This is a genomic window from Robertmurraya sp. GLU-23 (assembly GCF_052983275.1).
The window spans coordinates 57672-115342 of the sequence record NZ_JBRKCV010000006.1; the positions used below are offsets into that span (position 1 = coordinate 57672).

Genomic DNA, 57671 nt, shown 5'->3' on the forward strand with positions numbered 1-57671 from the left:
CGTATTGGTGGAGGATCTCCTATATATGAAACCAAAGGAGATGAATCAGGAAATTGTTTCACTTTTAAAAGGGAAGAGTAGTAAATTAGACATTCCTTATTGTTCAATTAACAGTGGAGCAGGCCATGATGCGATGGTATTATCTGATTTTACCAATGTCGGTATGCTTTTTATTCCTAGTAAGGCTGGTTTGAGTCATTGTCCAGAAGAGTGGTCAGATTCAAAGGACATCGAAAAAGCCGTTCATATTTTTTACGAGGTTGCAAAAAAACTAACGGAGGCTCAAGGATGATCCACTCTTACTTAAAGGAATTTATTCAAAATAATCAAGAAGAACTGATAGAAATTAGAAGAAGGTTTCATAAGGAACCTGAACTGCCATGGGAAGAAGAAAAAACCACAGCATTTATATGCACCTATTTAGATAATATGGGGGTGTCGTACCGGAGAACAGAACCCACTGGAGTTATAGCAACGATTGATGGTGGGAAGCCTGGAAAAACAGTGGCTTTACGGGCAGATATGGATGCTTTACCGGTAGAGGAACTTAATGAGGATGTACCTTATGTTTCTAGTGTAAAAGGGAAAATGCATGCTTGTGGTCATGATGCTCACACGGCAATGCTTCTAATTGCGGCTAAAGGTTTAGTGGAAATAAGCCAAGAGCTGTCGGGAAAGGTTCGTCTTATTTTTCAACCGGCTGAAGAGATTGCCGAAGGAGCAAAATCATTAGTAAAGCAAGGAGCAATGGATGGAGTTGACAATGTATTTGGTATTCATATTTGGTCACAAATGCCAACTCATAAAATATCCTGTACCCCTGGTCCATCCTTTGCTTCAGCAGATATTTTTAGAGTAATTTTTAAGGGGAAAGGTGGCCACGGGGCCATGCCACATCAATGTGTCGATGCAGCCATTGTGGCTTCATCTTTTGTAATGAATGTTCAGTCGGTTGTCTCACGTACCATTGATCCTCTAAGACCAGCCGTTTTGACAGTTGGGAAGATGGACGTGGGCACGAGATTTAATGTTATCGCTGAAAATGCACGAATTGAAGGAACCGTCCGATGCTTCAATCCTCAAACAAGAGATCATATTCAAGCTCAAATTGAGCAATATGCCAAACAGGTTGCTTCTTTATATGGGGCAACTGCTGCAGTGGAATATATTCGAGGTACAGATGCTGTAACAAATGAAGAATCTTCTGCTAGGCGGGTACAGAAGGTAGCGAGGGAAGCGTTTGGGGAGCGTGTTATCTACCAAGAGGAACCTACGATGGGCGGGGAGGATTTTAGCATGTACCTCGAACATGCCCCCGGATGCTTTGCGCTAGTTGGAAGTGGGAATTCTGACAAAGATACCGAATGGGCCCATCATCATGGGCGGTTCAATATTGATGAAGATGCCCTTGTAACCGGAGCTGAATTGTATGCACAGTATGCGTGGAGCTATTTGAACCAGTCTTGATAGAATTTTGAGCTAAGCAATGTGCTTAGCTCTTTTTGTATGAAAAGGTATAATTAATGAAGCAACGTTGGACTCTAAAAAGGGAAAAAACATGAGTCGATTTTAAGAATGAAAATTATATAAAAGCTGAAAGAAGTGAAAATTACAAATGACAAAAACAAATGAATTAGGATGGAACTTCGATAACAGCTATGCCAAACTTCCAGAGACTTTTTATTCAAATACCAATCCAACACCAGTACGGTCACCTGAGATAGTTAAGCTTAATGAATCATTGGCAAAGTCGTTAGGATTACCTGCAGAGGCTTTGCAATCTGAAAATGCAACCGCAATTTTTGCAGGAAATGACATTCCCGCGGGTGCCTCACCGATAGCTCAAGCATATGCGGGCCATCAATTTGGACATTTTACGATGCTAGGAGATGGAAGGGCTATTTTGCTTGGTGAACATATCACTCCAACTGGAGAGCGAGTTGATATTCAGCTAAAGGGTCCAGGTAGGACGCCTTATTCGCGCGGGGGAGATGGTCGTGCTGCACTGGGTCCAATGCTCAGGGAGTATATAATTAGTGAGGCGATGTATGCCCTTGGGATACCTACAACCCGTAGCCTAGCAGTGGTATCTACAGGACAACCGGTTATTCGGGAAACAAACTTACCTGGTGCCATTTTGACCCGTGTGGCTTCCAGTCATATCCGTGTCGGTACATTCCAATATGCCGCAAAATGGGGGTCGATTGAAGATACTCGAGCGCTAGCTGATTACACAATTACCCGTCATTATCCTGAAATTGCTGATCATCAGGATAAATATCTTTCCTTTTTAAAAGCGGTCATTAATCGGCAAGCAAAATTGATTTCTCAGTGGCAGCTTGTCGGATTTATTCATGGTGTGATGAATACTGACAACATGACAATTAGTGGGGAAACGATCGACTATGGTCCTTGTGCATTTATGGACACCTATGACCCGGAAACTGTTTTCAGCTCCATTGATGCGCAGGGGCGGTACGCTTATGGAAATCAACCAGGAATTGGAGGTTGGAACTTAGCTAGGTTTGCTGAAACATTATTGGATTTGCTTCATGACAACGATGAAGAAGCTGTAAAAATAGCTCAAGAGGCCATATCCGAATATCCGGAGTTGTCTCGTGGGTATTGGCTCGAAGGAATGAGAGCAAAACTAGGGATATTTAATGCAGAAGAGCAGGATGATACTTTGATAAATGATCTTCTAGACGTGATGAAGCAATATAAAGCGGATTTTACAAACACCTTTAGAGCGTTAACTCGTGAAGCACATGAGGAATCAGTCCTTCAAGGAACATCGGAATTCAACGACTGGTATAAGCGATGGCAGGAGAGACTCACTAGGCAGGAACAATCAAAAGAAGATGCCCTAGAATTAATGAGAAAAAGTAATCCTTCCATTATCCCGAGAAATCATCGGGTAGAAGAAGCTTTAGCGGCTGCCCAGCAAGAAGACTATAGTGTCATGGATAAGTTACTAGAAGCTTTATCTAATCCTTACGATTATAAAAATGTGGAGGAAGAGTACTGTAAATTGCCTGACTCAACTGGCCTTCCTTATCGAACGTACTGTGGAACATAACGGAGCAATGCTACCCCTATTGGTAGCATTGTTTTATTTTTGGGAAAATTATAAATACACGCTATACACTAGAAAAGCAAAACTTAATTAGATAAAATGGAAAAGTTATTGTTTAAAAGTAGGCATAATAGTAGAAAGTAACTTTGTACATGCATCTAAGGAGAGAACAGTATGAGTATCATTATTGGCATTTTAGGCATTATCCTTACCCTCGGATTGGCCTACCTTTTATCAAATGATAAGAAGGGGGTTAACTTTAGAGCGATTGTAATTATGTTTGCTCTTCAACTTACCATCACCATTGTCATGTTTAAGACGGTTGTCGGCTTGAAAATCGTGGAAGTGGTATCCAACTTCGTCACACAAGTATTAACTTATGGATATGAAGGGATTAACTTTGTCACAGGCGGATTAGTTCCTAAAGATACATCTGTATTTTTTATTAATGTTTTGATGTTGATTATCTTTACATCTACCCTATTATCGATTCTGACGCATATTAAGATTTTGCCTTTAGCGATCAAATACATAGGTGGGGCTATTTCAAAAATTACCGGCCTATCAAAGGTAGTGACGTTTAATTCAGTAAACTCGATTTTCTTTGGTCAAAGTGAATCATTATTGGCAATTAAAGCACATTTAGATAAAATGAACGATAATAAATTGTTCATCGTATCTACCAGTGCAATGGCAAGCGTAAGTGCGAGTATAATGGGTGCTTATATGAGCATGATCCCAGCACAATATGTCTTAGTGGCGATGATTTTAAATGCTTTTTCGGCTCTAATTATTGCGACCATTGTAGCACCTATTCGCTCAGGAGAAGATGAAGAGATTAACTTAAAGGAAGTTTCTCAATCAAAATCCATATTTGAAGCAATCAGTGTGGGTGCGATCGATGGGGGAAGAGTAGCGTTAATTGTTGCTGCGATGTTAGTAGCTTATGTTGGTTTAATGGCTTTAATAAATGCAGCTTTCGCAGGATTAATTGGCATTTCTTTAACTGAAATCTTAGGTTATGTGTTTGCACCGGTTGCCTTTATGATGGGAATACCAGCAAGTGAAATCTTGACTTCAGGATCGATTATGGGAATAAAACTTGCCACAAATGAGTTCGTTGCCATGCTTGAATTCCAACCATTGATTCCGGACTTGGGTGACCGTACGGTGGGGATTGTTTCAACCTTCCTAGTCTCATTTGCTAACTTTAGTTCGATTGGAATTATATCTGGTTCCATTCAAGCGATTAACGGTGAAAAAGCGGGGGTTGTAGCAAAGTTTGGACTAAAAATGTTACTCGCGGCTACATTAGCATCGATTCTAACAGCAACCACGGTTGGATTGTTTCTATAATTAGATTTGTGAGACCATTGTCTGTTTTTAGACAATGGTCTTTTATTAATTTATTGGATCAACCTTCTCATTATAAGTTGGATAGATGTCTGGATGAAGAAGGGAAGCGATCTTGGCCAATCCTAGTAGTAACCTCGGGGAAGGTCTGCAAAACAATGGCTCATCTAGTATGTATAGTTGTTGATTTTGGATGGCATTCATCTGATCCCATTCAGGTCGTTTAAAGATTACCTTAAGGTTCACTTTCTCTTTTTGTACTCCGACCCAAACTACTGAAATCACATCAGGATTTCTTCTGCGAACTTCGTCCCAATCGGTTTGAACACTCGCTTCCTCATGATCCGAAAAAATATTGTGTCCACCAGCTAGCTGACTGATTTCGGTTAACCAATTGTTTGCCCCTGGAGTGAATACGGGTTTTGCCCACCACTCCCAGTAGATCGATTTAGGAATTTCAACCTTCTCGCTTAGAGCCTTGTAGTCTCTAATTTGAGAAGTGAACTTTTCATAGGCTATGGTTGCTTTTTCTAAGGAGTTTGTTGCTTTTCCAACAAATAATAAGGAATCAGCTACCGCTTGTAGGGATGTTGGATTAGGAACAATTACATAAGGGATGTTGCGTTTCTCTAACTCTTCAATATTACGTTCCATTCCAGGAACAGTGAGGGATGCTAACACTAAATCTGGCTGTAATTCTTCGACCTTATCCATATTTATGTTAAGATCCGGCCCTAATCTCGGTAACTCTTTAATCTCCTCGGGCCAGTCAGAATAATCATCCACTCCAATTAATGAAGAAGTTAATCCTAAATAAGCCATAATTTCGGTGTTACTTGGACAAATAGAAATGAGTTTCAACGGATCACGCTCCTTATTCTAGGAATCTACTTTCATTACACTTATTATTATAATAAAAGATTCCTATTATAGGAGGAGAAACATGTGAAGAATTTCCATTGCTGTGCCTCATGTGTGAATTATGAAGTGAAAAAAGAGAATGGGAAGATCATTTACCGATGCTCCCGACTAGGATTTGATACAAAACCAACCTATCAATTTAACTGCTGGGATCCGAAAGAGGCAGTGAAAAAGTTGATGGGGAAGGATGATTAAAGAGAATTCGATTTTGTAGTAGGACAGCTTATGGGGGCGATTCAGAGTTCGGAATACGCATGTAATTTGAACAGGGTCGTTATTGGGAGTCGCTTAAGAGTCCGAATGAGGTCATGATTCGGACAGTCGCAGCTTCGGAAGTTGCAAAAGAGTCCGAATGGGCCCATGATTCGAACAGTCCCAGCTGCAACCAAGTCCGAGTGCCCCCTACGATTCATACAGCCCTGTCTCCGGAAGCCGCTTCAATGCGTAAATATGAATTAAAAATAGAGAGTATTTTATTATTGGTAACAAATGGATAAACTTCTATCTAGAAAATAAAATTGAGGTGGTACCATTGAAAAAGTTCCTGATCACATTAACGGCAATCCTCTTTGTTTCAGGTTGTACAGGAGATAATGAATTATCGCGTGAGAATGAAGCAAGTGAAGCTGTTGCAAGGCAGGCTGAGGTGATGGCGACAGATTTAAATATACCTTGGAATATTACCAAACACAATCAAACCTTTTATTTAAGTCAACGGGCGGGAAGTATTATTAAAGTGGATGGAGAAAATGGGTCAAAAACGATGCAACAGGTGGATGTGACAAAAGATGTTCTTCATATCGGAGAAGGGGGGCTTTTAGGTTTCATACTATCTCCAAACTTTGAAAGCAATCAGGAAGCATATGCGTACCATACATATGAAGAAAATGGAGAAGTACTGAACCGTATAGTCGTTCTCCAGCTTAGTGAAAATACATGGCGGGAAACTTCCATGATCCTTGAAGGAATTCCTGGTGGGAGAATTCATAATGGTGGAAGAATCAAAATTGGGCCTGACGGCAAATTGTATGCAACTGCAGGAGATGCAGGGAATCCCAATAACGCTCAAAACGTTAATAGCTTAGCGGGGAAAATTTTGCGTTTGGAATTAGACGGCTCCATACCAAATGATAATCCAATTAAAAATTCATACGTGTATTCTTATGGACATAGAAACCCTCAAGGACTAGCTTGGGATAATAATGGAAAGCTTTATAGCTCTGAGCATGGACAGTCGGCGCATGATGAGATTAATCAAATTGAAGCCGGGAAGAATTATGGCTGGCCGGTGATTGAGGGTGACGAAAAAGCTTCAAATATGATATCTCCATTATTCCATACCGGAGAGGAAACATGGGCTCCATCTGGAATTGAAATAGAAAACGGGAATATCTATGTAGCGACCTTACGTGGCGAAAGTATTCGAGTAGTCGACCTCACTGGTACGAAGATGGAAACCGCTTTTGAAGGTGCGGGAAGAATGCGGGATATTCTTATAGAAGGGAATGCACTATATTCAATAACCAATAATCGCGATGGAAGAGGGAATCCTCGTGAAGGTGACGATCGGTTATTTAAGCTAACTATACAATAGAGGTAAAAATGCCCAACCAGTTAATTTGGGCATTTTTTGGTGCCTGCTACTCGTTTGATGGTAAAATAGTTGAGACAAATGATCCTCTAGAAAGGAGAGACATACGTGAATATACGATTAAATCACAAAATCATAAAAGACATGTGTGGGGCGGTCTCCTTTAAACGAGGAGATTCTTTTTATCGTGCGGATCGAGTGACATTCCAGAGTTATCATCATCAAGGTTGTGAAGCAACGGTTACGGGTGCGGAGGACTTTAACGTTAGAGTTGAAGTGGACTCTCATGGTGATTTTCAAACACTCTGTAGTTGCCCTTCGCTCCCTTCTTTTAAAAATGATTGTCAGCATATTGCAGCTGTGTTATTAGCCATATATGATTATCAGAAAAAAGGGACGGTCCCTTTTATACCAAGTGAACATCGTAACGCTAATCAGGAATTAACAGAGGGCTTATTAACCCTGTTTGCGCATCAGTCAAAGCGCTCGAGTGGACATCAGCTCCATTTTGAAAACCGGCAAGTCGTAGAGATTGCGTTTACATGCAAAATCATTTCAATTATGGATAAAGAGATGCTTGGGGTAGAGCTCACCATCCAATCCATTCTTGTTCAAAATATAAGAGATTTTCTAGAACAAATGAAAAACGGGGTACCCATTTCCCTTTCAGATACTTTTACTTATGATCCGAGTGTTCATTGTTTCCAAAGGGAAACGGATGCAGTGATCCACCAACTTGTTCAAGTGACTCATGATGAAAAGGTGCATGGTGCTGTACCAAGCAGCCAAATGCTACTGATCACACCGACTTCTTGGGAAAGATTACTGCCTTTCCTTGTAAAGGCGCCAAACGTGAGCTTACAGATTGATGAATCCACGTATAGCGGAATCCGGCTTTCTAAAAGAACACTTCCTTTACAATTTGACATATCAGACATAAAGGGTGGCTATCAACTGAAAGTTCAAGGCTTGGATCAAATCATCGTGATGACTTCCTATGGACTGGTATTAGCTAAAGGCGAGATGTATCAAATCCCTTATGAAGATATGGACCGACTGGTTGAAATGAAGCAGATGTTAGCGAATACGAAGGCAGGGAGTATTCCTATTCCAAAAGAACAATTTGACTTTTTCTTGGAAAAAGTGGTTCCTGGTTTAAAAAAGTTAGGAAACGTGCAAATATCATCTACCGTTTCCAATCAGCTCTTCGACACGCCGCTCGTAGCAAAGTTATTCCTTGATCGAGTAAGCAATCGACTTCTTGCTGGGTTAGAATTTCATTATGAAAATATAGTAATTAACCCACTAGAAAGTCATCAACAACAAACAAGATTTATTGCAGCAAGGGATGTAGGGAAAGAACAGGAGATCCTGAAGCTGATGGAGGAAAGTTCATTTGCAACGACGGACAGTGGATATGTTCTACATAATGAGGAATTGGAGTATGAATTTTTATATCATATCGTTCCGAAGCTAGAGAAGCTCGTGCAAATATATGCAACGACAGCTGTCAGAAACCGGTTGTTCAAGGAAAGTGCCCACCCTAAAATCCGCATTAAAATGAAAAAAGAACGAACCAATTGGCTTGAATTCAAGTTTGAAATGGAGGGCATGGCAGAGAAAGAAATTCGTGCCGTGCTAGCAGCGTTAGAGGAAAAGCGAAAATATTATCGTTTGAAAAATGGGTCGCTGCTCTCGTTGGAAACAAGAGAATTTGAAGAAATTGATCGTTTCCTAAATACACTTCCGATCCAACCAGAAGATTGGGAAAGTGAATTAAACATCCCTGTCGTTCGAGGGCTACAGCTCTTAGATGGTGATAGTAACGTATTTATGTTCGAGGATTCCTTTCGTCAATTTTTAAATACCATTCAAAATCCAGGTGAAATAAAGTTTGAAGTACCAAAACCGGTAGAGCCGATTCTCCATGAGTATCAGAAGCAAGGTTACCAATGGATGAAAACTCTCGCCCATTTTGGATTTGGAGGAATTTTAGCAGATGATATGGGACTTGGGAAAACCTTGCAGAGCATTTCCTTCATATTGTCTGAGCTTTCTACCATACGTGAAAAAAAGCTACCTGTTCTTGTTGTCTGTCCATCATCTTTAACGTATAACTGGTTAAGTGAAATGATGAAGTTTGCTCCAGAGCTACAAGCCGTTGTGATGGATGGAACGAAAACGGAACGCGTGAAACTTCAGAATAACCTGGATGGCTTAGACGTTGTGATCACCTCGTATCCATTGTTGTTAAAAGATTTGACTTGGTACCAAAAACAGTCGTTTCGTGTGGTTTTCTTTGATGAAGCACAAGCCTTTAAAAATCCAATTTCACAAACAGCGAAGGCCGTGCGAAGGATACAAGCTAATTATCGCTTTGCCCTTACAGGGACTCCGGTGGAAAACTCCTTAGAAGAACTATGGTCCATTTTCCATGTTGTGTTTCCTGAACTTTTTCTCGGATTCAAGGAATACAGCAATTTAACAAGAAAACAAATTGCCCGCAGAATTCGACCGTTTTTACTTCGAAGAATGAAAGAAGAGGTGCTTTCTGACATTCCTGAAAAAATGGAGTGGATGGAGACCGTGGAGCTTCTCCCAGATCAGAAGAATTTGTATGCTGCTTATCTTGCCAAGCTGAAAGAAGATACGTTAAAGCATTTGGACAAGGATACGATAAGGAAAAATCGGATTAAAATCTTGGCTGGATTAACTCGATTAAGACAGATTTGTTGTCATCCTGCTTTATTTGTCGATGGATATAAAGGGAGTTCGTCAAAATTTGAACAGCTCATGAAGATTGTGGACGAAGCAAAGTTTTCTGGAAGACGGGTGCTGATTTTTTCTCAGTTTACAAAAATGCTCACTCTGATTGGGAGGGAACTAGCAAATCAAGGAATCCCATTTTTCTACCTGGATGGTCAGACTCCTTCGGAAGAACGTCTAGAAAGATGCAATCGATTTAACGATGGCGAACGAGATATTTTTCTTATATCGTTAAAAGCAGGTGGAACGGGACTAAATTTAACAGGGGCGGACACAGTTATTTTATATGACCTTTGGTGGAATCCGGCAGTGGAGGAGCAAGCGGCAGACCGTGCGCACCGCATTGGCCAGAAGAATGAGGTGCAAGTGATCAAGCTGATTGCACGCGGGACCATCGAGGAGAAGATCAATGAACTGCAGGAGAAAAAAAGAGACCTTGTATCAGAGATTATTGATTCCAAGCAGGATTCTGCGCCTTCTCTTACAGAAGATGATATTCGTGAGATATTGATGACTTAGTCATGGTGAAATCTACATCTCAAGTCTTAGAGTAAGTTACTCCCTTGGTTTCTATTTAGATAAGAAAAGTCACTCTATACTTATAGTATCTTAAATAAGTTGGAGTGGTTATATGACGGACTTGCTACTAACGCTAATAGATAAATGGGGGATAGGCGGAATTTTGTTTTCGTTATTCATTGAGGGAAGTGCCTTTCCCTTTGTTGGAACATTTTTTATTGTCACTGTAGGGTTCATTTTAAATTTATCCTGGTTTGAAATAATATGGATTTCACTAGTGGGAAGCTTTTTGTATGCTCTCGGTAGCTATATTCCTTATATAATTGGATATAAGTTAGGGAATTCTGTTGAAAATAGATTAAGTCTGGCTCAAAGAGAAAAGGTAGAAAAGGTCAAAAACAGTTTGAACAGGTATGGAGTGTGGAGTATTGCGGTGTTAACTCCCCTTCATATAGGTAACGTTATTCCTTTTTTAGCAGGAATGTCTAATATGAAAGTTCTCCCCTTTACCGCACTTACCATGTTAGGAATAGGACCTTCTACTTTTCTGTTGTTAAGTATTGGCCGTTTTTATGACGGGGATGAGAAAACAATGATAAATGTGATCGCTGAATATCAAACCCTGTTCCTTGTTGGACTTGGATTAATGACAATTGGTTATATAAGTTGGAAAGTACGAAATCAGCGTAACCAAAAGCGGAAGATGGAAGTACTTGATAGATAAAGGGAGAGCCTCCATTACTGGAATGCTCTCCCCTTTTTGTATTACTCGTCCGATTCTTCGCCTTGTCTGTTTTTCTGTTCCGGAAGAGTTTCCCAGAAGCTCGTATCGGCAGTGTCAATGGACCCATCTGCAATGGCTCGTACTGTAGCATCTAGGGTAGTAATCGTCTGCTTAATTAAATAGCCATTGCTCTTTTGTCCAAGAGCATAAGATTCAATGTAGTGATCGGACATGCCACGCATTTCAAAAAGGAGAGTAGAAATGCCATAACGAACAGCTGCGCCGTTACGTCCGATATTTTCTCCGCTTCCACCTACGTATTTACCGATATGGCCCCAACCAGTATCCTCAAGTGCTCCATAAACAACTGATCCTAATTTTTTAGAGCGTTCAACCACATCAGGCTTCACATTTGGATTTGTTGGATAAAGAATCGATCCAGATACGAGTTCCCCTTCTGTTTCACTAAGTGTGCCCTGGTGATGAAGGTCAATCATATAATCAATGTTATATTTTGCAAATACATTTTCATGTAAGACTCTAGCCTCTGGTTGCATTGCCGTTGTTGCCTTATCGTGTTCACGGTTAAGATCCACTTTGTTCGCATTATAACGTGTAAGATGACGGTCGCCATCGGCGTGATAGTCCTCAAGTGAGAAATCCACATCTCCCATGGCTCCATCAGCATTGAGCATAGGAATGATGAGTACATTAACGTTATCTAATACTCCCTTTGTTTTAGCTGTACCTAAATGCTTAATAAAGCTAAGGGCACCCTCTGTTGTAAGCTGCTCGTTTCCGTGCTGCTGTGTTAAAAATAAAATCGTTGGATTATCAGGATTAGAGATATATTTTGCCATATAAATATCCCGGCCTTTGACTGTTTGTCCAATCACCTCTAATTCCATCGCTTCTTGCTTCGCATCTTGAGTATTTAAATAATCTACTAAACTCTCATATGTATGCAGAATCGACGTTTGGACGGCTCCATTACCAGCACCTGGCCCGTTTCCAACAGCGAAAACTGGTGTTGAGACGGCAGTAATTGCACCAAATGCCATTAAGCTTGATAAGGATACGGATAAAACTTTTTTCTTTAAGTTCATATCTTACCTCCAAATAAAATTTTATTAACAATTCAAATTTTATCCAAATATGGTTCAGATGTTAATAAAGAAAATTGCCTATTATTTAGACAAATTTCGATTAACGAAATACATACGAATGAAGGATTTAAAAACTATGAAAAGTAGGCTTAGGGAGTTGAGATAGGAAGAAAGATGTAGAATATAATTGGTTTTCAATTATAGATCGGGAAGAAATATGGGATCTAATAAAATTTCAATTAAGTAAAATGTTTTACTAAATGTTAGTGAAGTAACTAAAATTTATTGTATTCAAATAGGTAGAATCAGTTTATTATGTAAAGAAGTTTGGGTGCTTCGACTTCAGAAATAAGATGATGACAATACAGTTAAATGTATGTTAATCACTAGTAAAATATTTTTCTTAAATTTTTTTACTAGTTTTAGTAAAGATATATTTACATGTTTTACTTTTGGTGATATATTTTAATTACTGAAGCGCTTTCAATTAAAAATGTAAACCAATGTGAGAGGATGTAAGCTATGAAGAAGTTTAAAAAGTATTTTAGCCTTATGAGCGGTATTGCTTTAAGTCTATCTTTGGTAGCATGTGGACCTCAAGAAAGTAGTACTGAGAGTACCGGCTCGAACGATTCTTCCAAGAACAAAGAGTATGATTTACTAGTTTGGGAGGATATTGAAAAAGGAGCAGGTATTAAAGATGCGGTTGCGAAGTTTGAAGAAGAAAATGGAGTAAAGGTGAAAGTAGTTGAAAAAGCCTATGCTCAACAAATAGAAGATTTACGTATGGATGGTCCGGGTGGTACAGGTCCAGATGTACTTACCATGCCGGGAGACCAAATTGGAACGGCGGTAACTGAAGGATTAATCAAAGAGTTAAATGTAGGTGAAGATGTTCAATCTATTTATACAGAAGTAGCTATGAAGTCGCAAATGGTAGAAAACAAGGTGTATGGTTTACCTAAAGCTGTAGAAACTACCATGCTTTATTACAACAAAGATTTAGTTTCTGAAGCTGAGCTTCCTACCACTCTTGATGGATGGTATGACTACTCAAAGAAGGTAACAGATGGGGAGAATTTTGGATTCCTAGCTTTGTTTGATCAAATCTACTATGCACAAAGCATTATGAGCGGGTATGGTGGATATATTTTCGGTGCGGATGACAAAGGAAATTATGATCCTGCAGATCTCGGATTAAACAACAAAGGTGCTCTTGAAGGGGCAGAGTATATTCAAAAGTTCTATAAAGAAGGTCTATTTCCAGCTGGAATCATCGGTGAACAAGGAATTAATGTGCTTGAGTCGTTATTTACAGAAGGAAAAGCAGCTGCTGTTATTTCAGGTCCTTGGAATATTGAGCCGTTTACAAAAGCAGGAATCAATTTTGGTGTAACCAAATTACCTGAGCTTTCAAATGGTGAAAATATGAGTTCATTCGTTGGAGTGAAGAGCTATAACGTAAGCGCTTATAGTAAAAATGCTGAACTTGCTGAGAAGTTAGTTGTATTTTTAGCCAATGAAGAGAATTCAAAAGCTAGATATGAAGTTACTAAGGAAGTGCCAGCCGTACAAGCACTTGCTAATGACCCTGTTGTTGCAGAAAGTGAAGCAGCCCAAGCGGTAGCAGAACAATCACAATTTGCTGAATTAACTCCGAACATTCCAGAAATGAACGAAGTTTGGACACCAACAGACTCTGCCCTACAAACCATCGCAACTGGCAAGGCTCAACCTAAAGAAGCACTGGAGCAAGCAGTTGAAACGATTAAAGGACAGATCGAAGCGAAGCATGGTGGAAAATAATTTGTAAATTAACAATGGTGTCAAACGTTACTTATGTTTGACACCATTTATTATAAGGGCGGAAATTGTAACGTCTAATAAGAGGTGAAAAAAGTGCAACATCGCAAAACGGCTTTGCTTTTATCAATCATTCCAGGGCTTGGTCAATTTTATAATAAGCAGTGGGTAAAAGGAACTTTATTTCTACTTTTAGCTGTTTCGTTTTTTGCTGTATTTGGTGATTTGTTGAATATGGGCTTTTGGGGGCTTTTCACGCTTGGAACGGAAGTACCCCGAGATAACTCGATCTTTCTACTAGCTGAAGGGATTATTGCTGTCATTGTAACGATCTTTGGGCTTGCCTTTTACTATATCAATCTACGAGATGCTTATAAGAACGGGGCTTTGAGAGATAAAAATCAGCGTCTGCATTCTCTTAAGGAAGATTATCGCAATTTAATCGAGCAAGGCTATCCGTATGTGATCAGTGGACCATCACTCTTTATTTTAATATTTGCGGTGATCTTCCCTATTTTATTTAGCTTTGCATTAGCGTTTACGAATTATGATTTATACCATTCTCCACCAGCTAATTTAGCTGATTGGGTGGGGTTAGAAACATTCTTTGAAATCTTCACCGTTGATATTTGGCGTTCTACCTTCTTTGATGTATTAGCTTGGACGGTCATTTGGACGCTTGTGGCCTCTACCTTGCAGGTAAGCCTTGGGGTGTTTCTAGCGGTGTTAGTGAACCAGAAAGATGTGAAATTTACCAAGTTCTACAGAACGGTTCTTGTCCTACCGTGGGCTGTACCAGGGTTTGTGACGATATTAATATTTGCGGGACTATTTAATGATAGCTTTGGGGCAATCAATAACGATATATTGGCTGCTTTTGGAATTGGATCCATCGCGTGGCTGACAGATGAAAACTGGACACGAGTGGCTTTAATTCTTATGCAGGGATGGTTAGGTTTCCCTTATATTTTCTTAGTGACAACAGGTGTCCTTCAGTCTATTCCAGATGATCTTTATGAAGCAGCGACCATTGATGGAGCATCTGTTTTTGCAAAGTTTCGCCATATTACAATGCCAATGATCTTGATTGCAATGGCTCCGATCATTATTACTCAGTACACGTTTAACTTTAATAACTTTAATATCATTTATCTATTTAATGGTGGGGGACCTGCTGTTCCGGGGTCGACGGCTGGCGGAACGGATATACTCGTTTCATGGATATACAAATTAACGATGCAATCGAGTCAGTATTCACTAGCGGCTGCATTAACCATCTTGCTCTCCATGTTTGTTATTGCGATTGCACTATGGCAATTTAGACGTACGAATTCCTTTAAAGAGGGGGCTTAAAAGATGCTGAAAGATATGAAAAAACAAAAATTCTTTCGTCTCCTAATTACACATTCGATTTTACTTTTTATGACAGTAATCATTATTTATCCGTTAATTTGGACCATAGGAGCCAGCTTTAATCCTGGAAACAGTTTGATAAGCACGTCTATCATTCCTAAAAACCCTACATTGGATCACTATCGTGAGTTGTTTGCAGGGAAAGAAAGTTTGCAATATGGAAAATGGTACTTAAACTCCTTGAAAATTAGCGTTTTCACCATGATAGGAACGGTCATAAGTGTTTCTTTTACCGCCTACGCGTTTTCTCGCTTTCGCTTTAAGGGAAGACAAAATGCGTTAACCTTATTTCTGTTATTACAAATGATTCCGCAATTTTCTGCTCTCATTGCTCTATTTGTATTAGCGCAAATACTAGGCATGATGAATAGTCATTGGTTATTAATCCTTCTATATATTGGTGGTCAAATTCCTATGAACACTTATTTGATGAAAGGGTATATGGACTCCATTCCGATGGACTTGGATGAAAGTGCGAAAATCGATGGAGCTAGTAACACAAGAATCTTTTTACAAATTCTTATGCCTTTATCACGACCAATGATTGCGGTCGTAGCAATGAATGGTTTTACCGGACCGCTGGGAGATTTCGTTTTATCATCAACCATTTTACGAACACCTGAGGCGTACACGTTACCGATCGGATTGTATAACCTCGTTAATGATGTAATGGGGGCAAGCTACACGACCTTCGCGGCTGGAGCCATCCTAATCAGTATTCCGATTGCGATTATATTCATTTTGCTTCAGAAGAACTTTGTATCAGGACTAACAGCTGGTGGAACGAAGGGTTGATTTCATAAAAAATCAATAGTAGAAGGAGAAGACAATGAAAAATCATCATAAAACCTATACAACAAATGCAAAATTCATGCTTCACGGAGGAGACTATAATCCTGATCAATGGCTGGATCATCCAGAAATTCTAGCGGATGATATCAAGTTAATGAAGCTTTCCCATACCAATACCTTCTCAGTTGGAATTTTTGCTTGGAGTGCATTGGAGCCAGAGGAAGGCAAATACCACTTTGAATGGTTAGATGATATTTTTGACAATATTCACAGGATTGGTGGAAGAGTCATTTTAGCCACGCCAAGTGGAGCACGCCCTGCGTGGATGTCGGAAAAGTATCCGGAGGTTCTTCGTGTAAATTCTTCTAGAGTGAAACAATTACATGGAGGAAGGCATAATCATTGTTTTACCTCTCCAGTTTATCGTGAAAAAACACAGGAAATGAACCGAAAGTTAGCAGAAAGATACGGTAGTCATCCGGCATTATTGATGTGGCATATCTCAAATGAGTACGGTGGAGAGTGTCACTGTGATCAGTGTCAAACAGCTTTTAGACATTGGATTAAAAACAAATATAATCATGATCTGAAATTATTAAACGATGCGTGGTGGGGACCGTTCTGGAGTCACACCTATAGTGATTGGTCTCAGGTTGAATCACCCTCTCCGATTGGGGAAAGCATGGTTCATGGCTTAAACCTAGATTGGCGACGTTTTGTTACAGATCAAACGATTTCTTTCTATGAAAATGAGATTGTTCCTTTAAGGGAGCTGACGCCAGAGGTACCGATCACAACGAATTTTATGGCGGATACATTCGATTTAATTCCGTTTCAAGCACTTGATTATAGTAAGTTTGCGAAGCATGTGGATGTGGTTAGTTGGGATGCCTATCCAGCATGGCACAATGACTGGGAAAGTACAGCGAATTTAGCCATGAAGGTTGGTTTCATTAATGATCTTTATCGTAGTTTAAAACAACAACCTTTCTTGTTAATGGAATCCACTCCAAGCTTGGTAAATTGGCATAGTGTGAACAAAGCAAAGAGACCAGGTATGCATCTTCTTTCTTCTATGCAGATGGTTGCTCATGGATCTGATAGTGTCATGTACTTCCAGTGGAGAAAATCACGTGGGTCGTCAGAAAAATTCCATGGTGCTGTGGTGGATCACGATAACAGTACGAACAACCGTGTTTTTCAAGAGGTAGCTCAAGTTGGGGAAACATTGGAAAATCTATCTGAAATAGTAGGAACGAATCGTCCAGCAGATGTTGCTATTCTTTACGATTGGGAAAGCAACTGGGCTCTAAATGACGCACAAGGATTTGGATTGGATACCAAACGCTATCCTCAAACTTTGCAACAGCATTACAAGGCTTTCTGGGAAAAAGATATTCCAGTAGATGTGATCACAAAGGAGCAAGACTTTTCATCTTATAAACTATTGATTGTTCCAATGCTGTATTTAATGAGTGAAGAAACGATTTCGCGGTTAAAATCTTTTGTCGCAGCTGGCGGAACACTAGTCATGACCTATATTAGTGGCCTTGTAAATGAATATGACCTAACGTACTTAGGTGGATGGCAGAAAGACCTCCAGGAAGTATTTGGCCTAAAACCAGTTGAAACAGATACGTATTATCCAAAAGATCGAAATCATGTAGAGTATAACAATCGTACGTATGAACTAAAGGAGTATGCTACAATCCTCGAACTAAATACTGCAACGGTAAAGGGTGTATACACAGATGATTTCTATGCAAATACTCCAGCAGTAACTAGCCATAAATATGAAAAAGGAAATGCGTACTATATTGGTGGTCGATTAGAAGATCAGTTCCAAAGGGACTTTTATGATGAAATAATGAAAGATTTGGCTTTAGAATCTGTGTCTTCAGTAAAACATGGCGAGGGGGTCTCAGTGCAAGTAAGAAATGCTCCGGAAAGTGACTACATTTTTGTTATGAATTTCACCGAGGAAAATCAAATGGTTAGCTTTGAGTTACCGGTAAAGGATAAGATCACCGGTGAAGAATTGCTTGGAGAATTTATGTTAGAGAAGTATGAAGTAAGAGTTGTTGAGAAAAAAAGAACGACAAATTAACGTGAATGCATACATGGGTGGGACCGGGAACCCACCCATGTAGTTATGATTTGAATGGAAACGCTTACTACTCGAATACACATCTTAGCATGATTTCCATTAATATAAGAAATTTTTGATAAAGGTGAGGAGAGTATGAGAGAGATGAATAGGGTGTTCGCTAGATTGCTAGCATTTACATTAATCATAAGTTCCGTGTTCTTTCATCCTAGCGAAGGGGATGCACAGGTAAATCCAGTGGAAAGTGATATTTTCGTAAAAAGAGTAATGGGAATCGATGAGGATTTTATTAAAGGGGTGGATGTGTCTAGTATCATCGCTTTAGAAGACAGTGGAGTCAAATTTTATAATGAAGCAGGGAAAAAACAGGACATTTTTAAAACGTTACATGATGCAGGAGTGAATTATGTTCGTGTGCGAGTATGGAATGACCCTTACGATTCAAAAGGCCGTGGGTATGGCGGCGGGAATAATGATATAGAAAAGGCAATAGAAATTGGAAAAAGATCAACCGCCAATAACATGAAACTGTTAGTAGACTTCCATTACTCAGACTTCTGGGCAGATCCAGCGAAACAGCAGGCACCGAAGGCTTGGAAAAACCTGAACTTAGAGGAAAAGAAAGTAGCACTCTATGAATATACAAAAGAGAGCTTACAAGCCATGATGGATGAAGGAATCGATATTGGCATGGTGCAAATCGGAAACGAAACCAATGGTGGTCTTGCGGGAGAGAAAACTTGGGGAGCGATGAGCCAATTATTCAATGCAGGAAGCAAAGCCGTAAGAGAACTTGATTCTAACATGTTAGTGGCCTTACACTTTACCAACCCAGAGTCTTCAGGTAGATACGCTTCTATCGCCAAAACACTTCAAGAAAATGAAGTGGACTATGATGTATTTGCAAGCTCCTACTATCCTTTCTGGCACGGAACTTTATCGAATTTGACCTCCGTTCTAAAGAATGTGGCAAATACGTACGAAAAGAAAGTAATGGTTGCAGAAACCTCCTATACATATACAAAAGAGGATGGAGACGGCCATGGAAATACAGCACCAAAGGATTCAGGGCAAACATTAAATTATCCAATCACGGTACAAGGACAAGCGACAGCTGTTCGTGATGTCATCGAGGCGGTGGCTAATGTAGGGGAAGCAGGAATAGGCGTTTTCTATTGGGAGCCGGCTTGGAAACCTGCAGCTCCAGATAAAAAGCTAAAGAAAAACCAACAGTTATGGGAGAAATATGGATCAGGCTGGGCAACTAGTTATGCGGCAGAATATGACCCAAAAGATGCGGGCCACTGGTATGGTGGAAGCGCGGTTGACAATCAAGCGCTGTTTGATTTTTACGGTCGTCCGTTATCCTCTCTGAATGTATTTAAATATGTTGATACAGGGTCGGTGGCACCTTTAAAAATTGACGAAATAAAGGATGTTTCACTAAGTGTCATTGCAGGTGAAGAGATTACATTGCCAACAACGGTACAGGTTACCTACAATAATGGAAGCTCAGGGTCTGTTCGTGTCACTTGGGACGAAGAAGCAGTGCAACAAGCGATTAAGACTGGCGTTGGTAGCTATGCGTTGAACGGTGAAGTAGAAGGTGGAGGAACAGTCAAACTTCAACTTACAATTAATCCTGAAAATTTTGTGATGAATTCAAGCTTTGAAGAAAATGATAGAACTATGTGGAACATCCAATATAAGAATGGAACCGTACCCCATACTGATTTTCAATATAAGTCTACTGATGCAAAGTCTGGGAATTACTCCCTTCATTTTTATTCTGGAGAAGAAGTGAATTTTACAGTAGAACAGAAAATTATGGGATTAGAGCCGGGTTACTATAATCTTTCAATGTTTTTACAGGGTGGAGATGCCAATAACTCGGATATGTATTTGTACGCATTCGCAGGTGGTCAAGAATACAAAACGCAAACCTTTGTTAACGGTTGGGTGAACTGGAGTCATCCGTTAGTGTCTGATATTCTAGTGCTAGATGGGACGATTACGATCGGAGCTAGCATAAAAGCAGATGGAGGGGCATGGGGAAGCGTAGATGATTTTTACTTATACAAGGTGAAAGATATCAACTAAACATGATGCCAAACGAGGTCTGACCTCCTTGACAGGGGGCAGACCTTGTTTCATTTTCTAATTTAATCCTTTCTTTTTATATAGGGATATGGAATGATAAATATATGAGATTAGCGAGATAGAGGTGATGATATGGCCACGATCAAAGATATTGCAGAAAAGGCCGGTGTATCTATTGCTACTGTTTCCCGTGTATTGAACTATGATTCTTCACTTTCGGTTACGGATGAAACAAGAAAAAAGATATTTGAAGTTGCAGAAAAACTCGAATATAAACGTCGAGTTGTACGAAAATCAAGCCCTTCAAAGTTTGCGATTGTTCATTGGTATACAGAGAAAGAGGAACTCGAAGATTTATATTATATGTCAATACGGTTTGGAATAGAAACAAGATGTCAGCAGCTGGATGCACAAATCGTAAAGTATTTTTACAATGATATCGAGGAGTTAAAGCAGGAAAATATTCAAGGAATTATCGCAATAGGAAAGTTCAGTGAAAACCAAGTAAGGGCTCTTGCGGAGATTAGTGAACACATCGTTTTAGTAGATCATAGTTTGATGGATGACTCGTATGACTCAGTTATTACTGACTTTGATAAGGCCACTAAAAAGATCGTTGATTATCTATTGGATAAAGGACACACTTCCATCGGGTATATTGGTGGTCAAGAATACTACCGAGATCAATCAGGTGAAATCACAGACCTTCGTGAGAAGACATTTTATAGCTATATGAATGAGAAGGAATTATGGAACGACCGCTTTATTTACACAGGATCCTTTTCAGTGGAAGACGGATATCGATTAATGAAACAAGCGATCCTTGAGCACCAAGAAACGTTACCAACGGCTTTCTTTGCCGGAAATGACCTTCTTGCCATTGGAGCGCTCCGAGCATTACATGAAGAAAATATTGTGGTTCCAGACAGAGTGAATATCATTGGTTTGAATGATATTAGTGTTTCAAAATATATTTATCCATCACTATCAACATTAAAAGTCCATACTGAAATGATGGGAGAAGTTGCGGTTGATTTAGTTATGGAACGAGTGATGGGACGTAAAGTGTCCAAGAAGGTGCAACTGGGAACAGAGTTGATTATTCGTGACAGTAGCTTTTAGTAAAATCCATAACAGATAGAAACAAAGAAATGGCATACGAATGGAGTATGCCATTTTTTCTTTGATAAAATTTTAGTGAGAAAGTTATTCTTAGACGTTGACCTATGAATTTGACCTTGACCTAAGAATAGGCAGCGTACAGCAGCGGAAAGAGCCTCCTGACTTAATAATTTCAGTTATATCAACTTCTATTACTTCAAAGCCACGGTCACGAAGCTGCTTATTTACATTTTTATTTACGGGCAAGCTCAAGATTCGCTTATTTCCTATTCCAAGCACATTAGTCCCAAGAGTGAACTGTTCTTCATCAGAAACTTCTATCAGTTCGTATCTTGATCCAAAAATGTCGAAGTCTTCTTTTGTCAAAGCTTCGGGGAAGATAAGGGCTAGCTCTGGTGATACAACATTAAAGACACAGTCTAAATGTAAATATTCTGCCTTGAACTCGATGCCTTTAACATCAAACTGGGGCAGAAGATGTTTTAAGTGATCAACTGCCTGCTGGCTGGTCCGATCACTTAACCCAATGTACACGGTGTCTCTATCAATAATTACATCTCCGCCTTCAATCTGATCTCCTACAATATTATAGTAGGAGAATCCTTCATCCTCCAGCCACTGTTTTAATACATTATCTTCTCCCTGCCTCACATCACTTGCCATATCGGCTACAAATACAGTATGTCCGAGTGTAAACCCTATGTCCCTTGTAAAAACCTGTTCCGGGTATTTCTTATGGTAAGGAAGCAAAATAACTTCAATGCCGTGATTCCGCATCATTTGGACCATTTGATTATGCTGTTCTAATGCAGTTTCAATATGTATTCCTTCATTTTGAAAGTGCTTTTGGGTCTCATTAATCACATCCCTGATCGTCATGTACTGCGGCTGACAGCAGATCACTCGTTTTAATTCATCGTATTCACTGAAACAGATCGTTTTATGTTCCATATTGGATTCTAATGTCATATTTAGGTCCTCCTATAAATTGTGACAGTATCAATAATATTCCCTTAATAGGAGGTAAAAATGATGAAGTATTGGTTATTTATCTTGTGCTAGTTCTTTTCTATTGAAGAATCCATCTGCAAAATCTTTGTTCACTAATAAAATTTTTACTAAAACATTGACTAAAGTTTACTTAAAGAATAAAATAAACAGTGTAGACGTTTTCATTTATCTGATATTTAAAACCATTGTTAAAGATATTCATTAGATTTTTACTAGAAGAAGTGGAAGGATGATAACCATGGAGAAACAGGAATTATTTAAGAAGTTTGTAGAGATATTTAAAGTAGAAGATCATGTGCGACTCTTTTTTTCACCAGGGAGAATTAACCTTATCGGAGAACACACGGATTACAATGGAGGGAATGTGTTTCCGGCTGCCATTACTTTCGGAACGTACGGATTAGTAAGGGAAAGGGAAGACCGTTTGGTTCGTATGTATTCAGAGAACTTTCCAGAAAAGGGGATCATTGAATTTTCATTAGATTCCTTGGAATATGATGCCGCTCACAATTGGGCAAACTATCCAAAAGGTATGATTCGTTACGTTCAGGAAAGTTTCGGAATTCTGCCAAACGGATTTGACTTTTTAATCAATGGGAACATTCCAAATGGTGCGGGTCTATCATCTTCTGCCTCACTAGAAATGTTGATGGGTGTCATCCTTGATGAGGTATACGATCTGAAAATTGACAGAGTTGAGCTTGTAAAGCTAGGACAGAAGGTAGAAAACAAATTTATAGGTGTAAACAGTGGTATCATGGATCAGTTTGCGATTGGCATGGGGAAGGAAAACTGTGGCATTTTATTAGATTGTCAGACTCTTACTTACGAATATGCACCTCTTAATCTAGAAAACCACAAGATTATTATTATGAATACAAATAAGCGTCGCGAGTTAGCTGACTCGAAGTACAATGAGCGCCGAGCACAATGTGAAGAAGCTCTTGTCTGTTTGCAAGCGAAATTGGATATCGAGGCATTAGGTAGTTTAACGGAAGAACAATTTGAAGCGAATCGTGAGTTGATTGGAGATGAACTTTTAGAAAAGCGAGCAAAGCATGCCGTGTATGAAAATGGTCGTACGATTAAGGCTTTGAAAGCTCTAAAGGAAGGAAACCTTGCTTCCTTTGGAGAACTGATGAATGCTTCTCATACTTCTCTTAAAGATGATTACGAAGTAACAGGTATTGAACTGGATACACTTGTAAGTACTGCTTGGAGCCAAAAAGGGACAGTTGGTGCACGAATGACTGGGGCAGGGTTTGGAGGCTGTGCCATTGCTCTAGTAGAAAAGAATTGCGTTGATTTATTTATTAAAGAAGTCGGTGAAAGTTATTTAGAAAAAATTGGATATGAAGCAACCTTCTATGTAGCAAGTATTGGGGACGGAACGAAAGAGCTTAAGGGAGAGTTGATAGGATGAGCGTATTAGTGTTAGGTGGGGCAGGATATATTGGTTCGCACGCAGTACACCAGCTAATCGATCAAGGATACAAGGTGGTTGTGATTGATAATCTCCAAACAGGACATGAACAGGCCATCCATCCTCAAGCCACTTTTTATAAAGGGGATATAAGAGAAAAAGAGTTTTTAACCTCTGTTTTTCAAAAGGAAAAAATTGAAGGGGTTCTCCATTTTGCAGCCAATTCCCTTGTTGGTGAATCCATGGAAAAGCCACTACTGTATTTTGATAATAATGTATATGGGACGCAAGTGTTACTAGAAGTCATGAATGAGTTTGATGTGAAGAATATTGTCTTTTCATCAACTGCAGCCACATATGGTGATCAAAAAATCATGCCGATTACAGAGGATACGCCAACACTTCCGACCAATGCATATGGAGAGACGAAATTAACGATGGAAAAAATGCTGAAATGGTGCAGTGGAGCTTATGACATGAAGTATGTGGCGCTTCGCTACTTTAATGTAGCAGGAGCAAGACCTACTGGAGAAGTGGGAGAGGACCATACACCAGAAACGCATTTGATTCCGTTAGTGTTACAAGTGGCTCTCGAGCGAAGAGAGTTCATCTCTGTGTTCGGGGATGACTACAATACGCCAGATGGAACTTGTATCCGTGATTATGTACATGTAGAGGATTTAATTGCCGCACATATTCTTGCTTTCAAGTATTTAGAAAATGGTGGAGAGAGTAATGTGTTCAATCTTGGAAGTAACCAAGGATTCTCCGTGTTGGAAATTATCGAGACAGCTAGGAAAATTACGGGGCATAGCATACCTGAAAAAATCGTGGCAAGAAGAGCAGGAGATCCAGCAAAGTTAATTGCTTCTTCTGAAAAGGCAAAACAGATTCTAGGTTGGAGCCCTAAGCGTACCAATATTGATCAAATTATTGAGGACGCATGGAGCTGGCATCAGTCACATCCAAATGGGTACGAAAAGTAATGGAAGGAGAAAGACTCCATGAAAATACATGCATTGATTCAATCACTACTTGACCAATCGATGGAATGTGAAATGATTGAACCGGAAGATGAAATATATGCAAGAAACCAGCTAATGTCTCTTTTACAACTAGCTGATTACCCTGAGAAAATGGAAAGGTTAAAGGGAGCAAGTATTCCAGATGTATTAGAGCAAATCGTTCAGTATGCCTTTGAAAAAGGGATGGTTGGTATCCTCGATGCAGATAAGGAAATCTTTTCAAGCAAGCTCATGAATGTTTTAGTACAAAGACCTTCGGATGTGAATCGTCGATTTTACCGTCACTATGAAAAAGACCCAACATGTGCAACAGAGTACTTTTACCAATTGAGTCAAAATAGCAATTATATCCAAACAAAAAGTATTGCGAAGAATATTAGTTATAAAACAGATACGCCATACGGTGAACTAGATATTACCATCAATCTGTCGAAGCCAGAAAAGGATCCAAAACAAATTGCCTTAGAAAAAGAGAAAAAGCAGGATGTGCAGTATCCAAAATGTCTCCTATGTGAAGAAAACGAGGGCTACGTGGGACGTGTTGGTCACCCAGCTCGCTCTAATCATCGAATGATTCGACTAGAGCTCGAGCATGAGCCATGGTATCTTCAGTATTCTCCATATGTGTATTATAACGAACATTGTATTGTGCTTTCCAAAGAGCATCGTGATATGAACATATCTCGAAAAGGATTTGAAAGATTATTATCGTTCGTCGAAAAGTTTCCACATTATTTCGTTGGTTCAAACGCGGATCTTCCGATTGTAGGTGGATCAATATTAACACATGATCACTACCAAGGTGGGAATTATGAGTTTGCGATGGCAAGAGCCGACGAAGAGTATTCTTTTCAAATAAAGGAATTCTCAAATGTATCCGCGGCAACAGTCAAGTGGCCGATGTCGGTCATTCGCTTACGATCACGAAATAAAGAAGAACTGATACTAGCAGCGGATTATATTTTGACTAGTTGGAAGGGCTACTCGGATGAAAAGGTTGATATTCATGCGTATTCCGGAGATACACGGCATAACACGATTACTCCGATTGCTAGAATGCGAGAAGGGGAATTCGAGTTAGATTTAGTATTAAGAAATAACCGAACGAGTGAAAAGCATCCATTAGGAATCTTCCATCCGCACAGCGATGTTCACCACATTAAGAAGGAGAATATCGGACTAATAGAGGTCATGGGACTAGCGGTTCTCCCTGCTAGACTAAAGGAAGAATTAGAAGAAGTAAAAGCGTATGTATTAGGAAAGTCTGAACTAGTTAAAGACTATCATCTCTCATGGGCGGAAGAATTAAAGAGCAAGTACGAAACAGAATGGTCGGATAATACAGCAGAAGAAATGTTAAGAAAAGAAGTAGGGTTGAAATTCCAACGAGTGCTTGAGGATGCGGGAGTATTTAAAAGAGATGCATATGGTCAAGAGGCATTTCGACGTTTCTGCAACAGCCTTTAGAAAAAAATATTTGATTTGTAAAAAACGAGAGCCTATCACGATGTAAAGGCTCTCATTTTTTATTATAAAATTTTACTAAAAAAATTTGTCAAAAAATATTACAAAATTATAAATGTTTGGAGTATAATGAAAACTATATTTTTCACAGGGGGTATACAACTATGAAAGCATTAGAAAAAGCAGGAATATTTGCAGGAAATACCTTTGCTTATTGGGTACTACTTTTTGCAGGGTTGGCATTATTATTTCCTACAGGTTTTACTTGGATTGGTCCTCATATCCCATTATTATTGGGAGTGATCATGTTTGGGATGGGTATGACGTTATCGGTAAATGACTTTAAAGAGGTTTTCAGACAACCGAAAGCAGTATTTATCGGTGTATTGGCACAGTATTTAATTATGCCTTTACTAGCATTTGCACTGGCATATGGTCTCGGTCTACCTCCGGAGGTTGCGGTAGGTGTGATTCTAGTGGGAGCTTGCCCGGGGGGAACATCTTCAAATGTTATGACGTATTTAGCAAGAGGGAACACGGCCTTATCTGTATCGATTACATCTGTTTCAACTTTATTAGCTCCAATTCTAACTCCGGCCATCACTCTTTTATTAGCAAGTAAATGGTTACCGGTGTCACTAAGCGCTATGTTTATATCTGTTGTCAAAATCGTTCTTGTACCGATTATCTTAGGGTTGATTGTGAAAGCTCTGTTCCGAACTCAAGTTGAGAAAAGCGTTAAAGCTCTTCCGTTAGTGTCTGTTATCGGAATCGTGGCCATTGTGGCAGCGGTTGTTAGCGGAAGCAAAGAGAGAATTCTTGAAAGTGGTTTATTGATTTTAGCAGTTGTTATTTTACACAATGCATTAGGATATCTATTAGGTTTCCTAGCAGCTAAAGTGTTGAAAATGGATTACAGTGACCAAAAAGCGGTTTCTATTGAAGTGGGAATGCAAAACTCTGGACTTGCTGCGGCATTGGCTGCTGCACATTTCTCTCCACTGGCAGCAGTACCAGGAGCAATCTTCAGTGTATGGCACAATGTATCAGGCTCACTTCTTGCAAATTATTGGGGAAAGAAAGCTGAAAAAGCAAATAATAGTCCAACTGGAGACTCAGTAGAAATTCAAAAATAAAATGAAACCCGTACTCTTTGATAAAGTGTACGGGTTTTTTATTTGAGGAAAATGGAAAATCTAGTTATAGAAATATTGCGTAGATAGGCTTATTCTGGTATTCTATTGTAGAACATTTGTTCTATAAAATTTAAAAAAGAGGTGTCTTATGATTTTAGGAATTCATCCGTATTTAGTGTTGAATGGAAATGGGCAAGAAGCGGTTAAGTTTTATGAAGATGCAATAGATGCAAAGGTAGTTTCTCTTCAGACATTTGGAGATATGCCAGACAATCCGGAATACCCTACTCCTCCTGAAGCAAAAGACCGAGTGTTAAATGCACATTTAAAGATAGGAAATTCTGATCTCATGCTTTCTGATACATTCCCAGGACAGCCGTATCCGATTGGATCTCAAGTAACAATCGCAATAATAATTAATAGTGTTGAAAAAACAAAAGCAGTGTTTGAAAAATTACAAGATGGCGGAGAGGTATTAATGCCACTACAAGAAACCTTCTGGAGTCCAGCTTATGGACAGGTAACTGATAAATTTAATATGACTTGGCAGGTTTCAACAGAGATTAAAAATGATTAATTAGAAGTTATAATTGATTGAATGTCATGAGAAACCGCCCTAAGATCAACCTTAGGGCGGTTCCTATCAACTTAAATATGAAAAGTTAATTCTTGGTTCAGATACGATGAACAGCTGTCCATTCTTTTCTTCAAGACCTAATCGAAACGTGTTTGGGTTTCCAGGTATGGTAATATCAACAAATTCGGGTGTATCATTGTTTTTATCCAATTTAAACTCTACATAAGTGTGCGTACCAACATGAAAACGCCGAAGTATTTTTTGATGCTTAACTTCACAAAAGATTGCCTCGTGTAAATTTACGCTAGTAAGCTCCTTCCCTAATAAAGAGCGTAACCGTTCTATAACATCTGCCTTACTAATCATTTTCTTCTTTCCTTTCACAACTAAATCCATATTGCTTGGTTTCATGGTTATCTTTGTTATACATTCATTGTATACATCAAACTCAAAGAAGCAAACATTGTTTCATGACAAAAGTCGAGAGAATCCCATTTATAAACAGCTTTCATAAAATTTAAGGTAATTTTATGGCTAATAAATATATAATGATAGAATAAAATGACACGATAAAAATGGAATAATTATATGGAAACTACGATATTAAATACATATAGAAGATCATTAGTAGAGGGAATGTGTTGAATGACTGATGAATTAATAATAAATGCAGAGCTTTGTTATCGGCAGGCCGAAGAAAAGGCCGAACGATATTTCCAAACACTTAATAATGAGATCGAAAAAAAAACCTATGCAAAAGCCTTAATCAATGATATACATTCGTGGAAACACAATCATATTCGACATCATTCCCTATTATCCATGTTCTCTAATCGAGAGAAACGTGCAAGTTCAAAAGGATATCAAAGTTACCTTCAATGGTTAGACCATACGGGTAAATTAGAGAACTACTTAGACCGGAGTATTTCTTATCTTTATATGAGAGACCTCGGAAAATCATTAAACTCTGCCGAGACGCAGGCTAGTATTAGCCGCACGGTAAATAGTTGGAAGAAGAGTATTCTTTTAAATGGAGAAAATCAAAATGATTTATTAGGAATGGCCGGCTTGTACCGGAAGGCTCAAGAGGAAGGTATTGAGTTAACCATGATCTGGTTAATAGGCAAGTTGAAGACCGTTTCTGAGAATATTCCAGAGGGAATGGATGCAGAACATGCTCAAAGGAAGTTGATCAAAATCATTGCTGGTGTCCTTATGCATGTTCTTGAAGAGATGGATGACAAGATATCTTCTGAAGAAAGGTCTAAAAAGCTGGATGAAGCGATCCGGCTAGGATATTGCTATGGTTTAACGTATCCGTTTATCGACGACCTTCTCGATGCGAAGCTGTTGTCGGATGAAGAGACCCAGTGGTATACGAATTTGATTCGTACGACCCTAACAACAGGGACTGTGCCTGAATTAGGAGGCTGGTCAGGAAAGAACGAACCTTTAATTCGTTTTATACATCAAGAGTTAGGTGCAGCTTTTGAATATATTAAAGCACATCAAAGACCTGAATCTCTGACATTGTTTTTCGAGCAATCGTATGTCTTTTTCCAATCTCAAGAAGTAGATAGGCAGAGGGATTTATCTCATTCCGCTTATACAAATGAAGATTTGTATGTACCAATCATTTTAAAATCATCTTCGTCACGTTTAATTGCACGTTCCGTCCTGGATGCTCCTCAAGATGAGGGATTTTCGGATCGTACGTTCTATTATGGTATATATAATCAGTTAGCAGATGATTTTGCAGATATGTTTGATGATATGAAGGATGGTGCGGTCACTCCATATACCTATTACATGAAGTATAAAGGGGTACGAAATGATTTAATCAATCCTTTTGAAATGTATTGGACCGTTATCTACTACCTTATACATAAGGTCTTTCAGTCAGATAAGAAAACATGCGAGGTAATTTTGGATCGAGCCATCAATGGCTTAAAACGCTTTAAAGAAAAAATGGGAACTAAGAAGTACAATGAAGTAATGGTGATGTTTGCTACAGATAATCAAATGTTTACTCGTCTCATACAGAAGATGGTTAGAAAAGCGGATGATGTGGATTTCTTTGATAAATTACTTCGAGATCACATCATTACGACTCTAAGAAACGAGAGGAAAGAGCAAGAGGAATTTCTAAATACCATTGACGAGCTTCGGAATGAAATCAACAACCTTTTACCTATAGCTCATAACAAAGATGTAGCTGTGCCTAACCAATCGATTATTGAAGCATCTAATTACAGCCTTGAAGGTGATGGGAAACGGCTGCGGTCGATCATGGCTTGGGTAATGGGGGTACAGGGATTCAGTTTAAATAAGGAATCCATCCTTCCTTTATTAAAATCATTGGAGTATTTGCATACTGCTTCTCTCATTTTCGATGATCTTCCCTCTCAAGACAATTCAGATACTCGAAGAGGGAGGCCAACCCTTCACCATGTATATAACATAGCGGTAGCTGAAATATCGGGTATATTTTTGACCCAGAAAGCGATGGAAGAACAAGCATCTCTAGGTTCCTATGAACCCCAAACGGTATTAAAGCTTATACATTACTCAGCACAAATGACGGGGGTTATGTGTCAAGGTCAGGCGATGGACCTTGGATCGAAAGGGAAGAAATTAAGCATAGACCAACTGAATCAACTGAGTATGTATAAAACCGGATTAGCGTTTGAAGCTTCCCTGGTTATGCCAGCCATTCTTGCGGAGGCAAGCCCAACAGAAATAGAAGCTTTGAAAAAGTACGCACGCCATGCTGGCATTGCTTTTCAAATCAAAGATGATCTCCTTGATGTAGAAGGTGATGTGAACCTGCTAGGAAAGCCTACAGGTCAAGATACAGGAAATAATAATTCTACCTTTGTCTCTATTCTAGGGAAAGATGGTGCAAAAAAGGAAATGTGGGAGCACTTCTGTCTCGCAACGCAAGCATTGCAGGAGATTCCGCGAAATATCCCTTTTTTAAGGCATTTATTGAATTATATCGTGAACCGTGATCATTAATGATTCCTTATAAAGGGGTCATTTTTTTTTAACTATGAAAATAGTGATTGCCGTACGGATGGGAAAAATATATAATAAAAGTTGTATTAGGGAAACAAATGTTTACTCATGAAATTTTTAAAGTTTATGGCACATTTTTTATACACACACATATCCTTTATAAAGATTAGTGAAATAGCTATATTTTTTTATGAAAAAGTTTGATTAAGGAACATATTATCCTTGGTCCAAGTAACTTTAACGATAATTAAGGAGGATATTACAATGACGGAGAATCTGTTGTTGGCTTTTGGGTTAACTTTAATGGCAGGGCTTGCCACGGGGATTGGTAGTGTATTAGCATTTTTTACCTCTACAACCAACACAAAATTTCTTTCTGTTACTCTCGGTTTTTCGGCAGGTGTGATGATCTATGTTTCTATGATTGAGATCTTCATAAAAGCAAAGGATGCACTTGTAGGTTCTATGGGAAATGTGTTAGGTAACTGGATGACAGTGGCGGGTTTTTTCGGAGGGATGTTGTTAATTACATTAATTGATAAATTTATCCCTAAACAAGGAAATCCACATGAGCTGAAAAAAGTTGAGGATATGAACGATAAACCAAACAATCAGGCCCTTTTAAAAATGGGAACTTTTACAGCGCTAGCAATTGCAATTCATAACTTTCCTGAGGGGATTGCGACGTTTACTTCAGCTTTGCAGGATCCTGGTTTAGGTATTGCTATAGCGGTAGCGATCGCTATTCATAATATACCTGAGGGGATTGCTGTTTCGGTGCCTGTTTATTTTGCCACTGGTGATAAGAAAAAGGCATTCAAACTGTCATTTTTATCCGGACTATCAGAACCAGTTGGCGCGTTAGTTGCTTATTTATTTTTGATGCCTTTCTTAAACGATGTAATGTTTGGCATCATCTTTGCCGCTGTGGCAGGAATTATGGTATTTATTTCACTTGATGAATTATTACCTGCCGCGAAAAGATATGATGAAACGCATCTATCCATCTACGGGTTAATCGGCGGAATGGCTGTAATGGCACTCAGTTTGTTATTATTCATTTAAATGGATACGTAAAAAGGCTTTCGACAGTTGCTCGAAAGCCTTTTTTGTGCTTATTCTACAATTTCTAAAGTTACGTCGATATTTCCTCTAGTTGCTTTTGAGTACGGACAGAAATGATGAGCTTTTTGAACTAAGTCTTCTAAGACACCTCATTCAATACCAGTACCTTTTACTTGAAGTGTTACACCTAGCTTAAAGCCTTGGTCTGTTTCATCTTTTATAAGGCTAACGTTTGCTGTTACTTGTGATTCAAATTTTATTTTATAAAATTCATTCTATAATCAACTACTTCAAAAGTTGAATACAGCTAGTTTAAAATGAGATCTGTTACGACGAGGTTTTAAGAAAAATAATGAATAGCTAGGTAAGAAGGTCCTTCCGCTACGGTTGGACTTTTTGCATGTTACAGCCTCTCATCCTGAATATATCTATCATTTTTAGCCAACATATAGGTTGAAAGAATGATCAGGAGTGAGTGCTTTGAACAGATATATGTTGTTTTTAGTTGTAACGGTAATGTCATTTTTTCTATCTGGCTGCGGATTTAATAATCATGCTAATGAAACTGAGGATCAGAAAGCAAATATAAGCCAAGCAAAGGCTAGAATCTTAAAAGATGAAACAGAAAAGGTAGATCCTACGATCAGGGTATCACAACTAGCAGAACAATATGTTGAGAAATTAGAGGAAGTAGAACGAGCAAATGTTATTTACTCCAACAACAATGCGTATGTTGCTATTAAACCATACCAAAATGAAAGTCTGTCAGAAGTGTTAGATCAAAAGATAGCTGACCAGGTACGAAAAGCAGATAATAAAATCCATAAAGTGTATGTATCTATAAATCCAGACTTTTTTACAACGATGAAATCCTATTCACATGATATAAGGTCTGGCAGGAACAAAGTTAGTTTATATCGAGATTTTTCTAATACAGTTTTGAACTTTTTTGGGGTTGAAAGTGAATAAATAACACACTCGGCTTTGTGGTGCGAGTGTGTTTGTATATGTTTATGGAAGGATATTTCCTGCTGCACGATAAATGCTATACCATTCTTCACGAGTAAGGTGGACTTCGCTAGCATGGATGCAATCCTTTAATCGATCTAGATTCGTAGTACCAACAACAGGTTGCATCTTGGCAGGATGACGTAGGATCCATGCAATCGCAATCGTTGTATTGCTTACATTGTATTTTTCTGCTAGTTGATTAATTTGTTGATTCAATTCAGGGAATTTTTCATTTCCTAAGAAAGTTCCTTCAAAGAAACCATATTGGAATGGAGACCATGGTTGAATCGTGATGTCGTTTAGACGACAGAAATCAAGGATGCTGCCATCGCGATTAATCGCTGATTCATTTTCCATATTCACGTTAATTCCACTAGAAATCATCGTGGCATTTGTGATACTAAATTGTAGTTGGTTAGCTACAATAGGTTGTTTTACATATTTTTTAAGAAGTTGAATTTGCATTGGATTTTGGTTTGACACGCCGAAATGACGAACCTTTCCAGATGTTTCAAGGATATCAAAAGCTTCAGCTACCTCTTCAGGTTCAACCAAAGCATCTGGTCGGTGTAGAAGTAGTGTATCCAGATAATCGGTTTTAAGACGCTTTAAAATGCCGTCTACTGACTCTAAAATGTATTCTTTAGAGAAATCAAACATCCCTTTTCTTATGCCACATTTGGATTGAAGGATCATTTTTTCACGAATATCGTCATTCATGTTGATAGCATCTGCAAATATTTCTTCACAAGCACCACCTCCATATATATCCGCATGATCAAAGAAGTTAGCTCCTTCTTCTAATGCAGTTTTTATAAAGCGCTCAACTTCGGGTTTTTCAAGTGCACTTATTCTCATACAGCCCACTGCAACAACTGGTACCTCTAATGTGCTATTTCCTAGTCTAATCGTTCTCAAGTGTGTTTCCTCCCAAGTGTACGATAGGGTAATTGTTGAGTGAATAGTTCCCAATGCTCTATTATCAACGCATTAACCAATCATAAGCATAATGTGCACGCTTTCACGAGTGTGTACAAGCATATTTTGCCATAACCTGTGGTCTTATTCAACTATTAACTATGTTTGGGATGGATGTTGAGTCCGAATGAAGCTCTGATAAGGACAGGGATTGGATTATGAAGGTAGTCGGAGTCCGAATAAAGCCCTCATTCGGACAGAAATATGAACTAGAAGGCATCCGTGTCCAAATCATACCATCAAATGTGCATAAGTTGGCCAATCAACCTCCCTTTAAAAAAGGATCCTCGTTTTCACAAAAGAGAATCCATTATTAAACCACTTTTTTTGGGAAAATAATTTTAAAGCAAACTAGATCTTTATCAATTTTTACTTGTACGTCACCGTTGTATTTTTGTGTAATTTCTTTAATAATCGAAAGCCCAAAGCCTCTGCTTCTACTTTGTTCTCTAGGCTTGGTCGATTGTTCAATCTGAAAAAACGTTTCGTCAAATTTCTTTAGTGTACTCGAATTTTTTACTTCTATGACAACCGTCCGGTGTAGTTCCTGTATTAGGACAGAGATTTTTCGTTGTTCCTCTGGTAATTCCATCGTCGCGTCATAGCCATTATCTAACAAGTTACTCATTAAGCGAATAAAGTCCGTTGAGGAAATCATTTTCATAATCTCCTCGCTTGATATGTTTAGTAAAAATGCAATATGATCTCTCTTGAACTTTTCCATTTTAGTAAAAAGAACAGAGGCAAGAATCGGATTATTGATTTTTAATACTTGGTTGTTTATGTGGATATCACCAATTAATTCTTTCACATAGTTTTCAACTTCGGTGTAATTTCCGATTTTTAACAATCCAGAAATAACCGTCAAATGATTATTCAGGTCGTGACGATCCGACCGTACTGAAGCAACTAACGAATGAAACTCCTTTTCATGAGTAGTTTCAGCGAGTTGAACTTTCTGTTTGGTTTCGCTTTGATAGATTTTTCCTATTATAAATAAAGAAGCAATATTTAATAAGATAACGATGAACATGCTTGCTGGAACACCAAGGATAAACGTGGTTTCCTTCATAATATATAAAGAACCAATAGACATAAAGGTTAAAAATATTTGTAGCAGTACAACAAAAATTAATGGAACAATTCCTTTCATTGGAACCTGCTAGCTAGATACGGGATTTTTATGTTCTTTTTATAGAAAACATATGCAGCCAGAGCCATCGGAAGATTGGTTGCGTTAGCGATCAATATGCGTTTCCAAGGACTAGCTAATATAGTTTCCATTTCTAAAGAAAATAATTGTATATATAAAAGAATAAATACTGTCTGAAACGTGAAAATCAAAATATAAAAAATTAAAGCAAACAAGAATCCTTGAATAATCTTTAATTTAAAGAATAAAGAGGCCAATATAGCAACAACAACAAATAGTAAATAAACCTTAAACGAAAAGGTCATATACTGATCCGCAAAAAATGCTATTGCAGAATATAAAACTGATAATAATAAATAGGACTGTCCATTTGCTTTTATAGAAATTCCGAGTAGCACGAAAGTTAGTGCAACCGCGGCTAGTGTTTCTGGTAATGATAGTAAAAAATAACTGTACCAAGCCATGAATATTCTCTCCTAAAATGATAGTAATGTTTAAAAGTATAATAAATAATAGCATGGATTTGTTCGTATTAACAAACTAATTTCGACAATTTATGAGTTTTATTTGAATGTACTTATAGTACAAAAATAATAAGATGTTTTTTCACCATCGATGTATGAATATAGAGCAATTACGACAAATTGGGAAAGTTGGCAAGCATATGTGACTTTCTATTTATGGAGGTCTCTTTATGACTACTAACACATATATAATCGATTATCAGTCACCAATAGGAGTATTAGAAATGATCGGATCAATGAATGAGATTTATTCCATCATGTTCGTAGACCGGGAGCAGATTCAACATACCATTCAAGAGGAAACCCCTAAAGTATTAATAGATTGTTTGAATCAAATCGATGAATATTTTAAGGGGACACGCCAAGTATTCACTTTTCCTTACAAATTAGAGGGAACAAATTTTCAGCAAACAGTGTGGAAGGCATTAGCCAGTATCACGTTTGGTGAAACAGGAACTTATAAGGAACTTGCTATAAAGATTAACAATGAAAAAGCAATTAGAGCAGTTGGTCATGCAAATGGTAGAAATAAGCTAAGTATTGTCATCCCATGCCACAGAATCATTGGTACTAGTGGGAAGTCACAGGATATGCGGGTGGATTGTGGCGGAAGGAATGGTTGCTACAGCATGAAAAAGAAGTGTTTATTGGGAAAAGTTAATCGGAAGCTCTTATCACAAAGGTGATAGAGCTTTTTTTTATAAAAAAATCTGACATTCAATAGATATACCCTGGAAAAGAATCTTACAAGTACTTTGTAAGCCAATATATATAGTAATAGAATGTCTATAACTCTCGAGGACTAGTATTGCTATAACATGTAGTTATAACTCACATAATTTATGCGTATTTGTTTTATGGCAAAAGGGAAAGTAAGATTGTTTTAGAATAAGGATTCGAAAAATTCAAAAATATCTACTTGGAGGAATTGTATATGAAAGTACTAATTGGATCATTTACTGCAGAATCAAATTCATGGAACCCGTTTTATGAGACACTTGATCAGTTTGATATCGGGTATGATGATGTTGTTCTAAAATATATGTTCTGTGAAGATGTTTTTAAAGCAAATGGAATTGAAGCTATTCCTACCATCTATGCAAATGGTGGAGCGAATGGATACATAGAAAAAGATGCATTTATGTTTATAGCGAATAAGATGATCGATACGGTCAGAGAAAGAAAAGATGAACTTGATGGCATATTGCTCTTCCTTCATGGTGCTAGCCATGTAGTGGATTTAGAAGAGGATGCGGGTGAGTTGTATATTCTTGAAAGAATCCGTGAAATTGTTGGGTTTGATATGCCAATCGCGATTACGATGGATCCTCATGGAAATGTAACAGAACGTTATACTCAACTCGCCAATATTATTCGCTGCTATCGTCAATCTCCACACTGGGATAGAGAAGAGTGTCACCATGATGTCGCCGAATTATTTGTCAAACTACTAAAAAACCCAAGACCTCTTAAACCAGAATATGTTCGTGTTCCGATTTTAGTAGGAGGACAAAGAAGTGTGTCAGCGGATGAACCGATGTGCTGGATTAATGAGCTCTTAGATAAAACCGAAACAATAGAAGGAATTATGAGTGCTTCCTATCATATTGGATACAGTCATGCGGATAGTGCACTATGTGGGGCTGGTGTGATTGTCGTTCCTGAAAGTGACGAGTATCAGGAGCTGGCAGCACAAAAAGCAAAGGAAATTGCAGATTTTGCGATGGAGAATAGAGATGTATTTCATTTCACAGGGTACGCGCTAGAACCAGAAGAAGCCGTTGAGGAAGCTATTATTACTGACAAATGGCCAGTGTTTATGACAGATGCAGGGGATAATGCAACTGGTGGATCGTTTGCATACAATACTCTTCTATTAAAAATGTTCCTTGCTCGAGAAAGCTTAAACAATAAAAAGGTTTTATTTGCAACGATTAATGACCCGAAAGCGTGCAAAAGGTTAATGACTCAGAAAATAGGTGATCATGTCCATTTTTCACTCGGAATGGCTATTGATGAGGAATCTCAGCCAGTCGATATTACTGGGGTGATAACGGCAATGGGAGATTTAAATACCTTCTACGCCTATCCTCATAAAATTGGGGATACCGTAACAGTGAAAATCGATGGGACAGAAATCTTTGTTGTCGTAGCCAACCATCTCACGGCTTTTCGAGAAATTCAACAGTTTGAAACAGCTGGCTTAGACTACAAGGATTACGACATTATCGTGGTAAAACAAGGCTATCTGTATACGGAGGAGCTAGAGCTAGCCGGAAGAGACATTATGGCATTAACCCCGGGAATTACCTTCCAGAATGTTGAAAAACTAGAGTTTAAAAATCTCATTCGTCCAATGTATCCACATGATAAAGAATACTTCGATGCTTTAAATAAAGTACAGGTCTAATTCAAGTACACATAGAAAGTTCGCGAGTGCGGGCTTTCTTACATTATATGAAAAATTTTTAGAAGAGGTATCGACATGGTTAAATTAGTGGCAGTTGATTTAGATGGAACGCTCTTAAACAAGAAAGGCATTATTTCTCCTTATACGGCTTCGGTGATTAACAAGATACAGGAAAAAGGAATTGAGTTTGTTGTATGTACAGGAAGGGATTATAGTATGTCTCTTCAGCCTTTAGTAGACGCGGGGATATCGTGTGATTTCATTTGTGCAAGTGGTGCATCGACATACAAAGCTGATGGCAGTATCCATGAAGAGATATACTTCACTCACGAGCTAGCCAATAGCATTAAAGAAAGCTTCGAAAAAAGAGATATTTATATGGAGCTTTTTACATCGGAAGGGAGAATGACAAACTTTACTACCGAAAAGGCAAGAGAGTATCTCTTTGATGAATGGATGGAAACGCAAATTCATGGAAAGATCCTCCATGATAAAGAGGAATGTTTATATTTTGCTAATGTATTAATGGAAACAACGAAACAGGAAGTGAAACTTGAAGATGTATTTTCCAAAGGTACTAGAATCTATAAAATATGTACGGCTAAAATGGACATTCCACTCATAACAGAGCTCAGAGAAGAACTATCAAAAATAAATGGGATCTCAGTAGAATTCTCCTATGCCTTTAATGCTGAAATTACTGTATCAGGTGCCCAAAAAGGAGCGGCTGTCGCTCGATATGCAAGAGCAAAAGGAATTGAAATGAACGAGGTCATGGTGATTGGTGATAGTGAAAATGACCGGTCAATGCTTAGCGTGGACTTCGGATATACGGTTGCAATGGGGAATGCTAGCGAAAGTATTAAGGAACTTGCTAAATTTATTACCAAATCGAACGATGAAGATGGTGTAGCATTTGCAATTGAAAATTATGTACTGAAACCATGATCAGGGAGTGAAAGCAGTTGAGTGAACAAAATATACAGCTCTATCGCATCTTTAGTGAAGTGGCAAGACTAGGGAATATAACTCATGCTGCAAAAAATCTCTATATTAGCCAACCAGCTGTTAGTAACGCCATCAATAATCTTGAGAGTAGCTTAGGCGTCACATTATTTATGCGAAAAAGTAGAGGCGTTCAACTTACAGAAAAAGGAGAGCTATTTTATAAGCATGTAAAATCAGCCTTTGACATTTTGGAGAAAGGCGAGTTCGAGATTAAACAGACAGAAAATCGGAAAATTGGCAGGATCAGTATAGGCTTAAGCACAACGATGTGTCATTTTGTGATGAGACCATTTCTGAAAAAGTTTATTGAAGAACATCCTTATATTGAGATTTCTCTCATTAACCAGTCCTCCTATCAAACATTTAATATGCTAGAAGAGTATGGACTTGATATTGGCATAACCACAGAACCTATGAAGAAGAACATGTTTGAATACTATCCTTTCATGCAATACAAATACATCTTTGTGGCAACTCCCTCTTACATCAATAACTTAAAGCTTCGTGAGGCCAAAAATATTTTTGACTATTTTGCTTTTGGCAATTTAATGTTGCTCCATAAAACACATCCACTTAGACAAAGCGTTGATCAGTATTTTTTTCAAAATGGTTTTACTATCGGACATACCCTTGAAGTCTCTAATATGGATTTGCTAATAGATTTTTCTAAAATGGGAATGGGAATCGGATATGTGATAAAGAATTTCGTGTTAGATGAACTAGAGGAAGGATCGTTAATCGAGTTGCCGCTGGATATCCCGCAAGTAAATCGAAGTTTCGGGCTTACCTATAACAAAACGGCCCATTTATCCACACCTATGTCAATTTTCATTGATTTATTTAAAGAAGTGCATGAGAGGATGCAAGAGGTCAGTTAAACGTTTGGATAAAAATTAGATAGGAGCATATATATGACAACTTTAATGGAAACCATCACTTATAGCGAGGTACCAGCTCCAACCACAGAACCAGCAAGGGTACCAGTGGATTTAACCGATGAAACGATGCAGCTTCATAAAGAAAAAGTTCTCAAACGTATGAAAGAGGATAAGATGGATGTCCTATTTGTGTACGCCGATCGGGAGCATGGGACAAATTTTGGCTATCTTGCTGGATTTGAACCGAGATTTGAAGAAGCTGTTCTTGTTTTACACAGTTGTGGAAAGGCCTATATGTTATTAGGAAATGAATCCGTACGAATGGGGCAGTATAGCAGAATTGCAGTCGAAGTGGTACATACACCCTATTTTTCTCTTCCGAACCAACCGATGGGAAACACAAAAACACTTGCTGAGTTAATTGAATCGGCAGGAGTATCAGAAGGGATGAATGCGGGAATTGCTGGATGGAAATTGTTCACTAGTTCCTTAGAAGATAACGAACAAATCTTTGATGTTCCCTACTTTATTGTTCATGCAGTGAAAAAGGTAGTCGGAGAGGCTGGACGAGTGTGGAATGCGACATCCCTGTTTATTCATCCTGGAAAAGGTGTTCGAGTTAATATGAATGCAAACGAAATTGCTCATTATGAATTTGGGGCATCTGTGGCTTCGTCTTGTGTTCTCCAAGTGCTAGATAAACTTAAGCCAGGACTAACAGAAATGGAACTTGCTAGTGAATTGGCCGTTTATGGACAGCCGAACAATGTACAGACCATCTGCGCTACAGGGGACCGATTTACAAACGCAGTTGTTGCTCCGAGGGCAAAAAAGGTAAGCATAGGAGATAAATTTGCCTCAACTCTCGGATATCGAGGGGGTCTAACTAGCCGTTCAGCTTATGTTGTTTCTACTAAAGAGGAGCTACCAATAGAGGTAGAAGATTATTTAGATGTTGTCGCAAGACCCTACTATGCAGCGAGTGTTACTTGGTATGAAAATATGGCAATTGGTATAACCGGACAGGAAATGTACGACTTAATAGAATCTGTACTACCAAAATCAAAATATGGATGGAAACTTAATCCAGGACATTTAACGGCTGGAGAAGAATGGATGTCTTCCCCTATTTACCCAGGATCGGATATTGCTGTTTCAAGCGGAATGTTATTTCAAATGGATATTATTCCAAGTGTTTCAGGCTATGGTGGAGCCAATGCCGAGGATGGGGTAGCTATAGCTGATGAGGAACTTAGAAAAGAGCTAGCCACAACCTATCCTGAAGTATGGGAACGAATCCAAGCAAGACGAGATTATATGATTCACACACTTGGAATTCAATTGAAACCAGAAATTTTACCATTATCCAATATCAATGGATACATGCGCCCCTATCTATTGAACAAGACTTATGCCTTTAAAGTAGAAAGAGATTAATAGAAAAAATTAATAGGAGGAGTTCTATATGTTAAAAGTAAGCATGGCAAAAGCGATCATTAATCCGGAGTTTCCGTGCAAAATGGAAGGTTATCATGAAGTAAGATTTAGTTTATTTCAAAAGAACGAAAACGGTGAAGTACTCGATCCGATGCGAACGGCTTACGGAGCTAGAGACAACCTTCTATTAGATACGTTATACATTGAGGCTGAAAACGGAAAGGGAGTGGTGATTCACATCCCAGACATCATTATGATTGAACAATCCTTTGGAGATCGTGCAAAGTCTGCATTATCAAAACATTTTGACATGGACGAAAACCAGTTTATCATTGGCTGTTCACATACACATGCCAGTCCGTTAGTGTCTACAGGAATGAATGAAGATCTTGAGCCAAATCAAGAGTATCTAGAGTTATTGATAGAAAAGATGATTGAAAATACCGCGTATTGCCTTTCTCATAAAAAGGAAGCAGAAGTCACGTGGGATAGCCATCAAATTGAGGGTTTTTACTGTAGTAGACAAGGTTTGGATGGAGAATATTTTGATAAAATTGAATCGCTTCTCTTCAAAAATGAAGAAGGGTTTGGAGTAGCAAAGTTATTAAATATGGCATGCCATCCAACGGTGCTAGATAATAAAAATCTGCTTGTTTCGAATGATTTTTTCGGAGTGATCCGTCGTTACTTGCAAGAAATCGATGGTGTTCCTGTGGCCATTGCCAATGGGGAAGGAGGAGATACTAGTACCCGTTTAACCAAGCGAGCAGGAGACTGGGAGGAGACCGTTCGCATTGGAGAGGGGATTGCCAAGCAAATCTTAGAGGAAAATAAGCCGAAAAAGCTACCTTTTTCAGATGTTGTAATCACAGAAGTTCCATTTACCATCGATTATGTTCCGGCAGAAAATAATTACCTTCTAACGAAAAAGGTAGAGTTAGAGGAAAAACTCCAAAACCTTGACCCGAATAGTCAAGAGGCTATTTTAATCTCGGCTTGTTTTCTAGTGGACGTAAATGAAAAATTAGAATTAGATCGTATCCATTATGACCTGTCTAGCTATATCTATGATTTTGGTTCCTTCCGTCTTGTGACGTTTCCAGGAGAAATTGATACACAGCTAGCTAAGAAGCTTCGAAATGCCGATGATAAGCCTACTTTTGTCATGGCCTATACAAATGGCTTTTATTATTACGCTGTTAATAAAGCGGAGTATGGCAGCAATCATGAATCTTTTAACTCTAGATTTCCATATGGTGGCGCAGATGAATTTATTGATAAAATTATATCTAGTTACTCTAAACATATAGTTGAACCAGAAAAAAGTTTTCTGAAATAAGCTGTCCTTATATCTCACATTTTTTATACGTATTTGTTCTAACCTTTTGTCAGGATTACAATTTAAATAGTAAGAAAATTAAAAAAACAGGGAATGTTATTCAACGAATGCATCCTTGTTTTTTTACAATCTAGTATTAAAGCTTCAGCCTTTTCGCGTAACGATTCCTAGGAATGGCCAAATCTAGCGTGAGAGAATGAGCGATCCAAATGATTGTAACTATTAAAAGAGTAGGGAGATGAAAGAATGTCGAAAAATGATGCAAAGATGAAGTTGGCTGAAGCTGTTCTTGAAACGATAGGTGGAGAAAAGAACGTCAGGATGGCGAGTCATTGTTATACTCGCTTACGTCTAACAATCAATGATTCTTCTATCATCGATGAGGGAAAAATAAAGGACATTCCTGGCGTGTTAGGCGTTGTTATTAGAGGAAATGAGTGTCAAATTGTCATTGGAAACGAAGTCTCCGCGGTATTCCACTCACTAATGACATTAGGTGATTTCAAAGAATCTACGGACCAAGTTCAGAAGACGGAAGAAGGCAAAAAGGTAAGCTTCTTTGTAAAATTATTAGATTTTATTGCAGGCACCTTTTCACCTATTATTCCCGTCTTGATTGCAGGGGGTCTAACAGGTGCAGTATTAACAATTTTGACGAATTTCTTCGGAGTGAAAAGTGATTCAGGAACATACATTGTCTTTTCAGCCGTAAACCAAGCAGCCTTTTATTTCCTTCCAGTATTTATTGGATATAGTGCAGCACGTAAATTAAATGTGAATGCTTACCTGGGGGCGTTTCTTGGAACTATCTTACTCTTCTCCACCATCAACGGAGCAGAAGGCCTTTCCTTTTTAGGAATTAGTATTCACCAAACGACCTACAATACAACCGTTTTCCCCGTTCTTCTAGCGGTTGCGTTTATGTCCGTTGTATATAAATTCTTTGATAAGAGAATACCGGCAGTGATTAAAACCGTATTTTTACCTCTACTTACTATGATTATTACCATCCCTGTTACTTTAATTGTGTTAGGACCTATTGGTGACATTATTGGAACTTATTTTTCAAACGGAGTATATGGACTTTATAATATGGCTCCACCTTTAGCCGTACTTGTCATCGGTGCAGCTACTCCATTCCTTGTTTTCTTCGGAATGAACAATGCATTATATCCAGTCTTATTCGCTATTTTTGCAGCAAAGAACTTTGATCCATTAATTGTAGCGGGGATGTTATCAGCGAATATTGCGGTTGGTGCGGCATGTTTATCCGTTGGCTTAAAAGCGAGTGCTCCATCACTTCGAAGTGTTGGTATCTCTACTGGAGTCACTGGACTGTTAGGAATTACGGAACCAGGGGTGTACGGAATCCTATTCCCGATGAAGCGTCCTTTAGTGGCCGCTGTGATTGGAGGGGGAGTTGGAGGTCTGCTTTGCGGGTTCCTTAAAGTAGCTGGTTACGCAATTGTTTCTCCAAGTTTAGCTTCCATTGTCACTTTCATACCAGCAGACGGAACAATGAATAACTTCTATGGAGCTCTTGCGGTGGTTGCAGTATCATTCATCGTTTCATTTGGAGCAGCTTGGGTACTAGGAACGAAAGAAAATACAGTGAAGAAGGAAGGATTAAATGAGCTTGCTGTTTGAACCATTACAAATTAACCACACAGTCATTAAGAACCGAATCTGTCTCCCATCGATGGTCATTGGAAGTTACAGTGATGAAAGCGGGATGGTGTCAGAGAAAAATATTGAGCATTATGTTAGCTTCGCTAAAGGAGGTACGGGACTAATTATTCAAGAGGCTGCAAGTCCATCCACTTACGGGAAAGTAGCTGATGACCAGTTGGCTGTATGGAGTGATGAACATATTCCGGGCTTAAAGAAAATTGCAGATGCTGTACATGCAGAGGGAACAACAATTCTAGCACAGATTTGTCATGCGGGTGTAACTGCAATAGAAGAAGAGACATTTTGTCCAAGTGAGTATAGCTGTACAAAAAACGACCGGTTCCGAACAGGAACACCATTAACATTGGAACATATTAAAAGGATTCAGGATGATTTTGTGAATGCGGCCGTAAGGATATGGAAGGCTGGATACGATGGAATTGAACTGCATGGGGCCCATCGATACTTAATCTGCCAGTTCTTTAATTCTCGTGTGAACAAAAGAACTGATGAGTATGGACAAAATCGATCATTATTTGTAATTGAGATTATCAATCGAATTAGAGAGATTGTTCCGGAAACATTTATTATCGGAATCCGATTAGGTGCTTTTGAACCAACACTTGAAGATGGAATCGCCCATGCAAAAGAGTTAGAGAAGCATGGTATTGATTATCTTAATATTTCTTATGGCTGTACAGGGGAATTTGATAGCTACGTACCCGAAGATTATCCTTTTAAGGATGTAATTTATGCCGCAGCTGAAATTAAGAAACATGTCAATGTACCTGTTTTCACTGTAAACGGAATTAAGACTCCGGAAATGGCAGAAGAAATCCTAAAGGTAACAGGTGTTGATGCAGTGAATATTGGAAGAAGTATGCTGGTTAACCCAAACTGGGCAAATGATGCAAAAGCCAATCAGGATACGGGTAAATGTCTTGTTTGTAGGCAGTGCATGTGGCATAACACTCCACCGAAATGCCCAGGTAGAAAAATTCTGAAACGAAGATTAGAGCGGCAGAAGGAAAAAGCCAACGAAAATAAAGTGGAAAGTCGACAAAGAATCGTTTAATGACTTTTGAGATTGGAGCATAAATGAAGAATGATAAACTATCAATCCTATGGTTATCAATTGCGATCATCAGCTTTAGTTCCTTCGAGGTAGTTAGTAAGACAGTAATTGGTTATATTGACGCAACGCAGTTAACATTCATAAGGTTTTTAACGGGCGGACTCTTTTTACTTCCATTTGCGATTGTAGATTTAAAAAAGAGACACCAAAATATATCGGGCAAAGATTTCCTCTCTATGATTGCTTTAGGAATTTTGAATGTAGCGATTAGTATGAATATGATTCAAATCGGTTATCAGTATACAAATGCTAACTTGTCAGCAGTTATTATTAGTGCCAATCCCATTTTTGTGGCACTAATTTCTTCCTTCATATTAAAAGAACATCTATCTGTTAAAAAGATGATTGGTTTGACGATTGGAATAATAGGCGTCCTTGTTGCCCTAGGTGGTACGGGAAACCTATCACATCCACAAGTCATTGCAGGAATCGCACTGCAGGTAGTTGGCATGATTGCCTTTAGTTTTTATACGGTTTTCGGGAAAAAGACATCACAGAAATTAGGTAGTTCTGCCATGACAGCTTTTACAGATTTATTTGGGGCCCTAGCGATTTTACCAGTAGTCTATTGGAAGGGAATGGAACCATTTTCGTTTGACTTGGAACCTATCTGGTTACAAATGGTTTATATTTGTATCGTGAATACTGGGATTGCATTTTACCTCTATTTTAGAGCACTAGAATCATTGGACACGAGTCTAGGAGCCATGTCTTTTTTGATAAAACCTTTGCTTGCTAGTGTTATAGCCGCATTATTTTTAGGAGAGACAATTACGATTCATCTATTTATTGGAATCCTTTTTGTATCAATGGGAATATACCTTGTATTACTGTCTACTAAAGGCAAAAAGAACTATAAAAATATCGGAGCAAAACCGAAAGTTAAGTCTAGTACATTATAAAAATGGGGGCGGTTGTTATTTTAAAAAGAATGTTTGGAATAAAAACGGAAGCTAGTTCTGTTAATAAGTTTCAAGAAACAAACTTGTTTGTAGCTCCTTTACATGGGAAATTGTTGCCATTAACAGCCGTTCCGGATGAAGTATTTTCAAAAAAGATGCTTGGTGATGGATTTGCTATCGATCCCACTAGTGGAGAGGTGGTATCACCGATCAGTGGAGAGGTTGCTACCTTATTCCCTACAAAGCATGCAATCGGAATCATAGACGCTAATGGAAGAGAAGTATTGATTCATTTCGGTATTGATACCGTCCATTTGCAAGGGGATGGATTCAAGTCACTGGTGAAACAAGGTGAAAAAGTTACAGCAGGACAGAAAATTTTAAAAGTAGATTTGGAGTTGGTCAGGAGTAAGGCATTGTCTGTTGTAACTCCGATTGTGTTTACCAATTTAAAAGAGGGGCAAACCGTTTCCTTGCAAAACAGTGAAAATGTCCAACTAGGTCAAAAGATTAATATTGAAATAACTGAATAATATGAGTGTTGATCCTATTAATTTCATAAATTAATAGGATTTTTTAATGCTTATAACCGTTGAAGTTCCTTTTCCTCTATTCTAGGTCCGAATGAGGGGGTGATTCGGACAGGAAAAGTATATTTAGGAATTACGGAGTACGAATGAGGAGCTGATTCGGACAGCAACAGCATTGTTAGGAATTACAGAGTCCGAATAAGGGATCGATACGGACAACCCAAGCATCGCCAGGAATTACAGAGTGAGGCTTTAGTATTCAGCCCGTACTTCTATTCTACTCTATCGATAACAATTATTAGAATCGCTCCCGTTATCCGCCTTATTTTTACTAACTTGGACAAGCGCCGACGCCAACTCTCTCGCAACTTCATATATCTGTAAAAGAATAATTATGATAGGAGGGAATTGGATTGTTCGGGTATTCAATGGTTCAAATGGTAAGAGCGCATGCGGATAAATTGGAGCGGCCATTAAGGGAACAAATTTTAAATTTGTATAAACCCTTTAAATGGACGCCTTGCTTTTTGCATAATATGTTTGAAACGATGTTAAAACGAAGTAAAAAGTACTCGGTGATTATTGAATTTCAGGAGGGATGTTACGATACTGGTTGTAAAGAAGTAGATGGAGTAATGAATCATCATATGAGAAATAAAATTAAAAGTCATTTTCCTAGAGTGTCCTGCTGTAGTGCTGATATAACTCCTAGTGGGTTAGAAGAAATGCTCACTAGTTGTAATCATATTAAAAGAGTGTACCTCAATAGTGAGGTAAAGGCTTTTCTTAATGTAGCAGTACCCTCTGCAAAAGCTTCTAATATTGTAAGAAACGCGACAACATTAACGGGTAACGGTGTGAAAATCGCCATCATAGATACAGGAATCTATCCGCATCCAGATCTTTCAGGTAGAATTACAGATTTTGTCGACTTTATCAATAATCGAACAGAAGCTTATGACGATAATGGTCATGGTACGCACTGTGCAGGAGATGCTGCTTCTGCCTCTGTAAATTATGCGGGGCCAGCTACAAGGGCAAACTTGGTAGGAGTAAAGGTACTTGATAAAATGGGGTCAGGTTCACTTGAAACCGTGATGCAAGGAGTGGAATGGTGTATTCAATATAATGAAAATAACCCAAATAATAAAATTGACATTATAAGTATGTCGTTAGGAAGTACCGCGCAAAACTACCGAACTGAAGATGATGATCCAATGGTTAAGATGGTAGAGGAAGCGTGGGCATCTGGAATCGTTGTTTGTGTTGCGGCTGGGAATGAAGGGCCAGAAAAAGGTACAATTGCTAGTCCTGGATTAAGTGATAAAGTCATAACGGTAGGTGCGCTTGATGATCGGAATACTTTAGAGAGAAACGACGATGATGTGGCGAGCTTCTCCAGTCGGGGACCAACCATCTATGGTGGAGTAAAACCTGATATATTAGCACCTGGAGTAAATATTGTTTCATTAAGATCGCCAAATTCCTATTTAGATAAATTGCAAAAAAGCAGTCGAGTAGAAAATGACTATACTACATTATCGGGTACTTCGATGGCGACACCCATTTGTGCAGGGGTTGTTGCGTTAATGAAAGAAGCAAATCCAAGTCTAACACCTGATAAAATCAAAGAATTATTAATGACTAACACAGATGTTTGGCGAGATCGAGATAAGAATATTTATGGTTCTGGTTATATTAATGCAGAAAGATCTGTTCCAAAGTAATGGTCGATAAAGCACTTTTTGGTTGGGGGATCAGGTTAAGCATCAGAGCTGATAAATAGAAGGGAAAATTCCGCTTAATTAATATTTTTTATTAAAAATAGTTTAAACAGACGGAGAAATTCCGCCTATCGACTCGAAAAATTCAAAAATGGGAGAGTTTGCTTTGCTTAATCGGAAAATCTCCCCTTATTTCCCCCGAAACGAGCTCCAGTCTGCATCTAACCGGAAAACCTCCGTTTATTTTTACTTTTAGATTTCGTATTCCTTATAAAGAAACTCTCCATTAATCTGGGGAGCTTTTTTTGTATTAAAAGGTATTTACGCAAAAAAATACAATTGACATTGAGAATCATTATCGATTATATTTAAGTTGTTAATAATGATAATCATTTTCAATTAGAGGAGGAGAACAGTGAAAATATTTATTGGCTATGCAAGTATGTCCGGTAATACAGAGGATATGGCGAATATTTTGAAGGAAACTCTTCTTGAATGTGGGTGGGAGGTAGATCTACTTGATTTAGAAACAGTAGATATACATTCTTTAAAAAGCTATGATTGTATCTTTCTTGGTGCATACACCTGGGGAGATGGGGATCTGCCGTATGAGGTTGAAGAGTTTTTCGAGGAACTTAAAAACCTCCGTTTAAATGGAATAAAGGCTGCTTGCTTCGGCTCAGGTGATACTCTCTATTCTAAGTTTTGTATGGCTGTGGATATTATGGAATCAACACTGAAGGAACAGGGCTGTGATGTATTTGAGGAAAAATTAAAGATAGAACTAAGTCCTGAAACGGACGAGGAAATAGAAGAATGCAGACAATTTGCGAAGTCATTTTATCAATGGGCTAATAAGGGGGAGAAGCTTACATATGTTTGAAAAAGGGTCTACAGCCGTTTTGTCCACTGCTAGCTTACCGTTCATTGTGGCTGTGAAAAATACGGGTCTATACTCTTTTGAAAAAGGTGAGTGGCTCTTGCAGTATCCCCTTTCACACAGCATTTATAAGCTAGTATGTATTTCTCCATATATTTTTGGAATAGGAGACAATGGGCTAATCGTTCGTTATAACCCATATAACAATAAATGGACACATACATTCTTCCCTACACCCCAACGACTTTGGGATATCGCAGGGAATGAGTCAGGTCTTATTATTACCCATGTAGGAAGCAAGCTTTATATTTCATATAACTTTGGTTCCAACTGGTCTGTGATCCATCCTTTTAAAGAATTGTCTATTAAACCATTCATCCGCTCCTTATTTTTGCATAAAGAGCACTTATACATTGGGACTCAAATTAATAGAGAATCAGGGGGTCTATGGAGTTTTTCTTTGGAAAGTGGTGAATTAACCCTTGTAAAAAAGGAATCAAACTCCATGATTTCTTCCATTTATATAGATTGTGAGGATTGTATGTTTCTTGCGAAAGGAAATGCCAGATCTAAAGAGGGATCTATAGAGATGAGATCACTTCGTGCATCAAGATGGAGAACCTTTGAGCCATCCATCTCGGAGAAGGCATTTTTAGATGTATTTAATGTAGGAAAGAACTTATATACAACCACAAGTAAGGATGAATACGGTTTTTCTAGAATTTATGAAATCAACAAACTGAGCCAAATGTTATTACCTATTGAAACCATCGAGGGGCATGGCTTTAGGGGAGCTGGCTTTAAAGATGAATTGTTTATTAGTTCTCCGATCGAAAGCAAGTGGATTGATCGAAGTTATGAAATAACAAAACTCGTACACTAGGAGAGAGGATCATGAAAATTGGTGTTATTTACGCAAGTATGTCGGGGAATACAGAAGCAATTGCAGATTTGATAGATGAACAACTTAAAAAGCATAACCATGATGTAGATCTCAAGGATATGCTTAGCTTACCCGCTAGCGATTTATTGAATTACGATCTTATCTTTATCGGAATGTATACTTGGGGAGATGGAGATTATCCCGATGAATGTCTAGATATTATTGAAGAAGTGGAACAGTTAGATTTAAATAAGAAGCTATTTGCCTTATTTGGATCTGGAGACACTTCTTATCCTGAATTCTGCGGTGCCTTAGATAAGCTTAAGGAATTAATTGAGAATCAGAACGGAGTATGCATAGGAGAACCATTAAGAATCGAATTTAATCCAAGTAAAGCAGATGAAGATGAGATCAATCAGTTTGTCATACAAGCCTTATCTGTTTTTGAAAAGAGTAGTTAAAAGCTTTATGGAGTGGGTCTGGGTCAAACTAGATCCACTCTTTTTGTCCTATAGTATAAAAAAGTGCAGACGATACCAAAACAATGCTAGTGTTAACGCTTACATAACAATCTTCGACTTTTTATAATTAACTTGTAACCAAATGAGACAAATATTAAGGGGGAAACAAGATGAAAAAGTTTCTGAAAACGATTTCTTTAATGCTAGCTTTTATGTTAGTGGCAGGTATGCTTGCCGCGTGTAACAGCGAAAGTAGCGGTGGTGGAAGCAGCAGTAAAAAAGTAAGTGTAGGAATCGTATTACCAACTAAGGATGAACCAAGATGGGTTCAAGACGAACAAAGATTCAAGGATGCTCTTTCAGGGTCTGAATATACAACAGAGATTCTTTTTAGCCAAGGCTCTTCTGCTAAGGAAAAAGAAAATGTAGAAACATTATTAAACAAAGGTATCGAAGTATTAATTATTAGCCCTCAAGATGGTGATGCAGCAGCGGCTGCTGTTGAAGCTGCGAAGAAGGACGGAGTTACCGTTATTGCTTACGACCGTTTAATTACAAACACAGATGCAGTAGATTACTATGTAACATTTGATAGTCTCGCCGTAGGTGCAGCACAAGGCCAATACTTAATTGATTCTGCAGAAGGTTCAAATGTTCCATTGTACTTATATGCGGGAGCTGCCTCTGATAATAATGCTTTCTTGTTCTTTGAAGGAGCTTGGAGCGTTCTTCAACCAAAGATTGCTGATGGAACATTTACCATTGCAAACTCAAGTGAAGCTGAGAAGTTAAAAGATAAAGCGGAATTAACTCGTGATGAAATGAGTAAAATTCTTGGTCAAGTAACAACAAACTGGGATCCAAATGAAGCGAAAAACAAAGCTCAAACACACCTAACAGCTGTTGGTGCAGATATGAAGGGTGATGTAGCTATTCTTGCACCAAACGATGGCACAGCTCGTTCTATTGCAGACGTATTCTCTTCTGATGGAGAAGTTACTAGTTTTACAGTAACAGGACAAGACGCTGAAAAAGCATCTATTCAATATGTAATCGATGGCAAACAATCAATGACTGTATTTAAGGATGTTCGTACTCTTGTTACGGATGCAATGGGAATGGCTGTTGATATCCTTGATGGAAAGACACCTGAAACGACAGGTAGCTACGATAACGGAGAAGTAGAAGTAAAAGCGAAACAAACAGATGTTATTGTTGTTGACGAGGAAAATGTGAAGAGTGAATTAATTGACTCAGGTTACTACGAAGCAAGCGAATTTACTGGACTTTAAAATATAAACAGTGGTTGTTGCGAAATAGTGGTAGAGTGGTCTATCACTATTTCGTAATTGTAAACAGTTGTCTTGTAGAGGGGGCATACAAATGAGTGAATATATTTTGGAGATGAAACAAATCTCCAAGAACTTTTCAGGAGTAAAAGCACTAAGCGATGTGAATTTCAAAGTAGAAAAAGGTGAGATTCATTGTTTAATAGGTGAAAACGGTGCAGGAAAGTCAACACTGATGAAGGTACTAAGCGGAGTTTATCCTTATGGAACTTACGAAGGAGATATTCTGTACGAAGGAAATGTACAACAGTTTAACAAGATTAGTGACAGCGTAAAAACAGGAATCGTTATTATTTATCAGGAGCTGGCTTTATTTCCTGACCTAACTGTATATGAAAATATTTTTGCAGGTAATGAAGTGAAAAATGGTGGCATTGTGGACTGGAATAAAACCATTGCTGAAGCAAAAAAAATGCTGAACAAGGTGAAGCTAGATGTTAATCCAGATACACTCATTAAAGATTTGGGAGTAGGGAAACGGCAACTAGTTGAAATTGCAAAAGCTCTAAGCAAGGACGTTAAGCTACTTATTCTAGATGAACCAACAGCCGCGCTGAATGAGGATGATAGTGAAAACCTGCTTGAGTTATTACGTGAGCTTAAGAACCAAGGGATCACGTGTATCATGATTTCACACAAGCTAAAAGAAGTTATTTCTATTGCAGATAAAGCAACGGTTCTCCGGGATGGTCAGACTATTTGTACATTGGATGCAGCAAAGGGAGAAATCAATGAAAGTACGATCATAAAGAACATGGTTGGTCGTGCGATAGAAGATATATATCCGAAAAGAGAAAAGCAAGCATTCGGTGGAAAAATTCTTGAATTGTTTAATTGGTCTGCCTATGATCCTCAATTAGGTAGACAAGTCGTAAAAAATGTAAATCTACATGTGAAGAAAGGTGAAATTGTAGGGATTGCAGGACTGATGGGTTCAGGACGTACTGAACTTGCGCTGAGTATCTTTGGTAATGCAAAGTCCTATAAGGTAGAGGGAGATTTAGTTATAGCAGGAATCTCAAAAATGCTCAATCATCCAAGCGATGCGATAAAAGCGGGAATTGCTTATGTGACCGAGGACAGAAAGGGCGATGGATTGTTTTTAATTCAAGACATTAAAAGCAATATATCGGCAGCCAATCTAAAGGGAATTTCCTCAAATGGCATGATCAATGACAATGAAGAAATTAAGATTGCAGACCATTATAAAAAATCATTAACGATAAAAGCCTCTTCCCTAGAGCAATTAGTTGGTAACTTGAGCGGAGGGAATCAGCAAAAGGTGTCTTTAGGAAAATGGCTGTTTGTTGGACCCAAGCTGTTAATTCTTGATGAGCCTACTCGAGGGATAGATGTGGGGGCTAAATTTGAAATTTATACAGTTATGAACGAGTTAATTAAACAAGGCATGAGTATTATTATGATTTCATCTGAGCTTGGTGAAGTATTAGGTATGAGCGACCGTGTGTATGTAATGGCCCAAGGTGAAATAAAAGGTGAGTTGTCAATAGATGAAGCAAACCAAGAAAATATAATGCAGCTTGCTACGCAATAGGAGGTATATACAATGAGTCTTATTAAGGAAGCAAAAACATTAATCAGTGAGAATATTCGTGACTATGGTATGTATATTGCCCTGTTTGTCATCATTCTTACCTTTTCATTTATGACGGACGGTTTATTTATGTCCTCTCGTAATATAAGTAATTTACTAGATTCTGCTGGATATATTGCTGTTTTAGCTGTTGGTATGACACTAGTTATTGTCATTAGACATATCGATTTATCGGTGGGGTATGTAGCTGGATTCCTTGGGGCAATTGCCGCTATCCTTTTAACCCAAGCAGGAGTATCTATGTATATAACAATCCCAATCATACTTATTTTAGGAATCGTTGTAGGCTTGTTTAATGGTTTCCTTGTTGCACAAATTGGAATACCATCCTTTGTTGCCACTTTAGCCGGAATGCTTATCTTTAGAGGAGCATTGTTACAGGTAACAGAAAAAACAGGAACGATTATTATTCAAGATGACAAGTTTAATGCAATCGGTAACGGATTTATTCCTTCTCTACTTCAAGTAAACGGTCTTCATTTACTTTCATTAATTGTTGGGTTAGTTGGAATCTTATTGTATATATACAGTGAAATTTCGACGCGTAGAAATAAGATTAAGTATGAATTTGAAGTAGTATCTAAAGGAATCTTTATTTTAAAACTCATTTTTATTTCGTCGATTATTGCTTATCTAACATGGATATTAGCTGGATATAATGGCTTTTCATGGACGGTTATGATAATGCTACTCGTTGTCATTGTTTATCATTTCTTAACAACTAAAACAGTGCTTGGTAGACATATTTATGCAGTCGGTAGTAACCCAGAAGCAGCCCATCTTAGTGGGATGAATGTAAAGAAAATTACGTATATGGTATTCGGTTCAATGGGGATGTTAGCAGCACTATCAGGTATTTTATTTACCTCGCGCTTGCAGTCAGCAACAACAACTGCAGGGACTTTGTTTGAACTTGATGCTATTGCAGCTGCATATGTTGGTGGAGTTTCTGCCGCTGGAGGAGTCGGAAAAGTTACGGGAGCCATTATCGGTGCAATTGTTATGGCTTCGTTATCAAATGGGATGAACTTACTTGGAGTGGGTATTTCTTATCAATATATCATCCGAGGTGGTGTATTAGCCTTAGCTGTAATTTTTGACGTTATGACTAGAAAAAAACGATAGATACGTAGAAGAGGGATTACAAAGGGTAGTCCCTCTCTCTTTCTGTATTGGCAGTAAGTCCTCACTCCTTTCCCCTATAAAATCAACTATAAAAAGCTGAAAATTCCAACTAAATATTTGAAGAATTACAAGTAGATGATATGATGAGAGTAGTTTACTAGAAGTGGAAGGGGATCAGTCAATTGCGAAAAACTAGTATATTTTTACTATCCCTTACTTTCCTTTTCCTTTGCTATTTCACTTTTATATCTGCAAAAGAAGTTTTTCGCTCGGATTGGCAACTTTCTCAGAGTACGAATCAAAATGTGGAACAGCTTCGACTGGTATTAATTACTCAAGATATGGAAACATCCTTCTGGGATCAGGTAGAGAGTGGCGCTCGAAAGCAAGCCTTAAAGGAAGGGGCAAGTTTAGAGGTTTGGGGTAGCTACGGAAACAATCAGGAGGACTTTTTAGAGAAAATCGAAATCGCACTTTTTTCAAAAGTAGATGGGATCATTGTACAAGGTTTAGATAACGCAGAGTTTAAAGATTTAACAAAAATAAAAGCATCGTTTTATGGTATTCCTATCATTACTGTAGCAAATGATGTTCCCATGTCAGAAAGCTTTAGAAGAACTTTTGTTGGTTCTGATCAGTATCAAGCGGGCCGAATGCTAGCAAATGAACTAACGAAAGAAATGGGTACATCAGGGACCGTGGTGTTAATGTACGATAGTGAGCATGAATATTATCAAACACAGAGACTAAGTGGAATACAAGATGTTTTAAATGTGTATCCAAATATTAAAACGGTTCTTGCTCAAACATCGGAAACAAGAGAGCAAGTTCTTACCACCACTCAAGATGTGATGAACCGTAATCCAGACGTGGATGCTTTTATAGCTGTCAATGCGAATTTTGCTGCGGGAATGGTTCAGGAAATTGGTAAGCGTTCTCAAGTAGAGCCTTTTTTCATCTATTCGTTTGACGATGGTCCTGAAACATTAACTCTACTAAAGGAAGAAAAGCTGGACGGGATGGTTAAGCAATCACCTGAGATGATGGGAGAAATTAGCGTTCAATTGATCATGGAGTGGTTAAATGGTGATACGGTTCCTCTCGATATAGACGGGTATTTTACAGATATTCATTTTTTGAAAGCGGTCGACGTACAATGAACAGTATTCAGAAAAAAATACTTACGTTAACAACAGTGGTTCTTGTGATTATGTCTGTAATTTGGGTAGCGCTTACATACTATAATCATAAAACGCAAAATCAATATAACGAAATTCTTCAACGATATTTAAGTCTGAACGAGGTAACGAATGCAAGCCAGCAGTTAATTACCGATCTTAATAACTATATGCTCAAGCCTACCTCTGAAAATCTAGAACTGCTCGAGCATAGCGAGGAAGGGTTAATAGAAGCAAAACGGGATGTAGATACACTAAGGAACCAAGAGAACAACTTCACTTTGTCTAATTATATTAACCTCATTGATAGTCTTCAAGAAACGACAGACAGGTTCCTATTATATTATGCCGAAAAAGATACGGAGGCCTCCACTAAGGAATTTACGGAGGCGATGAATATTTCCAATTATATATCTGAGATGACGTTGACCATGCTTGATACAGAGTTAAAGACCCATGACAAGTTTTATCGAAGCATTATCGAACGATCAGGAGAGGTTATTAAACTTGGTATATGGTTGTTGTTGCTAATTACGTTTGTACTTATTCTCATTACGTATTGGTTTTCATTAGGGATTACGAGACCTGTCCTAAAGTTAACACAAGCAGCCAACGAGCTATCAAATGGTAAATTTGATGTTGAAATCAAGGTGGAGACAAATGATGAGATTGCCTTTCTTGCTAGAACCTTTGACCGAATGCGTAACAATATTAATAACCTAATATTGGAAATTAAGAATAAGGCACAGCTTGAAAGGGAACTTCAAGAAAATAAAATTTTATTACAAGAAAGTCAATTTCGAAGTCTACAGAGCCAGATCAATCCGCATTTTTTATTTAACACTCTCAATACACTTTCTAAGAAGGCATATTTAGAGGGTTCTGAAGAAACTAGTGATCTTCTCGTCAGCGTTGCAGGTTTGCTTCGGTATAATTTAAAACAAATTGATCGATCAGTAACTTTGTACGAGGAGGTTGCTGTATTAAAACAATATATGGATATACAAAAAGCAAGGTTTACTGAACGCCTGAAATTGTTCTTGGAGGTAGATGAAGATTGCCTTTTTGTACGTATTCCAGCTCTCACTCTTCAACCGATTATTGAAAATGCAGTGATTCATGCCATTGAGCCGAGAGAAGAAGGCGGGATCATCTGGTTCCGGGTGAAGGATGGAGAAGACATGATTACAATTGAAATCGAAGACGATGGAAAAGGAATGGACCAAGAGAAAATTCAGCAAATTCTTGAAGAAAACACGATAGAAATGGAAGGTCACTCTACAGGAATTGGGTTCAGCAATGTCGTCAAGCGACTGCGTTTATTTTACGGTTATGATCATGTGATTGATATCTTAAGTGATAAAGGAA

48 protein-coding genes and 3 pseudogenes (2 of these 51 cut by a window edge) are annotated in these 57671 nt (G+C 38.4%); 43 read left to right on the forward strand and 8 right to left on the reverse strand.

Annotated elements, in window-relative coordinates; all coding sequences use genetic code 11:
* From ACVBAX_RS11845 to ACVBAX_RS11860, 4 genes are all read left to right on the forward strand, one after another.
* Positions 1 to 292: the final stretch of an allantoate amidohydrolase gene (locus tag ACVBAX_RS11845; RefSeq protein ID WP_447117211.1), read on the forward strand. Its footprint begins 938 nt before the window's first position; only the last 292 of its 1230 coding nucleotides appear in the window; its start codon lies off the left edge, out of view; the stop codon is at positions 290 to 292.
* Positions 289 to 1467 (forward strand): amidohydrolase, encoded by a 1179-nt coding sequence (locus ACVBAX_RS11850; RefSeq protein WP_447117212.1) that lies wholly within the window; start codon positions 289 to 291, stop codon positions 1465 to 1467. The genes ACVBAX_RS11845 and ACVBAX_RS11850 overlap by 4 nt, the downstream gene beginning before the upstream one ends.
* A gap of 148 nt (positions 1468 to 1615) precedes the next feature.
* Positions 1616 to 3079 (forward strand): protein adenylyltransferase SelO, encoded by a 1464-nt coding sequence (locus tag ACVBAX_RS11855; protein WP_447117213.1) that lies wholly within the window; start codon positions 1616 to 1618, stop codon positions 3077 to 3079.
* 171 nt (positions 3080 to 3250) lie between these two features.
* Positions 3251 to 4432 carry a NupC/NupG family nucleoside CNT transporter gene (locus ACVBAX_RS11860; RefSeq protein WP_430776426.1) on the forward strand — a complete coding sequence of 394 codons (1182 nt, stop codon included), beginning with the start codon at positions 3251 to 3253 and terminating at the stop codon, positions 4430 to 4432.
* 45 nt (positions 4433 to 4477) lie between these two features.
* Here the strand turns inward: ACVBAX_RS11860 and ACVBAX_RS11865 are convergent, their stop codons facing one another.
* Positions 4478 to 5290: a cobalamin-binding protein gene (locus ACVBAX_RS11865; protein WP_447117214.1), complete on the reverse strand. Its 813-nt coding sequence runs from the start codon at positions 5288 to 5290 to the stop codon at positions 4478 to 4480.
* Between the two features lie 84 nt (positions 5291 to 5374).
* Here ACVBAX_RS11865 and ACVBAX_RS11870 point away from each other — a divergent pair, with 84 nt between their 5' ends.
* From ACVBAX_RS11870 to ACVBAX_RS11890, 5 genes are all read left to right on the forward strand, one after another.
* Entirely contained in the window at positions 5375 to 5545 is a 171-nt protein-coding gene (locus ACVBAX_RS11870; RefSeq protein WP_447117215.1) for a hypothetical protein, read from the forward strand.
* A gap of 113 nt (positions 5546 to 5658) precedes the next feature.
* Positions 5659 to 5847 carry a hypothetical protein gene (locus ACVBAX_RS11875; protein ID WP_447117216.1) on the forward strand — a complete coding sequence of 63 codons (189 nt, stop codon included), beginning with the start codon at positions 5659 to 5661 and terminating at the stop codon, positions 5845 to 5847.
* A gap of 26 nt (positions 5848 to 5873) precedes the next feature.
* Complete coding sequence (locus tag ACVBAX_RS11880) at positions 5874 to 6944, forward strand: PQQ-dependent sugar dehydrogenase (RefSeq protein ID WP_447117218.1); 1071 nt, start codon at positions 5874 to 5876, stop codon at positions 6942 to 6944.
* Between the two features lie 105 nt (positions 6945 to 7049).
* Positions 7050 to 10226 carry a DEAD/DEAH box helicase gene (locus ACVBAX_RS11885; protein WP_447117219.1) on the forward strand — a complete coding sequence of 1059 codons (3177 nt, stop codon included), beginning with the start codon at positions 7050 to 7052 and terminating at the stop codon, positions 10224 to 10226.
* Between the two features lie 112 nt (positions 10227 to 10338).
* Positions 10339 to 10950, forward strand: a complete 612-nt coding sequence (locus tag ACVBAX_RS11890) for a DedA family protein (protein WP_447117220.1) — start codon at positions 10339 to 10341, stop codon at positions 10948 to 10950.
* 41 nt (positions 10951 to 10991) lie between these two features.
* Here ACVBAX_RS11890 and ACVBAX_RS11895 read toward each other — a convergent pair whose 3' ends face one another.
* Positions 10992 to 12056, reverse strand: a complete 1065-nt coding sequence (locus ACVBAX_RS11895) for a M14 family zinc carboxypeptidase (RefSeq protein WP_447117221.1) — start codon at positions 12054 to 12056, stop codon at positions 10992 to 10994.
* 522 nt (positions 12057 to 12578) lie between these two features.
* Here ACVBAX_RS11895 and ACVBAX_RS11900 point away from each other — a divergent pair.
* The 7 genes and pseudogenes from ACVBAX_RS11900 (at position 12579) to ACVBAX_RS11930 (ending at position 21393) form a co-directional block, all read left to right on the forward strand.
* A complete protein-coding gene (locus tag ACVBAX_RS11900; RefSeq protein ID WP_447117222.1) occupies positions 12579 to 13862 on the forward strand; it encodes a sugar ABC transporter substrate-binding protein in 1284 nt (427 codons plus the stop codon).
* 93 nt (positions 13863 to 13955) lie between these two features.
* Entirely contained in the window at positions 13956 to 15212 is a 1257-nt protein-coding gene (locus ACVBAX_RS11905) for an ABC transporter permease subunit (protein WP_447117223.1), read from the forward strand.
* A 3-nt stretch (positions 15213 to 15215) separates the two neighbouring features.
* The gene (locus tag ACVBAX_RS11910) at positions 15216 to 16067 is read left to right on the forward strand and encodes a sugar ABC transporter permease (RefSeq protein WP_430776417.1); all 852 of its coding nucleotides are present in this window, start codon (positions 15216 to 15218) and stop codon (positions 16065 to 16067) included.
* A 34-nt stretch (positions 16068 to 16101) separates the two neighbouring features.
* Complete coding sequence (locus tag ACVBAX_RS11915) at positions 16102 to 18171, forward strand: beta-galactosidase (protein ID WP_447117224.1); 2070 nt, start codon at positions 16102 to 16104, stop codon at positions 18169 to 18171.
* A 246-nt stretch (positions 18172 to 18417) separates the two neighbouring features.
* Positions 18418 to 19578, forward strand: a pseudogene (locus ACVBAX_RS11920) (arabinogalactan endo-1,4-beta-galactosidase); the annotation flags it as partial.
* A complete protein-coding gene (locus tag ACVBAX_RS11925) occupies positions 19576 to 20271 on the forward strand; it encodes an Ig-like domain-containing protein (RefSeq protein ID WP_447117359.1) in 696 nt (231 codons plus the stop codon). The pseudogene ACVBAX_RS11920 and the gene ACVBAX_RS11925, both read left to right, overlap by 3 nt.
* 132 nt (positions 20272 to 20403) lie before the next feature.
* Positions 20404 to 21393 (forward strand): LacI family DNA-binding transcriptional regulator, encoded by a 990-nt coding sequence (locus ACVBAX_RS11930; protein ID WP_447117225.1) that lies wholly within the window; start codon positions 20404 to 20406, stop codon positions 21391 to 21393.
* 102 nt (positions 21394 to 21495) lie between these two features.
* Here the strand turns inward: ACVBAX_RS11930 and ACVBAX_RS11935 are convergent, their stop codons facing one another.
* Positions 21496 to 22362 (reverse strand): dimethylarginine dimethylaminohydrolase family protein, encoded by an 867-nt coding sequence (locus tag ACVBAX_RS11935; RefSeq protein ID WP_447117226.1) that lies wholly within the window; start codon positions 22360 to 22362, stop codon positions 21496 to 21498.
* Positions 22363 to 22642: 280 nt separating this feature from the next.
* Between ACVBAX_RS11935 and ACVBAX_RS11940 the strand changes: the two genes are divergently transcribed.
* The 5 genes from ACVBAX_RS11940 to ACVBAX_RS11960 all read left to right on the forward strand — a co-directional run bounded on the left by ACVBAX_RS11940 (position 22643) and on the right by ACVBAX_RS11960 (position 28029).
* Positions 22643 to 23827 carry a galactokinase gene (locus ACVBAX_RS11940; RefSeq protein ID WP_447117227.1) on the forward strand — a complete coding sequence of 395 codons (1185 nt, stop codon included), beginning with the start codon at positions 22643 to 22645 and terminating at the stop codon, positions 23825 to 23827.
* Positions 23824 to 24813, forward strand: coding sequence for a UDP-glucose 4-epimerase GalE (gene galE, locus ACVBAX_RS11945; RefSeq protein ID WP_447117228.1), 990 nt, complete (start codon positions 23824 to 23826; stop codon positions 24811 to 24813). The genes ACVBAX_RS11940 and galE overlap by 4 nt, the downstream gene beginning before the upstream one ends.
* Before the next feature lie 18 nt (positions 24814 to 24831).
* On the forward strand, positions 24832 to 26319 hold the full coding sequence (gene galT, locus ACVBAX_RS11950) for a UDP-glucose--hexose-1-phosphate uridylyltransferase (RefSeq protein WP_447117229.1): 1488 nt from the start codon (positions 24832 to 24834) through the stop codon (positions 26317 to 26319).
* A gap of 161 nt (positions 26320 to 26480) precedes the next feature.
* Complete coding sequence (locus tag ACVBAX_RS11955) at positions 26481 to 27452, forward strand: bile acid:sodium symporter family protein (protein WP_447117230.1); 972 nt, start codon at positions 26481 to 26483, stop codon at positions 27450 to 27452.
* A gap of 148 nt (positions 27453 to 27600) precedes the next feature.
* A complete protein-coding gene (locus ACVBAX_RS11960) occupies positions 27601 to 28029 on the forward strand; it encodes a VOC family protein (RefSeq protein WP_430776409.1) in 429 nt (142 codons plus the stop codon).
* Positions 28030 to 28095: 66 nt separating this feature from the next.
* Here ACVBAX_RS11960 and ACVBAX_RS11965 read toward each other — a convergent pair whose 3' ends face one another.
* Positions 28096 to 28395 (reverse strand): hypothetical protein, encoded by a 300-nt coding sequence (locus ACVBAX_RS11965; RefSeq protein WP_430776408.1) that lies wholly within the window; start codon positions 28393 to 28395, stop codon positions 28096 to 28098.
* A gap of 279 nt (positions 28396 to 28674) precedes the next feature.
* On the opposite strand from ACVBAX_RS11965, the gene ACVBAX_RS11970 reads away from it, so the two are divergent.
* The gene (locus ACVBAX_RS11970) at positions 28675 to 31047 is read left to right on the forward strand and encodes a polyprenyl synthetase family protein (protein ID WP_447117231.1); all 2373 of its coding nucleotides are present in this window, start codon (positions 28675 to 28677) and stop codon (positions 31045 to 31047) included.
* A 264-nt stretch (positions 31048 to 31311) separates the two neighbouring features.
* Positions 31312 to 32112, forward strand: coding sequence for a zinc transporter ZupT (gene zupT / locus ACVBAX_RS11975; protein WP_430776406.1), 801 nt, complete (start codon positions 31312 to 31314; stop codon positions 32110 to 32112).
* A gap of 50 nt (positions 32113 to 32162) precedes the next feature.
* Here the strand turns inward: zupT and ACVBAX_RS11980 are convergent.
* Positions 32163 to 32363, reverse strand: a pseudogene (locus tag ACVBAX_RS11980) (Organic hydroperoxide resistance protein OhrA); the annotation flags it as partial.
* Between the two features lie 229 nt (positions 32364 to 32592).
* Here ACVBAX_RS11980 and ACVBAX_RS11985 point away from each other — a divergent pair.
* Positions 32593 to 33081 carry a YhcN/YlaJ family sporulation lipoprotein gene (locus ACVBAX_RS11985; protein ID WP_447117232.1) on the forward strand — a complete coding sequence of 163 codons (489 nt, stop codon included), beginning with the start codon at positions 32593 to 32595 and terminating at the stop codon, positions 33079 to 33081.
* Between the two features lie 42 nt (positions 33082 to 33123).
* Here ACVBAX_RS11985 and ACVBAX_RS11990 read toward each other — a convergent pair whose 3' ends face one another.
* The 3 genes from ACVBAX_RS11990 to ACVBAX_RS12000 all read right to left on the reverse strand — a co-directional run bounded on the left by ACVBAX_RS11990 (position 33124) and on the right by ACVBAX_RS12000 (position 35718).
* Positions 33124 to 34041 carry an aldo/keto reductase gene (locus ACVBAX_RS11990; protein WP_447117233.1) on the reverse strand — a complete coding sequence of 306 codons (918 nt, stop codon included), beginning with the start codon at positions 34039 to 34041 and terminating at the stop codon, positions 33124 to 33126.
* 373 nt (positions 34042 to 34414) lie between these two features.
* On the reverse strand, positions 34415 to 35254 hold the full coding sequence (locus ACVBAX_RS11995) for a sensor histidine kinase (protein WP_447117234.1): 840 nt from the start codon (positions 35252 to 35254) through the stop codon (positions 34415 to 34417).
* Positions 35251 to 35718 carry a hypothetical protein gene (locus ACVBAX_RS12000; RefSeq protein WP_447117235.1) on the reverse strand — a complete coding sequence of 156 codons (468 nt, stop codon included), beginning with the start codon at positions 35716 to 35718 and terminating at the stop codon, positions 35251 to 35253. Before ACVBAX_RS12000 ends, ACVBAX_RS11995 begins: the two co-directional genes overlap by 4 nt.
* A 230-nt stretch (positions 35719 to 35948) precedes the next feature.
* Between ACVBAX_RS12000 and ACVBAX_RS12005 the strand changes: the two are divergent.
* The 19 genes and pseudogenes from ACVBAX_RS12005 to ACVBAX_RS12095 form a co-directional block, all read left to right on the forward strand.
* Positions 35949 to 36439 (forward strand): annotated as a pseudogene (locus ACVBAX_RS12005) (methylated-DNA--[protein]-cysteine S-methyltransferase).
* A 273-nt stretch (positions 36440 to 36712) separates the two neighbouring features.
* The gene (locus ACVBAX_RS12010; RefSeq protein WP_447117236.1) at positions 36713 to 38188 is read left to right on the forward strand and encodes a M81 family metallopeptidase; all 1476 of its coding nucleotides are present in this window, start codon (positions 36713 to 36715) and stop codon (positions 38186 to 38188) included.
* Positions 38189 to 38263: 75 nt separating this feature from the next.
* Positions 38264 to 39136, forward strand: coding sequence for a Cof-type HAD-IIB family hydrolase (locus ACVBAX_RS12015; protein WP_447117237.1), 873 nt, complete (start codon positions 38264 to 38266; stop codon positions 39134 to 39136).
* A 17-nt stretch (positions 39137 to 39153) separates the two neighbouring features.
* A complete protein-coding gene (locus ACVBAX_RS12020) occupies positions 39154 to 40074 on the forward strand; it encodes a LysR family transcriptional regulator (RefSeq protein WP_391559980.1) in 921 nt (306 codons plus the stop codon).
* A 33-nt stretch (positions 40075 to 40107) separates the two neighbouring features.
* Positions 40108 to 41511 carry a M24 family metallopeptidase gene (locus ACVBAX_RS12025; RefSeq protein ID WP_447117238.1) on the forward strand — a complete coding sequence of 468 codons (1404 nt, stop codon included), beginning with the start codon at positions 40108 to 40110 and terminating at the stop codon, positions 41509 to 41511.
* A 28-nt stretch (positions 41512 to 41539) separates the two neighbouring features.
* Positions 41540 to 42850, forward strand: a complete 1311-nt coding sequence (locus ACVBAX_RS12030; RefSeq protein WP_447117239.1) for a hypothetical protein — start codon at positions 41540 to 41542, stop codon at positions 42848 to 42850.
* 246 nt (positions 42851 to 43096) lie between these two features.
* Positions 43097 to 44497, forward strand: coding sequence for a PTS transporter subunit EIIC (locus tag ACVBAX_RS12035; protein WP_447117240.1), 1401 nt, complete (start codon positions 43097 to 43099; stop codon positions 44495 to 44497).
* A complete protein-coding gene (locus ACVBAX_RS12040) occupies positions 44481 to 45596 on the forward strand; it encodes an oxidoreductase (RefSeq protein WP_447117241.1) in 1116 nt (371 codons plus the stop codon). The genes ACVBAX_RS12035 and ACVBAX_RS12040 overlap by 17 nt, the downstream gene beginning before the upstream one ends.
* A gap of 23 nt (positions 45597 to 45619) precedes the next feature.
* Positions 45620 to 46558 (forward strand): DMT family transporter, encoded by a 939-nt coding sequence (locus ACVBAX_RS12045; protein WP_447117242.1) that lies wholly within the window; start codon positions 45620 to 45622, stop codon positions 46556 to 46558.
* 2 nt (positions 46559 to 46560) lie between these two features.
* Positions 46561 to 47091, forward strand: a complete 531-nt coding sequence (locus tag ACVBAX_RS12050) for a PTS sugar transporter subunit IIA (RefSeq protein WP_447117243.1) — start codon at positions 46561 to 46563, stop codon at positions 47089 to 47091.
* A gap of 410 nt (positions 47092 to 47501) precedes the next feature.
* Positions 47502 to 48815, forward strand: coding sequence for a S8 family peptidase (locus ACVBAX_RS12055; protein ID WP_447117244.1), 1314 nt, complete (start codon positions 47502 to 47504; stop codon positions 48813 to 48815).
* Positions 48816 to 49227: 412 nt separating this feature from the next.
* On the forward strand, positions 49228 to 49695 hold the full coding sequence (locus tag ACVBAX_RS12060; RefSeq protein WP_447117245.1) for a flavodoxin: 468 nt from the start codon (positions 49228 to 49230) through the stop codon (positions 49693 to 49695).
* A complete protein-coding gene (locus ACVBAX_RS12065; RefSeq protein WP_447117246.1) occupies positions 49688 to 50575 on the forward strand; it encodes a hypothetical protein in 888 nt (295 codons plus the stop codon). Before ACVBAX_RS12060 ends, ACVBAX_RS12065 begins: the two co-directional genes overlap by 8 nt.
* An 11-nt stretch (positions 50576 to 50586) precedes the next feature.
* A complete protein-coding gene (locus ACVBAX_RS12070; protein ID WP_447117247.1) occupies positions 50587 to 51036 on the forward strand; it encodes a flavodoxin in 450 nt (149 codons plus the stop codon).
* Positions 51037 to 51206: 170 nt separating this feature from the next.
* Positions 51207 to 52328, forward strand: coding sequence for a sugar ABC transporter substrate-binding protein (locus tag ACVBAX_RS12075; RefSeq protein ID WP_447117248.1), 1122 nt, complete (start codon positions 51207 to 51209; stop codon positions 52326 to 52328).
* Positions 52329 to 52419: 91 nt separating this feature from the next.
* Positions 52420 to 53940, forward strand: coding sequence for an ATP-binding cassette domain-containing protein (locus tag ACVBAX_RS12080; protein WP_430776393.1), 1521 nt, complete (start codon positions 52420 to 52422; stop codon positions 53938 to 53940).
* Positions 53941 to 53952: 12 nt separating this feature from the next.
* A complete protein-coding gene (locus ACVBAX_RS12085) occupies positions 53953 to 55125 on the forward strand; it encodes a sugar ABC transporter permease (protein WP_447117249.1) in 1173 nt (390 codons plus the stop codon).
* 182 nt (positions 55126 to 55307) lie between these two features.
* Complete coding sequence (locus ACVBAX_RS12090) at positions 55308 to 56285, forward strand: sugar ABC transporter substrate-binding protein (protein ID WP_447117250.1); 978 nt, start codon at positions 55308 to 55310, stop codon at positions 56283 to 56285.
* On the forward strand, positions 56282 to 57671 hold the 5' portion of the coding sequence (locus tag ACVBAX_RS12095; protein WP_447117251.1) for a sensor histidine kinase. Its footprint extends 53 nt past the window's final position; the window shows 1390 of its 1443 coding nt (coding positions 1–1390); it begins with the start codon at positions 56282 to 56284; its stop codon lies off the right edge, out of view. Before ACVBAX_RS12090 ends, ACVBAX_RS12095 begins: the two co-directional genes overlap by 4 nt.

Excerpts from the sequence above, each read along its gene's own strand:
- ACVBAX_RS11850 (WP_447117212.1), top strand. The coding sequence starts at position 289 with ATGATCCACTCTTACTTAAAGGAATTTATTCAAAATAATCAAGAAGAA.
- ACVBAX_RS11855 (WP_447117213.1), top strand. The coding sequence starts at position 1,616 with ATGACAAAAACAAATGAATTAGGATGGAACTTCGATAACAGCTATGCC.
- ACVBAX_RS11860 (WP_430776426.1), top strand. The coding sequence starts at position 3,251 with ATGAGTATCATTATTGGCATTTTAGGCATTATCCTTACCCTCGGATTG.
- ACVBAX_RS11875 (WP_447117216.1), top strand. The coding sequence starts at position 5,659 with ATGATTCGGACAGTCGCAGCTTCGGAAGTTGCAAAAGAGTCCGAATGG.
- ACVBAX_RS11890 (WP_447117220.1), top strand. The coding sequence starts at position 10,339 with ATGACGGACTTGCTACTAACGCTAATAGATAAATGGGGGATAGGCGGA.
- ACVBAX_RS11895 (WP_447117221.1), bottom strand. The coding sequence starts at position 12,056 with ATGAACTTAAAGAAAAAAGTTTTATCCGTATCCTTATCAAGCTTAATG.
- ACVBAX_RS11900 (WP_447117222.1), top strand. The coding sequence starts at position 12,579 with ATGAAGAAGTTTAAAAAGTATTTTAGCCTTATGAGCGGTATTGCTTTA.
- ACVBAX_RS11910 (WP_430776417.1), top strand. The coding sequence starts at position 15,216 with ATGCTGAAAGATATGAAAAAACAAAAATTCTTTCGTCTCCTAATTACA.
- ACVBAX_RS11915 (WP_447117224.1), top strand. The coding sequence starts at position 16,102 with ATGAAAAATCATCATAAAACCTATACAACAAATGCAAAATTCATGCTT.
- ACVBAX_RS11930 (WP_447117225.1), top strand. The coding sequence starts at position 20,404 with ATGGCCACGATCAAAGATATTGCAGAAAAGGCCGGTGTATCTATTGCT.
- ACVBAX_RS11935 (WP_447117226.1), bottom strand. The coding sequence starts at position 22,362 with ATGACATTAGAATCCAATATGGAACATAAAACGATCTGTTTCAGTGAA.
- ACVBAX_RS11940 (WP_447117227.1), top strand. The coding sequence starts at position 22,643 with ATGGAGAAACAGGAATTATTTAAGAAGTTTGTAGAGATATTTAAAGTA.
- galE (WP_447117228.1), top strand. The coding sequence starts at position 23,824 with ATGAGCGTATTAGTGTTAGGTGGGGCAGGATATATTGGTTCGCACGCA.
- galT (WP_447117229.1), top strand. The coding sequence starts at position 24,832 with ATGAAAATACATGCATTGATTCAATCACTACTTGACCAATCGATGGAA.
- ACVBAX_RS11955 (WP_447117230.1), top strand. The coding sequence starts at position 26,481 with ATGAAAGCATTAGAAAAAGCAGGAATATTTGCAGGAAATACCTTTGCT.
- ACVBAX_RS11960 (WP_430776409.1), top strand. The coding sequence starts at position 27,601 with ATGATTTTAGGAATTCATCCGTATTTAGTGTTGAATGGAAATGGGCAA.
- ACVBAX_RS11965 (WP_430776408.1), bottom strand. The coding sequence starts at position 28,395 with ATGATTAGTAAGGCAGATGTTATAGAACGGTTACGCTCTTTATTAGGG.
- ACVBAX_RS11970 (WP_447117231.1), top strand. The coding sequence starts at position 28,675 with ATGACTGATGAATTAATAATAAATGCAGAGCTTTGTTATCGGCAGGCC.
- zupT (WP_430776406.1), top strand. The coding sequence starts at position 31,312 with ATGACGGAGAATCTGTTGTTGGCTTTTGGGTTAACTTTAATGGCAGGG.
- ACVBAX_RS11995 (WP_447117234.1), bottom strand. The coding sequence starts at position 35,254 with ATGAAAGGAATTGTTCCATTAATTTTTGTTGTACTGCTACAAATATTT.
- ACVBAX_RS12000 (WP_447117235.1), bottom strand. The coding sequence starts at position 35,718 with ATGGCTTGGTACAGTTATTTTTTACTATCATTACCAGAAACACTAGCC.
- ACVBAX_RS12010 (WP_447117236.1), top strand. The coding sequence starts at position 36,713 with ATGAAAGTACTAATTGGATCATTTACTGCAGAATCAAATTCATGGAAC.
- ACVBAX_RS12015 (WP_447117237.1), top strand. The coding sequence starts at position 38,264 with ATGGTTAAATTAGTGGCAGTTGATTTAGATGGAACGCTCTTAAACAAG.
- ACVBAX_RS12025 (WP_447117238.1), top strand. The coding sequence starts at position 40,108 with ATGACAACTTTAATGGAAACCATCACTTATAGCGAGGTACCAGCTCCA.
- ACVBAX_RS12030 (WP_447117239.1), top strand. The coding sequence starts at position 41,540 with ATGTTAAAAGTAAGCATGGCAAAAGCGATCATTAATCCGGAGTTTCCG.
- ACVBAX_RS12035 (WP_447117240.1), top strand. The coding sequence starts at position 43,097 with ATGTCGAAAAATGATGCAAAGATGAAGTTGGCTGAAGCTGTTCTTGAA.
- ACVBAX_RS12040 (WP_447117241.1), top strand. The coding sequence starts at position 44,481 with ATGAGCTTGCTGTTTGAACCATTACAAATTAACCACACAGTCATTAAG.
- ACVBAX_RS12045 (WP_447117242.1), top strand. The coding sequence starts at position 45,620 with ATGAAGAATGATAAACTATCAATCCTATGGTTATCAATTGCGATCATC.
- ACVBAX_RS12050 (WP_447117243.1), top strand. The coding sequence starts at position 46,561 with ATGGGGGCGGTTGTTATTTTAAAAAGAATGTTTGGAATAAAAACGGAA.
- ACVBAX_RS12065 (WP_447117246.1), top strand. The coding sequence starts at position 49,688 with ATGTTTGAAAAAGGGTCTACAGCCGTTTTGTCCACTGCTAGCTTACCG.
- ACVBAX_RS12070 (WP_447117247.1), top strand. The coding sequence starts at position 50,587 with ATGAAAATTGGTGTTATTTACGCAAGTATGTCGGGGAATACAGAAGCA.
- ACVBAX_RS12075 (WP_447117248.1), top strand. The coding sequence starts at position 51,207 with ATGAAAAAGTTTCTGAAAACGATTTCTTTAATGCTAGCTTTTATGTTA.
- ACVBAX_RS12080 (WP_430776393.1), top strand. The coding sequence starts at position 52,420 with ATGAGTGAATATATTTTGGAGATGAAACAAATCTCCAAGAACTTTTCA.
- ACVBAX_RS12085 (WP_447117249.1), top strand. The coding sequence starts at position 53,953 with ATGAGTCTTATTAAGGAAGCAAAAACATTAATCAGTGAGAATATTCGT.